The organism is Pseudomonas sp. LBUM1640, from assembly GCF_059716225.1.
Genome location: NZ_CP166816.1, coordinates 2406679 through 2464014, shown reverse-complemented (window position 1 = coordinate 2464014; position 57336 = coordinate 2406679). Strand labels below are relative to the sequence as shown.

Genomic DNA, 57336 nt, shown 5'->3' with positions numbered 1-57336 from the left:
GCGATTGACATGAGTAGCGACAGCGCAAAGCCACTCAGTATGGTTGGCATGTTTTTTGTAGATGCTGATATATAAGTCATCAACGACGCTCTCGCCACGTCCGGACAATTTTATATAGATATCCTGATTGCGCAGTTTTATGCCAGCCATGGAAAGTGTCTGCGTGGACTTACTGAATATATGCCCCGATGCTACAGGCTCCTCAATGGCAGGAGGGGATCGACCTGATAATGGCGCACGCTCTAACTGCTCACGGAGGTAATTGAATAGATTATCCTTGTTTAGCATGCTCGCGGCGCTGCTGATGAATTCGGGATAGCGAATGCTGGTCTTTAAACGACTATTGGTCATCAGTTCCTTGCTTGTCGGCCACCCCAATGCCCCATTGATGGCCGACCAGAGGGAGTATTCTTGAACCTCATGAGCAATAAGCGAGTCTTCTGATTCATTCTTTTCGCTTTCATAAATACTAAACGCCACAGGTATCCGATAATCGCGGGTAACCAGAACTGCATCCGTGGCAGCCATTGAAGCTGTCTCAAGAGTCTGAATTAGCCAACTGTCGAACATATCTCCAGAAGCGATTTGTTCAAGACGCTTCAGGCTAATTGAGTCATTGTCATTCATTGACTGTCCTGCGCCTTCGTTCAATCATTAGTGAGTAGGGAGTCGCCGTTGCAAGGGATTTGCCCCGTATCAAGCTTCTGTACGATATCGATTGTTCTCAGCTGGGCGGCATACCTATGCATCACCTCACAAATACCACGCTCATAAATACGGATATCCCCACGACCCCATGGTTTGAGGCACCCGCCTCGTCAGGCTGATCCACTGCAGGCACTCACGTTTGCAGGATTACGTCATGACTGCCTTCCCTCTGTCTCACCTCCGCCGAGGCCTGCTCGCAGGACTGCTCGGCATGCCCCTTTCCGCCCTGGCCCTCAACAGTGCGCAGATCACTGCCTCGATCGCTTCGCCCGACTGTTTGAACTTCCGCGTCGTCGGGGTCTGCTACTGGCTGTTCTGCACCAACTTCGGTTGCTCGGTGCGCACCTCGCCCAAGGTCCGGCATTACGTTCCTGATGCGGTGGTGTCGAGCTACCCGCCTGGTGGTTCTTTATGCACTCGCTGTCCAAGGCCATCACCGGCGCGGCGGTGGCAGCCATCCCCTGTGGTACCGACCTGCGGCAGATGCGCATGGACATCGACGCCACGCGGATCCGCGATCCCTTACTGGCCCAGGAAGTGGCCGATTTCAGTCACGCCTGCTACGGCCCAGCGCGGGCCCGGTTGTTCATGAAGCGGCCGACGTTGCGCTACCGACCCGAAATGCAGATGGCTCAATTCAAATCCGAGATGGCTCAGCAAGAGACCAAACTCTTGATCCGCATGGGCATGATGTTCTCTGCCGCTGTGGGTATCTTGGTCGGCGCGATGAAGCTCTTTCAGTAATCACACGCTATCAGGCAACGTACGCGACAACTTCCCCCAAACGGGAGGTTGTCGCGTTTCTCCTCTTCAAGCACTCACAGGCGCTTGACTCAATCGCTGCCCATTTGCGCACACGCCGTCGCAATTCGACGCAAGGCCGCCTGATCTTCCTCAGGCATCGCCCTATAAGCCGTCAGCACATCGGACGCCTGACTGTCGAGGTTATCAGTGCACAACAGCACTCGACGCCCCGTCAGCAGATAAAACACATCCACGCCCCGAGCGGCGACGGCCATCAGGTACTGGATCCGGGGAGTGCGTTCACCGTTCTCGTAACGAAACTGTGTATTGATGCTGACGCCCCCAATGGCGGCCATTTCGCTCGCCGCTCGCCATTGAAAGACATCTCCTACAGATCATGCTCATCGATTCGCAGGAGCCGTCTTGATTGCGTCTACGTAATTGAAGTGCATGGATGGCGCTAACTAGGATGTCGCAGCTCACCAACCTTCCGGAATTGAGCCCCCACATCTCTACTAGCCCAGGAATCAGATCGACCATGCGCAATAAAAACACTACAAGCTTGCGCAAGCGCCTGCTCGCTTGCTCATCTTTCGCCCTCTTGTCGTTAAGCGCAGCACCCGCCTTGGCCACCGACTGGTGGATGATCTTCGGCACCGGCGACACCCCCAACAGAGATCTGTTCTTCGCCGATGCCCAGTCCGTGAAAGCGGTAAAAGAACACCCAGGCAATACGCTGCTGAACGTCATGCAAGTGTTTGAAAGCCCCAACAGCCCCAACTACGTCAGTTACACGCTTGAGCTGCGTTGCCCTGAGCGACAACTCAGGGTGAACACGGCCACCGCCTATCTGCGCGCCGGTGCCACTACAGTGCTGCCTGCACCTAAACGCTGGGTTCCGGTACCCAAGAGCTGGCTGGAGCGCGGCTATGATTTCGCCTGCGCCCCGGACAAACGCAAGTCCAACGCCATGATGCCGATGGGTGTTGGCTCCATCGATAATGTACAACTAGTGGCGATCACACAGCAGGGATTGTTCAACCAGTTGCCGGGCAACCAGCCGATCCGTATTGAGGCCACCAAGAGCAGCACCGCGGACGTGATGCGCGACCTCAACTTCCTCTTGGGTGCACCCGAGAAAAAATGACCCTCGGCGCCAATAGGCACCTTCGAGCAATGAGTGATCGACATGAAATACAAAGGCGCATTGGCCTTGGCAATAGTGCTGCTGCAGACCGGCTGCGTGAGCTTCGACAACGTCCCGGAAATGTACGCGCGCAGCCAATGGAAGGGCCGTCCGGCGCAGGACGCCATCGATTTCTTTGGTCCGCCGCAGAAAATGGATCGTACCGCGGACGGCAAACAGGTCGTGATGCAGTGGTACCGGGACACCTCCTACAACAGCAATGAAGTGGTGTCACGAAGCTCGGAAATGCAGGGCAACGTGATGGTGCATACCGACTATTGGGCAACGGTAAACAACCCTAATCGCTGCATCATTTCGGTCACCGTCGACCAAGACAAGAAGGTCGTCGAGTTCGAGGCGGATGATGGCAAATTGTTGCTGTCCAATGGCTGCAAATCGGTCAAGTTTGGGCCGCTGTAGGCTGACTACGCGGCTCTAGAAGAACAAAAAATGCCGCTTACAAAAGTCACTTTTACCCATAAGGACCCTCCTCGACAATGAAGTCCATCATCGCCGCCATTCCACCTGCCATGCTGCTCCTTTCAGGCTGCGCAACACCGAAATATTGGGAAGCCACCGGCGGCAGTCCTGTCCTATCAACAGGGGCCGTTTGAGTACGGCCAAAGCAGGGAGTCCCAAGGTTTGGCGATCGCCACGGGGCGCTGCCAATTTTGGGACTACAAGCGCGCAGAGCCCTCTGGCGAAGAAAAATCCGTATGCCGCACCATGGGGCAACTCCATTGCCTGGAGACCACTGCCATACAAGACTACCGCTGCAAAGCGTGACACCGGACCAAGGTGTCACGGCGGGCCGGAAGGTGATCATATCCCCCGGCCCAACGAAAAGCGCACATGTCGCGATCAGCCCTTCCGCCCGCACATTTCATCAAATTCCTATTGCACGACGGGCGCAGTCAAAACACCCTTTTGATACCTCGCTCACACACCTTCGTGCTTCCCGTCACACAATGTCCCGCCCCACTCCTCGCCTCGATTGCGCCCGTCTCGCCGTGTTGCGTCCCGGCGATTCCCTTGAGCAGCTGCAGACGGCACTCGGGGAGGCCTGGTTGCCACCACGCGCAAAAGACGATGGCTGGTGGCGACCCGCTCAACATCTGGACGGGTTCATGGCGCGTATCGGAGCGGATGCGCGATTAGTATCGGTTTGCTTCTACGGCCATTTTTCCATGCGCTGCCGCGTGGAAAATCTGCATATAAATTTACCCCTGACCTCCGCACAGACGCGACAACCCGCACTGCGCCGCCTGGAATCCGTGTCAGGCCCGCGGCGTGATGTGCATTACATGCGCACCAGTGACGGCCATCACCTCTATGTGCAGGTCTACCATAGCCGTATTCGGCGCTTGTGTCTGGAGGGCGACGGCGGTCACCACCACCCTTGACCTCTTCTGCCTGAAGCACATTGGTGACCTACACGCTTGACTAACCGAACCGGTCACGCCCCAGCACAGGCCATTGAAGCGATTCCGGGAGAAGCCAGCGCATGGCCGCTGCCACCCGATGCACGCGTTGTTTTGAACAACGCGGTCGCCATCCTCAAACGACAACTTGCAGACTCAATGGACTCTGTTCTCAAAACAACCTTGCAGGTTCTCCGACGCTATTGCACCACGAATGGCTCAATCGGCTTGAACACTCCGGTCTTGGTCATTTGACGGCGCAGCTCGAATACCCCCAACGCCTCGATCACATCGATCGAAGGCAGTTGAGTGAAATCCACCTTGTCCCAGTCGTCGCGACTCACCTTGACGGAGTACAGGTAGTCATCGCGTAAGCGCCCGGTTGCGGGGTCACGCCGTTGTGAGTAGCCAGATAGCACCACCGTTTCCGCCAACGGCAGCGCCGCGAAGGATTCGCCAATCAAGCGAAAGGCAATGCCATGGACATGGGCCATGTACAACCGCTGCAAACGTGTCGTTGACAGGTATTTGACCGAGAGTTTGAGGCCACGACTGGGCACATCCGCCGTGCGATTGGGCATGTCCTCGATTTCCGGTAGATCCACGTCCAGCACGAGCGTGCGGCCATCCTCCAGCACCTCAAATGCCACTGTGGTTTCCCGAGGCCAGGCGATGCCCTGCAACGTTTCTTCCAGCCAAGCGGCCATCGCTTCCGGCTGGGTGTAGATACGCTCTTCAATCCATTGCTGTCGATCGAGCATCGCCGTCTTGAATTGCTCCCGCGCCGCACACCAGACCTGGTACGCCGCCACGTAGTCGGCCTCGGCCCGCACATTGGCTGCGGCCACGCGTTGCACGCGTTTTTTGAACAACCGATCCCACCAGGACGGCTGGCGGAATTGCGGTGCGGGTGGTTCTGGCGTTTGGAAGGCGTCCGGCACAAAGACGGGACGAACCGCACTGTCCGGTGCATCCCAATGCAGGCGCCCCAATTCATCAATGGCCTGATTGATTTCGTCGCATTTGCGCTGGATCAGACCAAGGATCGCGTCCCGGTTCTGCTTCTTCACCGCGTCGACATGCGCCTCTGAGAGAGGACAACCCTGAGCATCGCAGAAAGTCAGCAGACCGGTATCATCCACCGCGCAGGTCACCGCCAACGTTGTAGAGGCAGCAGGTGAAACGGCCGCACCGGGTCGGGCGCCCCCTGTCAGCCGGTGGCTGCTGGAGAACCCACCCAGGCTGGTATTCAGGCGAGCACCACGCTTGCTGATACCGACGCTCGCGCCGCGTGGGCCCAGCGTCCAGCCGACACCCGAGCCACTCAGGTTCATGCGTACACCTGGGGCCAACTTGATAGATTTACGAAATCGAATAGCCACTCAACAATCTTCCTTGTTATTGGATCTCAGCGCGGGCGTCTCTGCCGGGTTAACCGACAGTGACGACACTTTCCTTCGCGCACAGGCTTATCCTTGAGCGGCACGCCCTAGCGCCACCGCCGCGGCTGCTCGCATCGCAGGGGTATACCGCGTGTTGGTGGACTTGATCAGCCCAACCAGAAACGCCCTCACCTCACCCCCTCCCACATACCCCAAGCCATCAATGGCTGCCGTGCGAATCGACGGGGTATACGTGGTACTCGTACTCTTGATGACATCGATCAAAAACGTAACTGGCTCTTCCGGACTCATAGCGTGCTTCGCTCCTTGAACCTGCTGAATTGACCATCACAGCTTATCGCCATCATGCCCCTCTGCCCATGCACTACCTGGCACGTTGCGGCGCATCCCTGTAACAAAATACGTCGACAGCGGCACAGGCTATCAACCTCACCAAAGCCCACAGGATAGACCCCAATGCGCTTGGCTCCCTGACTCAACCACGATGGTCTTGCAAGGCCACACACAGGGTTTTGCACGTTTTATTGAAGTTGCTCGGCGACACTATTTCGATCGGCACCCTCCCATTGAATTGCGCACAGGGCTGCGACAGCGCCCGGTACACCGTCCAGCTATCCGCCTCGGCCGCCTCCCCCAGCACAGCCTGGACCAATGAATGGCGCACAGGGTCCAACTGCCAGTCAGGTATCCGATGCCCACGATTGCCCAGACTGATCGCCAATAAGCGTCGTGCCTTGATATCGCGATTGATCTGATCGCGGGATTTGCCCACCAGCCGGGCGAACGCCTGAACTGAAAGATTGTGAGGGGCTTCAAAGTCGTCCAACATCGCCTGCCGTTGCTGCTGGATAGCAGACGGTGGTGCGGCCTCCACCGGCTCAGGTGGCTGAGGCGTTTGGGGAACCGCCGATAACCGCAGACTCGCCCGCTCAGTCACCGGCGCCGAGGGCGAGCTGGGCATGACCAGAACCTTCAAAGACGCGGAGGGGTTCAATTCGGCACCCTCGGCAGGCAAAGCTGAACCCTCCAGACGAATGGTCAAATGCGTGCTGGCCGCCTCCACCCGCCCCTGCTCCAGCAGATCCAGGCGATCGGCCCAGTCCTGCATCATGCGGCGACGCAACTCCACATATTCGGCATGATTGTAGGCGGCGCTGACCTTGTCCGGGTCCGCATGGGACAACTGCGCATCCACCCAGACCTTCGGATAGCCGATTTCATGCAGCACCGTGGACAGGGTCGCCCGTATCCCGTGCCCAGTCAGTTGATCGGCGTACCCCATCCGGCGTAACGCACCGTTGAGCGTGTTTTCGCTGATCCGCTTGCCCAGGTCGCTGCGATGGCTCAACAGGTAACGCTGGGCCGGCCGCATCTGCTGAAGCAGGTAACGCACCACCTCCAGCGCCTGTACCGACAGCGGCACAATATAGGGAGGAATGTCCTGGGAACGCTTGCCTTCCTTACGCATTTCCAGCTGCAGTTGCTTAACCACTTCCGGGGGAATGATCCACAGCGCCTGATCAAGGTCAAATTGGTCGGGCGTCGCCCAGCGAAGCTCCCCGGTCCGCACCCCCGTGAGCAGCAACAAGCGGATGCCCAGCTGGGTTTGAGGCATCCCACCGTAACCGCGCAAGGTGCGCAGCAACGCCGGAAGCTCGGTGATACGCAAGAAGGGGTGATGGGCCACAGGCGGTTTGGGAGCCGCCACCACATCCAAGTCCGAAGCGGGGTTCTGCTCCAGACCCGATGCTTTCACCAAGGCGAAACGAAACAGCTGGTTGAACCAGGTTCGGCACTTCTCTGCCGTGGTGAAGGCGCGGCGTTGTTCGATCCTTGCCAGTACCTCCAGCAAGTCCGGGCGCCTGATCTCAAAGAGTGATCGCTTACCCAGGGTGGGCAGTACATCCTTGTTGAAGATACGGCGGATTTGAGCCAGGGTACTTTGACGGCCATCCTTGAGCGTCAGGGCCCGGTGCGCGACCCAACGGTCAAACATGCTTTTGAACGTGTTTTGATCCGCCTGCCGGACGACATGACGGGTGTGTTTGCGGTGAACCCGAGGGTTGATCCCCTTGGCCAGCAACGCGCGTGCCTCATCCCGCAGAGCGCGGGCCTCCCGCAGACCGACTTCGGGATAGGTCCCCAACGACATGCGTTTTTGCTTGCCAGCCCAGCAGTAGCGAAAGTGCCACGAACGCCCACCCGAGGCCGTCACAGCCAGAGACAGGCCATCAATATCACCGAGGGTATAGTCTTTGCCGGTCGCCTTGGCCTGGCGAACCGCTGCATCTGAGAGTGCCATAGTACGAGCTCCTGAATAGAGGATTCAGGGATAGATGCTCGTTACCTCAAACGCTCCTCTCCAGCAACAAACCGCACCGCGACCACCCGGATTTCATGGACTAACTTCTGGACTAAAAAAGTCCGGATACCGGTGGTTTTCGGTGGATCGCACTGGAACGAAAAAAGACGCCTAAGCGTCTATTTTCAATGACTTACAGACTTCCATGGAACTCTGTAGATCGATAATTGGAGCGGGAAACGAGACTCGAACTCGCGACCCCGACCTTGGCAAGGTCGTGCTCTACCAACTGAGCTATTCCCGCGTCTTGGTGGTGCGCATTCTATAGAATTATCAGAACCCGTCAACCCCTTGATTCAAAAAAGTTTTATTTCTTTTCCACAGTGGTGCGCAGGTGAGGCCAGGCAGCGCGCAAATACTGGAGCATGGACCACAAGGTCAGGCCGGCGGCGATCAGCAGCAAGGCGTATCCAGTAAGCACCCAGAACGAGAAGTCCGACGGGTTGGCCAGCAGGATCACCAGTGCAAGCATTTGCGCGGCGGTTTTCCATTTGCCCATGTTGGAGACGGCTACGTGGGCGCGGGCGCCGATTTCAGCCATCCATTCGCGCAGGGCCGAGACGACGATCTCGCGGCCGATGATCACGGCGGCCGGCAGGGTCAGCCACAGGTTGCCATGCTCCTGCACCAGCAGGACCAGGGCGACCGCAACCATCAGTTTGTCGGCCACCGGGTCCAGGAACGCGCCAAAGGGCGTGCTCTGCTCCAGACGACGAGCCAGATAGCCGTCGAGCCAGTCGGTTGCGGCGGCGAAGGCAAACACTGAACTGGAGGCGGCATAGCTCCATTCGTACGGCAAATAGAACAGCAAAATGAAAATCGGGATAAGCAGGACGCGTAGAACGGTGATCAGATTAGGGATATTCATCGGCACAACTGGCTACGAGGTGGAAAGGCATTCTATTCGCTATGCAGATTCGCATAAATCAACTCAGCGAGCTTTTTACTGATACCGGGTGCTTTGGCAATTTCGTCAATGCTGGCACGGGAAAGCTCCTGCAAGCCACCAAAATGTTTAAGCAGGTCACGACGGCGTGTCGGTCCCACGCCTGCCACCCCTTCCAGGGTTGAGGTTCGTCGGGTTTTGCCGCGACGGGCGCGGTGGCCGGTAATGGCAAAACGGTGGGCTTCGTCGCGGATCTGTTGAATCAAGTGCAGCGCGGGTGAGTCGCCCTTCAAAGTGAACTCATGGGCGGCATCATTCAAGTACAACGTCTCGAAACCGGCCTTGCGTGTGGCACCCTTGGCCACGCCGAGCAGGATAAGGTCGGGCACCGCCAGTTCATTGAGCACGTCACGGGCCATGGACAGCTGGCCCTTGCCGCCGTCCACCAGCAGGATATCGGGCAGCTTGCCCTCCCCGTCCTTCAACTTGCTGAAGCGCCGCGTCAGGGCTTGATGCATGGCGGCATAGTCATCGCCGGGGGTCACGCCTTCGATGTTGTAGCGCCGGTAGTCGGATTTGATCGGCCCCTCCGGCCCGAACACCACGCAGGACGCCACCGTGGCTTCACCGCTGGAATGGCTGATGTCGTAACACTCCAGACGCTGGGGCGGTTCGTCCAGGTTGAGGACTTCGGCAAGGGCGTCGAAACGTGCCGCCACGTGCTGTCGATTGGCCAGACGCGCGCTCAGGGCCTGCTCGGCATTCGTCACCGCCAGTTGCTGCCAGCGGGCACGGGTGCCACGCACGCGGTGGCTGATGTCCAGCTCGCGGCCGCGCAGCTCGTGGATGGCCTCGATCAGTGTGGGGAAGTCTTCGTGCACCACGTTGACGATCAGCTCCGAGGGCAAATCGCGCTCGGGGCTGCTGACATAGTACTGGCCGAGGAAGGCCGCCATGACTTCAGCTACCTCCTCATCAATGCCCGTCTGCGGGAAGAAGTTCTTGCTGCCCAGCACCCGGCCGCCACGCACGCTGATCAGGTGCACACAGGCGCCGCCTGGGTTGACGAAGGCGGCGATCACGTCGACGTCGCCCGTGCCGCCTTCCATGCTCTGCTGGTCCTGGACACGGCGCAGCAGGGAGATCTGGTCACGCAGCTCGGCGGCGCGCTCAAAATCCAGCGTACTGGCAGCCTGCTCCATGGCGCTGGAGAGTTCATCGGTGAGCGCATTACTGCGTCCTTCGAGGAACATCACCGAATGGCGCACATCCTCGGCGTACTCCGCCGGTTCAACCAGGCCCACGCACGGTGCCTTGCAGCGCTTGATCTGGTATTGCAGGCATGGCCGCGTACGGTTTTTGTAAAAGCTGTCTTCGCACTGGCGCACAAAAAAGGTCTTTTGCAGCAGGCTCAAGCTTTCGCGGATCGCACCGGCACTTGGATAAGGGCCGAAATATTTGCCCTTCTGCTTCTTCGCGCCACGGTGAATGCTCAGCCGTGGGAAATTGCCGTCGGATAAAAACACGTAGGGGTAGGATTTATCGTCGCGCAGCAGGATGTTGTAGGGCGGCCGCCACTCCTTGATCAGCGTCTGCTCAAGCAGCAGCGCTTCGGTTTCATTGGCAGTGATGGTGGTTTCGACCTGGGCAATACGCGCCACCAGGGCCGCGGTCTTTGGCGCCAAGCCGGTCTTGCGAAAGTAGCTCGCCAGGCGGTTCTTGAGGTTCTTGGCTTTGCCCACGTAAAGCAGGCGTGCCTCGCTGTCGAACATGCGGTACACGCCGGGGCGGCCACTGCAGGTTGAGAGAAAGGCACTCGGATCAAACGGTGTGGTCATGTCAGGCGCTGGCGTCCACCATGCCGTGGCGCACCGCGAGCAGGGTCAATTCAACATCACTGCTGATGGCGAGCTTCTCGAAGATGCGATAGCGGTAGGTGTTGACGGTCTTGGGCGACAGGCACAGCTTGTCGGAGATGGTCTGCACTTTCTGGCAACCAACGATCATCAGGGCGATCTGGATTTCCCGCTCCGACAGCGCATCAAACGGCGAGTCACTGGTGGGCTGGAACGACTTGATCGCCAACTGCTGGGCGATCTGCGGGCTGATATAACGCTGGCCGGCAAACACCAGGCGAATGGCTTGCACCATCTCTGCCAGGCCTGCGCCTTTGGTCAAGTAACCGGCCGCACCCGCCTGTAGCAGACGTGTCGGAAACGGGTCCTCTTCGCACACGGTAACCACCACGACTTTAATGTCCGGATGGCTGCGCAACAATTTGGTAGTGGCACCAAGACCGCCGATCCCAGGCATCTTGACGTCCATCAAAACCACATCGGGTTTCAACTCCCGGGCCTTGATCAGGGATTCCTCCCCCGACTCGGCCTGACCGACTACTTGCAGGCCATCGATGTCAGCCAGCATTCGTGTAATGCCTGTACGAACGAGATCATGGTCATCGACTACTAGCACCCTAATCAAGCAGACACCTCGCGATATGGTCTTATAGGTTGCTGAACACCTTAGCAAAAAACCAAGGCGCAGACCTAGCTGCAAGCGTCATATATATAGTGTTTACGCACACTATCGGCTTGCGCCTTGCGGCAGACAACCGATTTTACTGAGCAAAAGGTCAGCTTTGCGGGGAAGATGGCTTGTGTTTTGCGCTCTGCGACACGCAGTGTTCCGCCAGTGTGGAGGTAAGGCGGCGGATAGCGTCCTGATCTTCCTTGAACATCGCCCGGTAGTCTTCCAGGATTTTCTCTTCAAGCTGGCTCAGGTTTTCCAGCTGGATAGGCGTAGGGCTTCCGGTGAGCACATATAAAACATCCACACCACGCTCGGCCACCCGTGACAAATAGTCCGCCTTGGGCGCACGGCCACCGCTCTCGTACTTGCCTTGGGCGTTTGCTTCAACGCCGCCGATTTCACCAAACATTTTCTGCGACAGGCCAAGACGTTCTCTCTCCTGCCTTAAACGCGAACCGATTCCACTCATTTGGATGTATGATCCTATCTGGCACACCCCTAGAGGTGACACACTCATCTCGTTTTACACAAACTTGAACGGTTTTGAACTATGCCCGGTATTCGCACTGCTGCACAAGCCAAGGCTTGGTTGGAACATCAAGGCAAGTCAGTTCAAGCGTTTGCCCGGGAACACGGCGTTGATCCGGCCACGACGTATCAAGTGCTCGCGGGGCGTAAAAAGGGACGGCGCGGGGAAGCCCATAAGGTGGCAGTCCTGCTGGGCATGAAAGAAGGGATTATCGTGGATGAGCCCGTTGCTCAAAACCGCGATACGGAAGCTGTTTCCTGACAGCAGTATGCGCTTATTCGTACGGCGTGCCTGTTATTAGTCCGACTGGGCTGCGTGACACTCACGCTCCATGCACCAGAAGCAGTTATCTTCCCTGACAATGCTCAGCCCTTGCCTCAAATAGAGGGCTCTGGCCGGATTGATCTTGAACACTGTCAGGCGCAGCCACCCCAGCCCTTGCACGCGCGCTTTCAGAACCATCTGCTCCAACACCCAACTGCCAGCGCCCTGCCCGCGACACGCTTCGATCAAGTGCAGTTCGCGAATAAACAGCGCATCGTCGTCGTAGCTCAAGCTGATAAAACCAATGACCTCATCGTCGCAGCAGATCATCCAGCTTTCTCGAGCCGCCCAGCCAACATCAAAGCCGTCGTTTGACCATATGAAGCCGTAATGCTCGTAATAGCGATCCATCGCCTGGCGGGTAAGGGTGCGCGCAAACGAGCGGTCCTGGTCCGTGGCCGCGCGCAAGTGAAATGCCATTGCCTGCTCCTTTCCGATTCAGATTGCCAGGTGCCGCCCGGTCCAGCGCCCGCCCTGCCGCTGGGCGATCACCAACGCACTGCCAACGCCAGGTGCTGCGCTGATCAAACCCTGCGCGCCCCAAATCGCGCTGCGCCCTGCACATGTCCAGCCGCCCGTCGGGCCACCGTGATTGGCCATCAGCACGAGCATGCCATGTTCAGTCGCATAGCCCTCGAGCAATGAGGCGTCAGTGGCATAACCGCCCTCGCTGATCAGTACGCCCGCGGCATACACGTTAGCCCCCGATTCTGCCGCAGCACGCGGGTGACTGGCATCGGAAAAGTCAGCGCACACCGCCAGCGCAAACCGATCTTCACCCCATTCGAGTAATGCGCCGCCCTGCCCTGGGATAAACGCCACTTCTTCGCCTGGGTGCAGATGCTGCTTGGTATAGACCCTCAGCGAACCGTCCGCCCCCAACACCAGTGCGCCGATCAACACGCCTGTGTGGGGTGCCAGGCGAATCGGCATCCCCACCACCACCGTCAACCGCAGTTCCCGCGCCATCTCGCGCAACGGCATAAGCACGGCGTCATCAGGCGCTATCGCCAAACCGGCCGCCAATGACGGCTCATAGCCCGTCAATGACAGCTCTGGAAACACCAGCAATTGCACGCCTTGTTCCGCCGCCGCCTGCATAAACGCCACGTGCCGCTGGATATTGGCCGGCAGGTCGCCTGCGATGGAGAGGGTTTGGGCAGCAGCGAGGGTCAAGGCAGTCATGGTCGCGTCCTGGCAATCATTATCAAAGTGTAATCAGCATATCGGTACTCGCTCCATAGCCGTAAGTACCTCACGCGATAGAAATTACTGATTGAACCCAACCGTGCGCCTCTAGTAAGCTCAGCCCATCATTTGGAGACACACCATGTTGCAACTCACCCACATTCAGGTTTGCCCTGCTGCCAGCGCTTCGCGCTCGGTGTCGGCTACCCGCGTGAACGGTTTGAGCGCACTGGCCAGCTTTTATTTTGGGTATTGGTTTAGCCACTGGCGCGCCTGATACCTGAAATCGGCGCCCACTACTCAAGGGGTCGCCTACCAGAGAAATCTAACCCCCGGTCGGCTCCCCGACCGGGGGTTTCGTTTTTTCAGGCCCTATAAATTTTGCAGATTACTCAGAGGAATAAAGACATGAACTACGCCACCTATTACCGCTACGACACCTGCACTGCATGGCGATTTAGCAAGCTCCGTTCGGGCCAGCCTGCCGCCTCCGATCGGTCACCTATCGGTGGCAAGCCAACACACGTAGCCACTACGGCCAATTGTCGAACACCCCAGTAGGGCAGAGCGTGCGGGAACAGCCCGCCGCTTGCCCAGGAAGCCTTGAATATGAACTCTGCCACCGCCGCTTTGCCTGTTGCCAACCTGTCCAGCGCCAACGAGGCCCTGACCCAGCGCCTGCCCAGCTCCCTTGAGCTCAAGCACCAACTGCCCCTCAGCCCGTTCCTCCACGAACAGATCCACGCCCATCGCCAAGCCGTGCGCGCCATTCTCAATGGCGAAGATTCACGTTTGCTGGTGATTGTCGGCCCGTGCTCGATCCACGACCCCGAGTCGGCCATGGAATACGCGCGCAACCTCAAGAAGCTGGCGCTTGAAGTCAGCGACCAGATGCTGCTGGTGATCCGCGCCTACGTTGAAAAACCGCGCACCACCATCGGTTGGAAAGGCCTGGCCTACGACCCGCATTTAGATGGCAGTGATGACATGGCCGCAGGCTTGACCCTGTCCCGCGAGTTGATGCGCGAAATGCTGCGCCTGGGCCTGCCGGTCGCCACCGAGCTGCTGCAACCCATGGCTGCCGGCTACTTCGATGACCTGCTCAGTTGGGTCGCGATTGGCGCGCGCACCACCGAATCGCAGATCCACCGCGAAATGGCCAGTGGCCTGGGCATGCCCGTCGGCTTCAAGAACGGCACCGACGGCGGCGTCGCGATTGCCTGTGATGCAATGCGCTCGGCGTCACACCCGCACCGCCACTTCGGCGTCGACAGCCAGGGCCATCCGGCGATCATCCAGACCCCGGGCAACCCCGACACCCACCTGGTGCTGCGCGGCGGTCACCGTGGGCCGAACTACGATGCGCAAAGCGTGGCGCAGGTAAAACACGACCTGGCCACGTCCAAGGTCGCGCCACGGATCATGGTCGATTGCAGCCACGCCAACAGTGGCAAAGACCCGCTGCGTCAACCGGCAGTGTTCAACGAGGTGCTGGAACAGCGCCTGCAAGGCGACACCTCGCTGATCGGCATGATGCTCGAAAGCCACCTGTTCGAAGGTTGCCAGCCGTTGAGTGCGTCGATGAAATACGGCGTGTCGGTGACCGATGGTTGCCTGGGCTGGGACGGCACCGAGCAGTTGTTGCGCAGTGCGGCCGAGCGTTTGCGGGAACACCACAAAAGCAACTGATCCATGGAGATCAAAATGTGGAAGCGGGCTTGCTCGCGAAAGCGGTGGATCAGTCAGCACATTTGGCACTGATAGACCGCATTCGCGAGCGAGCCCGCTCCCACATTTGGACCGTGCATGACTCAAGTCAGGGGATACAACGCTTCATCAAATTGCGCCAATTTCGGAAACGCCAAAGGCTGCTCTTGCGTCAGCCCTTGCAGCCGCTGCTCGTACCCCAGCAGAAAATCGCGCCGCGCCTCATCACTGATATACGGCACATGCCACGCCACAAACGGCGCCAGCACTTCATACCCGACATACGCCAGCGTACCGCGCAGAATCGGTTGCAACATAGCCTCCAACGGCCCATGAATCGCGCCCTCGCCAAACATATGCTCGCGCCCGCCCAGGGTCACCGTGACCAACGCCCGCTTGCCCGCCAGGCCGCCCTGATCGTAAAAACGCTTGCCGCCGTAACACACGCCCGACACCAGCACCCGGTCGATCCAGCCCTTGAGCATCGCCGGCGCCGAAAACCAGAAAATCGGAAAGTTGAGGATCAGCAAGTCAGCCCATAGCAGCTTATCCAGTTCGCCCTGGATATCCGTCGCAATCGACTGCTTCTTTACACCCAGGCGCTGCTCGAGGGCATACACCAGATAGTCGGGATTCTCCCGCGTTGAAAAATCCGCGGCCGAGGCCACCGGGTTCCACTGCATGGCATACAGGTCACTCACCTGCACCTCGTGCCCCTGGGCCCGCAACGTGGTGGCCGCCTGATCGCGCAAGGCAGCAGTAAAGGACTGCGGCTCAGGGTGCGCGTGAACGATCAAAACCTTCATGTGAACTCCTCAAACGGTGGGCGCCGCCCGTTGGGCCAGCAAATGATCGAGCCAGTCCGGGTCCATTTCCGGCTCCGATGAAAACAACAGGCCGGTGTAGTCCTGGTACGGCGGGGTAAAAATTTGGTTGCGGCTGCCCTGGTCGACCACCCTGCCCTGCTGCATCACCACCACCTCATCGGCAATCGCGCGCACAGTGGCGACGTCATGGGTGATAAACAGGTAAGCCACACCCAGTTGCTGCTGGATGCGGTTGAGCAACTTCAGCACGCCTTCAGCCACCAGTTGGTCGAGGGCCGAGGTGACTTCGTCGCAGATGATCAACTGCGGGTCGGCCGCCAGCGCGCGGGCGATGCAGATGCGTTGCTTCTGCCCGCCGGACAGCTCGCGAGGTTGGCGCTCCATGAACACTGCCGGGTCCAGCTCGATCATCTCCAGCAATTGGGCAACCCGTGCACGCATTTCTTTACCCTTGAGGCCCAGGTAAAACGTCAGCGGCCGGCCGATGATGTCGACGATACGCTGGCGCGGGTTCAGTGCTGTGTCGGGGATCTGGTAGATCATCTGGATGCGCCGCAACTGCTCCTTGCTGCGCTGCCGAAAATCCACCGGCAGCGCTTCGCCGTCATACAACACCTGCCCCGCCGTGGCCGGCAACAGCCCGGTAATCAAACGTGCGGTGGAGCTTTTGCCGCTGCCGGACTCACCGATCACCGCCAGGGTCTGGCCGCGATACAGCTGCATCGACACATCATGCAGCACCGGTTGATGCCCATAACTGGCACACACCTGGCGCACGTCCAGCAGCGGCGCTTCCTGGGCCGGGCAGGCCTTGGGCTCGGTGCGAAAACTGCGCACCGCCCACAAGGATTTGGTGTAGTCCTGTTGCGGCTGGCTGAGCATGCTGCGGGTGTCGGCTTCCTCCACCCGCTTGCCGTGGCGCAGCACCATGATGCGGTCGGCCATCTGCGCGACCACCGCCAAATCGTGGCTGATGTACAGCGCGGCGCTGCCGAAGGTTTTCACCGCGTCGCGAATCGCCGCCAGCACTTCGATCTGGGTGGTGACGTCAAGGGCAGTGGTGGGCTCGTCGAAGATGATCAGGTCCGGGTGGCAGGCCATGGCCATCGCCGTCATGACCCGCTGCAACTGCCCGCCCGAGACTTGGTGGGGGTAGCGTTGGCCGATGGTCTCAGGGTTGGGCAGGCGCAACACGCGGTACAACGCCACCGCCTCGCGCTCGGCCTGGGCGCGGCTGATACCGCCGTTGACCACCGCCGTTTCCACATGCTGGTCGATCAGGCGGTGCGCCGGGTTGAACGACGCCGCCGCGCTTTGCGCCACATAGGCGATGCGTAGGCCCCGCAATTTACGCAGGGCCTCGGGCTTGGCCTTCAGCAACTCAATACCGTCAAAACACACCGAGCCCCCGACAATGCGGCAGCCATCGCGCGCGTAGCCCATCGCCGCCAGGCCGAGGGTGGATTTACCCGCCCCCGACTCGCCGATCAGGCCCAGCACCTCGCCGCGCTGCAAGGTCAAATCGATGCCTTTGATCAGCGGGTGCCAGGCGTCTTCGTAATGCCCCTCGACCTGCAGGTTGCGGATTTCCAGCAATGGCGTGTCCATCCTCAGCACTCCTTCAGGCCGCTGGATTTATGCAGCATCCAGTCGACGACAAAATTCACGCTGACCGTAATCAACGCCACCGCCAGCGCCGGCAGCAACGGGCTGATATCGCCAAAGGTGATCAACACCGCGTTGTCGCGCACCATGCTGCCCCAGTCGGCGGTAGGCGGTTGAATGCCCAGGCCGAGGAACGACAACGCGCTGATAAACAGGAACACAAAGCAGAAACGCAGGCCGAACTCAGCAATCAACGGCGCGGCGGCGTTGGGCAATACTTCGCGAGTGACCAGCCACCACAGCCCTTCGCCACGCAAGCGCGCCGCTTCGACAAAGTCCTGCACCACCACGGTCATTGCCACGGCGCGGGACAGGCGAAACACCCGCGTCGAATCCAGCAGCGCAATCACCAGCACCAGCGAGGTGGCGTTGGTGCCCACCACGCTGAGGATCAGCAAGGCGAAAATCAGCTGCGGGATCGCCATCAGGATATCCACTACACGCGACAAGCCCTGGTCGATCCAGCCGCCCTTGATCGCCGCCACCAGGCCGTTCAACCCCCCGAGCAGAAACGCCAGCGTGGTGGTGAGGAAGGCGATGCCCAAGGTGTTGCGCGCGCCGTAGACGAGGCGGCTGAACATATCGCGCCCCAGGTTATCGGTGCCCAGCAGAAACTGGCCGCTCCAGGGCGCGAAGCCCTCGCCCACCACCTGGGTTTCGCCATACGGCGCCAGCAGCGGTGCAAACAGCGCCACGGCGATGTACACCACAATGATCAACAGGCCGAACTTGGCGCTCAACGGCGCCCTGGCCACTTGGCTCAACAGGCTCATGGTCTACCCCTTGGGATGCATCAGGCGTGGGTTGCTGGCGATGGACAGCACGTCCGCCGAGGTATTGAGCAGAATGTAGGTGGCGGCAAAGATCAGGCTGCACGCCTGCACCACCGGGATGTCGCGCTTGGCTACCGAGTCCACCAACAACTGGCCCAACCCTGGGTACACAAACACCACCTCGACCACCACCACGCCCACCACCAGGTACGCGAGGTTCAGCGCGACCACGTTGACGATCGGCGCCAGCGCATTGGGCAATGCATGCCGCCAGATAATCCGCGACTGGCTGATGCCCTTGAGCCGGGCCATTTCGATGTAGGGGCTGGCCAGCAGGTTGATCAAGGAGGCGCGGGTCATGCGCATCATCTGCGCGATCACCACCAGACTCAGCGTCGCCACCGGTAATACGGAGCGCACAAGGACCGTGCCGAATGACGCGTCCGGCGCCAGGTTGGACAGGCTGGGAAACCAGCCGAGCTTCACCGAAAACACCAGGATCAGCAGGTACGCGACAAAAAACTCCGGGAACGACACAGCGCTCAAGGCCGTGGTGTTGAGCAGGCGATCAAACCAGCTGTTGCGGTACAGCGCCGCGAGCATGCCCAGCACCAGCGCGGTGGGCACCGAGACCAATGCCGCCAGCGCCGCCAGGCTCAGCGTATTGCCCAGGCGCGCACCGATCAGCTCGGCGATAGGCCGCTGGTTGGCCAGTGAGGCGCCCAGATCGCCGTGCAGCAGGCGCACCAGCCATTGCGCAAAGCGCGTGAATGGCGGCAAATCCAGGCCCAACTGCGCGCGAAACGCCGCCACGGTTTCCGGGGTAGCGGACTGGCCGAGCATGGCCTGGGCGATGTCGCCCGGCAGCATGCCCACGGCGAGGAAGATAATCACCGAGACCGCGAACAACGACAGCACGCCGAGGGCCAGGCGTTGGAGGATGAGTGTTAACAAGCTATTCATGAGTGCATTGCTCCTGCTCCAGAAACCACCATAAATCCCCTGTGGGAGCGGGCTTGCTCGCGAAAGCGGTCAGTCAGTTGATGCATGTGTTGACTGACACACAGCCTTCGCGAGCAAGCCCGCTCCCACATTGGATCTTCATTGTTTGGAGGTCTCTAGGCCTGCCACCACCGTTCGATCAACCGCAACCCATCCAACTCACCATAAGGCGCAGTCAGTGGTCCATGGTTGACCCGGTTCGAACGCGCCGCTACGGAGCTGGCAAACAGCGGCACAATCGCACCGCCATCGTCCCGGCACAGGGCCTGCATTTCGTTGTACATCTCCTGGCGCAACGGCGCGTTCATCTCGCCACGGGCGGCGGTGAGCAGTTGGTTGAAGCGCGCGTTATCCCAGTGGGTTTCGTTCCAGGCCGCGCCTTTGGCGTAGCCGATGCTGAACATGCGGTCGGCGGTCAGGCTGCTGTACCAAAATGAGGTGGTGAACGGCTGCTTCATCCACACGTTGGAGAAGTACCCGTCGGCCGGTTCGCGCACCACATCGATGTCAATACCGGCCTGGCGCGCCTGCTCCTTGAACAGCACCGAGGCATCCACCGCACCGGTGTAGGCGGCGTCCGAAGCTTGCAGGCGCACCTTGAGCGACTCCACCCCGGCCTTGCGCAAGTAAAAGCGCGACTTGTCCGGGTCGTACGTGCGCTGCTCCAGCGCGGCGTTGATAAAGCGGCTGCCCGGCTGGATCGGGTGGTCGTTGCCCACCAGGCCATAGCCGTGCAACACCGAAGCCAGCAGGGTTTCGCGGTTGATGGCGTGTTTCATCGCCATGCGAATGTCGTTGTTCTTGAATTCGTTGCTGTCGCACAGCATCGGGAAGGTGTAGTGCTGGGCACCCTTGGTTTCTTCAATCACCAAACCTGGGTTGCGCTTGAGCAACGCCACGGTTTTCAAGTCGACTTTGTTGATCACATCGACTTGCCCGGTCACCAGCGCGTTCACCCGCGCCGCGCCGTCGGCAATGGCCAGTAATTCAGCACTGGCGAAGTGCGCGCGGCCGGGTTTCCAGTAATCGGGGTAGCGCTCCAGGTCCATGCGCACGCCGGGTTCAAAGCTTTTCAGGCGGTAGCCGCTGGTGCCCACGCCGGCCTGCCAATCGGCCGCGCCGTCTTTGGCGGGCATGATCACCAGGTGGTAATCGGCGACCACATAGGCAAAATCCGCATTGCCCGAATGCAACTCGAACACCACCGCGTCACCGCCCTTGGCGCTGACGCTGGCGACATCGCCGAGCACAGTCTTGGCCGCCGAGGTGGAATCCTTGCTCAGGTGATGGTTGATCGACGCCACCACGTCGTCGGCCGTCAGGCTTTTGCCGTTGTGGAAGGTCACACCCTGACGCAGGTGGAAGGTCCACACGCGCGCGTCCGGGGTGGATTCAAAGCGTTCGGCCAGTTCGGGGATCGCGGTGCCGTCCACGGCAATTTCCGTCAGCGTGTTGTACACCGCCGAGAAGCCGACGAAGGTAAAGGTGTCGACCCAGGAACCGGGGTCACGCGAATCGGTGGTGCTGCCGCCGGCCAGGCCCAGGCGCAACACACCGCCTGGCTTTGGCACCGCGTCTTCGGCGAGCGCGTGTAACGGCAGGCCCATGGAAAACGCTGCCGCCACCGCGCCCGCTACCGCGCTGTGTTTGAGGAAGTCCCGTCGGTGCATCGCTTGAGTCATTTTGTTGTTGTTTTCGCTCATGGTCTTGCTCCTTTAAAGATCAACAGGCATAGGCATGCTTCAACTCGATCAAAGTCACGCCGTTGCGTTTGAAACCGTTGCGCAGGTCCGTCTGCAATTCATCCAGGTTTTTTGGCTGGTTCACGGTGCACCCGAACGCCTGGGCGAAGAGTGCGAAATCCGGGTTGCGCGGCAGCACGCCGATGGGTTCGATGTCCAGGCTGAGCATGTCATCGCGGATCTGGCCGAGGGCGTCGTTGTTCCACAGCAGCACCACCAGCGGGCTGTCCAGTTCCTCCACGGCGGTCGCCAGTTCCTGAGCGGTGTAGAGAAAACCGCCATCGCCCACCAGCACCAGCCCCGGGCGCTGCGGCGCACCGAACTTGGCGCCAATACCGGCGGGCAAGCCATAGCCCAAGGTGCCGTAGCCGGTGGGGTGCAGCCAGCTGCGCGGCGTGCGGCTCGGGTAGGCATAGTTGCCGGTGTAGGCGAGCTGGGTCATGTCACTGCTGATAAAGGCGTTGGCGGGCAGCTCAGCCTCGATGCGGTCGAGAATGGCTTGGTGGATCGACTGCAGCGGGCCATGCCCCAGCGCTACGGCCTGGAGCAAGGTGGCGACTTTTTTGATCGCCGCTTCAGGGTTACGCGGCGCCGTCGGCAAGCGCGCAAGCAACGCCAAAACCGTTTGATTGGCATCGCCGTGCAGCGCCACCGCGCACGGGTAAAAATCATTGAATTTGCGTGGGTCGATATCCACGCGCAGCAGCTCACCGTTGATGGGCAAACGCTCGCGCCAATAATCGGTGTCGGCCATTTCCGTGCCGACCGCCAGCACCACATCGGCCTCGCTGATCAGTTGCCAACCGGGTTCGATGCACAGGGTTGAACCGGCATTGAGCGGGTCGTTGACCGGCAGTAAACCCTTGCCCGCAACGCTGGTGAAAAACGGCGCCGCCAGCTGCGTACTCAAACGCTGCAAGGCCTGCGCCGCCGCCAGGGCACCCCCGCCAGCAATGATCATCGGGCGCTTGGCCGAGGCGAGTCTGGCCGCCGCCTGCTCCAGCACCTCGGCCGCTGGCAAGCCACGCCCAGGACCGCGTACCACCTCATTGCTCCAGTCCCATTCAATCGGTGCCGACAACACATCCAGTGGCACCGAGATATGCACCGGCCGTGGCCGCTCGCTGTCGAACACCGCGTAAGCGCGGGCCACCAGCTCGGGCAAATCCTCGGCACTTAACGCCACCGCTGAAAACGCGGTGATGGGCGCAGTGATCGAGCGTTGGTCCTGAGTTTCATGCAGGCTGCCCCAGCCCATTCCGAGGCTGGCAAGGTGATTGACACTGGAGATCACCAGCATTGGGATCGAGTCGGCGTAGGCCTGGCCGATGGCAGTGGCAGCATTGGTCACGCCGGGGCCGGTGATTACAAAGCATACCCCTGGCTTGCCGCTGACTCGGGCGTACCCGTCGGCCATAAAACCAGCGCCCTGTTCGTGGCGCGTGAGCACATGGCGAATGCCACTGCCGGGCAGGCCGCGATACAGCTCCAGCGTATGCACGCCGGGAATGCCGAACACCGTGTCAACGCCATAGTTGGCCAGTAGCCGTACCAAAGCCTGGCCGCCGGTCATGGTTTTATTGTGCATGGCTATCTCCTAGACGAATCAATGCATCGACCGCCGTGGCGCCCCTGGCATTGACCAACAATGGGTTCACATCCAGTTCCAGTAACTGCCCGGCATTCGCGCAGGCGTAGTCGGCCACCGCACGGATGGCCGCGACCAGCGCGTCCATGTCCGCCACTTCGCGCCCGCGAAACCCTTGCAGCAAGGCGGCGCTGCGCAGGCTGAGCAAGGCGTTGCGAATCGCCTCATCGGTGGTCGGCAGCAGCAGGCTGCGGCTGTCCTGGAGCAACTCCACAAGGATGCCGCCGGCGCCGATCACCAGCGCCAGGCCGAAATCATTTTCACGCTTGATGCCCACGATCAACTCGGCCAAGGGCTTTGTTGCCATGGATTCGAGCAGTAATTGATCGAAGACGACAGCGGGCGCATACACCGCGATTTGCCTGCGCATATGCTCAAGCGCGGCGGTCAGGGCGAAGCCATCTTGCAGGTTCAACGCGACGGCCCCGGCTTCAGTTTTATGCGGCAAATGCGCGCTGACGGCCTTGAGCACCAGCGGATAACCCAGCAGCTTCGCATCGGCAATCGCCCGCCCCGGCGTACTCAATACAGCGGCTGGCGTACTCAGGCCAAAGGCGCGCAAGGCTTGTTTGGACGCCCACTCATCCAGAGCCAGGCTCTGGCCGTCGAGTGCTTGCGGGCAAAGCGGTTCGAGGATCGACTCGCCACGTTCGAGCAAGACCCGCCGCTGGTGTTGGTAACCGGCAATACGGCCCCACGCCGCGAGCGCATCCTCAACGCCTTGCAACGCAGCAATGCCTTGGGCGTGCAGACGCTCGCGAGCCTGTCGCGGCAGCAATTCGGGAAACGCCGAGGTGACAAAACCGCTCTTGCCGTGGCGGCTGAGCGCCGCGCAGAACAACTCCAGCAGCAGGTCACATTCCTTGCGTTCACCGGTAAATTCGGCCGGGTAATCGAGCACCAGCATCGCCGCATCGGCGTCGGTGCGCAGGGCCGTGTCGAGCATGCTGTTAAGGGCTTCGCGGTCGCCCCAGATGGCAGTGGTGAAGTCCAGCGGGTTGACCAGGTTGGCGTAGCTGGGCAGCACCTGCGCCAGTTCACTGCGCTGGTGGTTATCCAGCTTCGGCAAGGCCAGATGGTTGCGCTCGGCGTAGTCGGCAATCAGCCCCGCGTCACCCCCCGAGCAGGCCAGGGCGATCAGGCTTTTGCCGGCAGGAAGATTGCCGCAGGCTGCGGCTTTCAAGGTTTCGACGAAACTCACCGGGCCGCTGACGCGGATCACCCCCAAGCGGGCAAACAGGCTGTCGTAGAGCGCATCGGAGCCCGAGAGCGAACTGGTGTGACTCAACGCCAACTCGGCACCCATCTGCGAAACGCCGGTTTTCAACGCGATGATCGGGATGCCTTTTTCCAAGGCCTTGTGCGCCGCGCGAGCAAAGCCCGGCACATTCTTCAAACCCTCCAGGTGCAGGCCGATAGCGGTAACGCGCGGTTCATCGAGCAGCACGTCCATCAATTCGGCAACGCCCAGTTGCGCCTGGTTGCCCACCGAGGCCATGTAGGCCACCGGCAACGAGCGGTCGCTCATCGACAGGTTATAGGCGAAGTTGCCGCTCTGGGTGAGCACCGCCACGCCCTTCTCCACCGCTTTGCCGCCATGCGCCACCGGCCACAGCGCCGAGCTGTGCAGGTAATCGAGCAGGCCGTAGCAGTTGGGGCCGAGCAAGGCCATGTCGCCTGCGGCCTTGAGCAATTGCTGTTGCAAGGCGGCACCGGCAGTCCCGGTTTCGGCAAACCCCGAGGCGTAGCAAATCGCGCCGCCAGTGCCGATGGCGGCGAGCTCCGCCACGCAGCTCAGCGTCAGTTCACGGTTGGTGGCGATAAACACCGCATCCGGGCCGCATGGTAAATCAGCGACGCGGCGTACACACGGGATGCCGTCAAGGCTGTCATGCTGCGGGTTGACCAGCCACATCTGCCCGGTAAAACCGCCGTCTGCGCAGCGCTTGAGGGCGCGCGCCATGCTGCGCCCGCCGACAAAGGCCAGGTGCCGAGGCGCCAGCAGGCGCTTGAGGTTGTCGCGAATAGCCTGGGACATAAGCATTCTCCGCGCCGATCAGCGCAACAACGGCCGCAACAGTTCACGGGCGATGATATGGCGCTGGATTTCCGAAGTGCCTTCCCAGATCCGTTCGATCCGCGCGTTGCGCCAGATGCGCTCCACCGGGCCTTCGTCCATCAAGCCCATGCCGCCGAATATCTGCACGGCTTCATCGGCAACTTTGCCCAGGGTTTCACTGGCAAACAGCTTGGCCATGCCGGCCTCACCGTCGGTCATGCTGCCTTGGTCCATCTTCCACGCGGTGTGCAGGGTCAGCAGTTCGGCGGCGCGAATCTGCGTGGCCATGTCGGCCAGCTTGAAACTCACGCCTTGGTAGGTGCCGATGGGCTGGCCGAACTGCTTGCGGTCCGCCGCCCATTGCAGCGATACATCCAACGCCCGCTGGGCCTGGCCGACGCAGTTGGCGGCGACCATCACGCGCCCGGCGGTGAGCCAGGCATTGGCGACATCCCAGCCTTTACCGACTTCGCCGAGCACCTTGGACGCAGGCACGCGGCAGTCGTCGAAGAACATTTCATAAGTGTGATAGCCGCGGTTGCTCACGCACTTGGGGCCACGGCGGATGGTCATGCCCGGCGTGCCGCGATCAACCAGGAACGAGGTCACGGCATTGCGCTGGCGGCCGTTGTGTTCGTAGGTGTCGGTCACCGCAAACACGATGGCGAAATCGGCGTGACCGGCGTGGCTGATGAAGTGCTTGCTGCCGTTGATCACGAAGTCATCGCCGCTGCGCACGGCGCGGGTCTTGATCGCATTCGCGTCGGAACCGGCGCCCGGTTCGGTCAGGGCAAAGCAGTCGATTTTCTGGCCCTGCACGCAGGGCAACAGGTAGTCGTCAACCTGCGCGCCAGTGCAGGCCATGAGGATTTTCGAAGGCCGCGCGACGAACACGTGCAGCGCCCACGAAACCTTGGACAGCTCCCGCTCGATCAGCGCCTGGGACAGGTAATCCAGGCCGCCACCGCCCACCGCTTCGGGCATGTTGAAGGCGTAGAAACCGGCGGCAATCGCCTTGTCACGAATCTGCGCGGCAAGCTCGGGCGAAACCTCGTCGGCACGGTCCACCGCGGCTTCATGGGGCAGTAATTCCTTGGCGACAAAACTGCGTACCGCGTCCACCAACATGTCTTGTTCTTGGCTGAGTTGGAAATTCATGGCGCTACCTGCTCGGGGGTGTTGTTGTTATTTGCCGCAGAAATTCGGTGAGCGCTTTTCCGTGGACGCTCGCAGAGCCTCGATGCCATCGGCGCTGCGCCCGCACAACAGGCCGGCAGCCAGTTCGGCCTGCAGTTGCTCGGGCAGGCTGCGGTCGGCGCCTTCGCGGATCAGCGTCTTGGTCTGGGCGAAGGCAAAGGTCGGGCCGTTGGCCAGGCGGGTGGCCAGCTGCGTGGTGTGGGCGTGCAGTTGCTCATCGGCGACCACTTCGCCCACCAGGCCGGCGGCCAGTGCGCGGTCGGCACTCCACAGTTCATCGAGGAACAGCAAACGCTTGGCCTGTTCGCTGCCGATCAGGCGCGGCAAGTGCCAGCTGGCTCCGGCGTCCGGCGAGTACGCCATGCTGGTGTAGCCGGCCTTGAAGCGCGCCGATTGGGCGGCGATGCGCAGGTCGCAGCACAGGGTCAAGTCCATGCCGGCGCCGACGGCGGTGCCGTTGATCGCAGCAATCGTGGGTTTGTCGAGGGTGTGCAGGCAGGTCATCAGGGCGTGGGCGGTTTCGGTCCAGCCGTAGGTTTCCAGGGCGCCACGCGCTTGAGCCTCGGCCCATTCGGCGAGGTCGGCACCGGCGCAGAAGCTGCGGCCGCTGCCGGTCAACACCACTGCGCGCACGGCGGGGTCGCGGTTGAACGTGTCGAGCAAGGCATGCAGGTGCTTGAGGGTCGGGATGTCCAATGCATTGCGCTGCGGGCCACGGTTGAGGGTGATCCAGGCAACGCCTGCTTGCACGTCGGTGAGCACGGGCGAATCGGTAGTCATGGCTTCCTCGAATTATTTTAATTGGCTTGAGGGGTGCGACATGGCGAGATACTAAACGAGTGTTCAGCAAGGAGGCAATCGGCAAACTGCAAATATTTTCAGAGGGGAATTACCGGCCTGAACATTGCGTTCAGGCGGCGGGAAAGGTTCAGGGTTTGAGCTGATAACGCTGGCGACCGCCGCTCTGCAAGCCGTCGACCCAGGCCTCGCAAATCTGAATGCCCTGCTCCGGCGTGAAGGTGCCGGGGTTGAGCCCCGACTCCAACCACAACCCGTCGAGCAAGGCGCTCAAGCCAATGGCAGCGAGGTCGGCGTCGAACTGCTCCCAGCCCTCTTCCTTGGCCATGTCAGTCAGGGCTGAGCGCATGATGGTGCGGTATTCGCCATAGGAATGTTCGTGGGCCTGGTTGATCGCGGGCGCCGTTTTCACCGCGCCCCAGAACACCAGCCAGGCATCGAGCAACTGCGGGTCGAGCAATTCAGCCGAAAACGAACCCCGAAACAACGCCGACAGCCGCTCGCGAGGGTCCGGCGGCGCTTTGGCCATGGTCTCGCGCAGCAGGCTCATGACTTGGCCGGTGATCGTGCGGTAGGCCTCGGCCACCAGCTCATCCTTGCCGGAGTAGTGGTGGCTGATCAGCCCGACCGACACCCCGGCCTCGGCGCTGATCTTGCGGATCGACGCGCCCTGGAAACCGTCACGCTTGAGGCATGTGAGCGTCGCCTGGACCAGGTTGGCCTTGCGCAATTGCGGCTCCATGCGGGAGAAACGTGATTCCTGGGTCATGGGGCGGTGTCCTCATTGAGTCGGCTGCACGACTCTACATCAGTCCCGGAACCCCGGCGACACCCGATCCAGCATCCGCAGCAACGCCGCCCACGCGAGCTGCATGGCGTCCGGGTCGGTCAGCTCGCCCTCCTCCAGCACCCGGCCTGGGTTATTGAATTGCTGTTCGGTGTAAGCGCAGACCTCAGCGGGCGGCAAGATCAATGTGCCGCAGGCTTGCGCCGCGATCTGAATCTCACAGGCTTTCTCCAGGTAGTACATGCGCAAGAACGCCTGGCTGACCGTCTCGCCTACTGTCAGCAAACCGTGGTTGCACAGCATCAGCACCGGCTTGTCGCCCAGGTCATGCACCAATCGGCGCTGCTCAGCCATATCCAGGGCGACGCCTTCGTAGGCGTGGTAGGCGACCTTGCCGTAGAACTCCATCGAGATCTGGTTGACCGGCAACAACCCGCATTCCAGCGCGGCCACCGCACAGCCTGCACGGGTGTGGGTATGCAGCACGCACTGGGCATCTTCGCGCGCGCCGTGGATCGCGCTGTGGATGACAAAACCGGCCGGGTTGACGGCGTAAGGCGATGGTTCCACCGCACGGCCATCCAGGCCGATCTTTACCAGGCTGGAGGCGGTTATTTCATCGAACATCAACCCGTAGGGGTTGATCAGGAAGTGGTGCTCAGGCCCGGGAACACGCACCGAGATGTGGGTGAAGATCAGGTCGCTCATGCGGTAGTGCGCGATCAGTCGATAGCACGCGGCAAGCTCTTCGCGCAGTTGCTGTTCGGCGGAGTGAGTCATTTTTATTCTCCAGGCACGGGGTTGGGGAAGGCGACGCTAATCCAGGGACCAGTAAAAAAACAAGTTGATTTTTTACTGGCGCTCGCCTCCTATAGAAAAATAACAATAACAGCGCCTGGAGTAATCGCACCATGTCGCACCCTGCCTTTGCCCACCTGTTCGCGCCGTTGCAACTGCGCGGCAAACGCCTGAAAAACCGCATCATGTCCAGCGGGCATGACACGTCGATGCCCACCGATAACCGGGTTAACGCGCAGTTGATCGCCTATCACCGTGCGCGGGCCGAAGGCGGTGTGGGGCTGATTGTGCTGCAGGTTGCGGGGGTGCATGACAGCGCGCGCTATACCTCGCATGTGTTGATGGCCACTGACGATGCCTGCATCGATGGCTACCGCGAATTGGCCCAGGCCTGCCATGCCCATGACACGGTGGTGCTGTCGCAGATCTTCCATCCGGGGCGGGAAATCATGGAGTCGGCAGACGGTTTGCTGGCCGTGGCGTATTCGGCGTCAGGGGTGCCCAACGAGCGCTTTCGGGTCATGCCACGGGCGCTGGACCAGGCGATGATCGATGAGCTCGTCGCCGGTTACGCGGCGGCCGCCAGGCGCTTGTATCAAGCCGGGATTGATGGCGTGGAAGTGGTCGCCAGCCACGGGTATCTGCCGGCGCAGTTTCTCAACCCGCGGGTTAACCGGCGCACCGATGACTACAACGGTTCACTTGAACAGCGGCTGAGGTTTTTGCGGGAGATTATCGCGGCGGTGCGCGGGGCAACCGATGAGCATTTCATCATCGGCCTGCGCATTTCTGCCGATGAACGCGACAGTGAGGGCCTTACCGAAAGCGAATCCCTGGAGGCCGTGCAACGCCTGCAATCGCAGTTGGACTTTGTACACATCGTCGCCGGCACCTCGGCGTCTTTGGGCGGCGCGATCCATATCGTACCGCCCATGGCCATCGCTGCCGCATACCTTGCGGATGAGGCGGCGACGTTCAAGGCCAGCCTGTCGGTCCCGCTGTTTGTCACCGGGCGGATAAACCAACCCCAAGAGGCCGAGTTGATCCTGGCCCGAGGCCAGGCCGATGTGTGCGGCATGACGCGCGCGCTGATTTGTGACCCGCTGATGCCGGCCAAAACCCTCGACGGCCGCGCCGAAGATGTGCGCGCGTGCATCGCCTGCAATCAGGCGTGTATCGGCCACTTTCACAAGGGCTTGCCGATTTCCTGTATCCAGCATCCCGAGACCGGGCGCGAATTGATTTTCGCCACCCTGCAACCGGCGTCAACGCGCCGGCGAATCATGGTGGTTGGCGGTGGGCCGGCCGGCATGAAAGCGGCGGCCGTGGCCGCGCAACGCGGGCACGACGTGACGTTGTACGAGGCCAGCGGGCAATTGGGTGGGCAAGTGCTGTTGGCGCAATTGCTGCCACGGCGCAGTGAGTTCGGCGGCGCCAGCACCAACCTGCAGCGCGAGATGGCGTTGGCGGGTGTTCGCGTGGTGCGCAACACCCGCGTCGACCGGGCGCTTGTGGAGCAGGAGCAACCTGATCACGTCATCATCGCCACCGGCGCCGAGCCCTATTGGCCGGCCTTTGAGCAAGGCGGTGAATTGCAGGTGGTGGACGCCTGGCAAGTGTTGCGCGAGGCGGTTGTGCTGGGCCGTTCGGTGGTGGTGGTCGACTGGCGTTGCGACTGGATCGGCCCAGGCATTGCCGAGCGCCTGAGGCGCGCCGGCCATCACGTGCAATTGGCGGTGAATGGCACCCACTGCGGGGAAAACCTGCCGCTGTACGTACGTGATCAACTGGCTGGAGAGCTGCACCGCCTGGCTATTCCGATCATCCCCTACGCGCGCCTTTACGGCTGCGATGACAGCACCGTCTACCTGCAACACACCGCCAGCGGCGAGCCGATGCTACTGGAGAATATCGACAGCCTGGTGTTGTGCCAGGGCCATCAGCCGGTGGACACTCTGGGCGCAGAGCTGCAAGGGCGGGTGCCCTTTGATCGCATCGGCGACTGCCTGGCGCCGCGCACTGCCGAAGAGGCAATTTACGAAGGACTCAAGGTCGCATGGAACCTTTGAACAACGAACCGCAGCAACTGTTTCTCGGCACGCGCATTCGCGGCCTGCGCAAGGCGCGCGGCCTGACGCTGACCGAGCTGGCGCAGCTCAGTGAATTGACCGCCGGTTATCTCAGCCAGTTGGAACGTAACCTGGCGTATCCGTCGATCCCGGCGCTGTTCAATATTGCCCGTAGCCTGGGGGTGACCATCCAATGGTTCTTCGCCAGTGAGACCGTCCCGGCCCCCGCGGATGAAGGCTACGTGGTGCGTAAAAACAACCGTCAGAGCATCCGCTATGAAGATGGCATCGTCGACCAATTGCTGACGCCGTTGCCCAACCATCAACTGGAAATGCTGCAGTCGAGCTTTCCCCCCGGCACCTACAGCCAGCAGAGCTACAGCCATGAAGGCGAGGAAGCGGGCTACGTGTTGAGCGGGCAGTTTGAGTTGTGGGTGGGCGAGCGGCATTTTCTGCTGGAGGCGGGCGACAGCTTCAGCTTTGCCAGCAGCGAACCGCACCGGTATGGCAACCCGGGCAAGGTGCCGACGGTGGTGATCTGGGTGATTACGCCGCCAACGTTTTAGGCCGCTTGTACACAGGCGAGCGTTGCCTGCAAGGATTGGCGAAGGTGGCGTGGCATGCCATCAATCGATGCGGCGCGACAACGTCACGGTGTTGCTGGCCCGGTTCGACCGCTGAACGCCCTCACGGCCACTTGAATACGGGTCATGGCATGGTCCAGGCTGGCAGTGGATGTTATGGAATACCGCGCTGCGCCCCTGCCTGGCAAGTGAAGTCGCCTTTTTATAGCGAATGGCACTCGTGACTTCTGGTAAAGAGTCCTTTTCGAATTCGACGGTTTTTCCGAAGGAACGAGGGGCCGATACTCGACTCCATTGTTCACACCCCTTCAGGAGTTACTGATGTCTACCCCTACCCAAAACGTCCCCGCCTTCGGCCTCGGCACCTTCCGCCTGCAAGGCCAGGTGGTGATCGACTCCGTGAGCACCGGCCTTGCGCTGGGCTACCGCGTCATCGACACCGCACAGATCTACGAAAACGAAGCCGATGTCGGCCAGGCCATTGCCGACAGTGGTGTGCCGCGTGACGAGCTGTTTATCACCAGCAAGATCTGGATCGCCAACTTCGCCGAAGGCCAGTTGGTTCCCAGCCTTAAAGAGAGCCTGCGCAAGCTCAAGACGGACTACCTGGACCTGACCCTGATCCACTGGCCATCGCCGGAAGACCAGGTGCCTGTGGCCGAATTCATGGGCCAATTACTGGAAGCCAAACGCCTGGGCCTGACGCGCCAGATCGGTATCTCCAACTTCACGATTGACCTGATGAAGCAGGCCACTGCCGCGGTGGGCGCCGAGAACATTGCCACCAACCAGGTCGAGTTGCACCCCTACCTGCAAAACCAGAAAGTGGTGGATTTCGCTACCGCCCACGGTATCCAGATCACTTCGTACATGACGCTGGCGTATGGCGAAGTGCTCAAAGACCCGGTGATTGAGCAAATCGCCGAACGCCATCAAGCCACCCCCGCACAAGTGACCCTGGCATGGGCGATGCAGTTGGGTTACGCGGTGATCCCATCGTCGACCAAACGCGCCAACCTGGAGAGCAACCTCAAGGCCCTGCAACTGACCTTGAGCCCTGCCGACATGGCGCAAATCGCGGGCCTGGAACGTGGCCATCGCCTGACCAGCCCCAAGGGCATCGCACCTAAGTGGGACTAAACCACGGTTGCAGGCTGGCCGGATAATTCCCGCAGCCACGGCAACACCCGCAGGCCACGGGAGGCCTGCGGTGGGTCGATGATGTCCATGAAGTGTTCGAGATTGACGGTGTCTGGCGCGCCGGGCAGCCGTACCAACACGCTGGGTGTTACATCGGATTGGCCCAGGTCCTGGTGATCGTAGACCAGCGCATGGCGTACCTGCGGCTGCGGCCCGTCGGCATGGGCCATCAACCCCGCATTAATGATCAGCACGTCAAATGGTTCGGCCGGGATGGCGGTGAGAATCTGCAGCTCTTCGAAGGTGTGCACCGGGACAATCCGGTGATACCCCAACTGGTTGAGCATTTTTTCTATGTACAGCCGGTGCAGGTGCTGTTCATCGGCAATCAGGATGGTCAGTGCTTTGTTCGGCATGGCAAATCCCTGGGCAGGCTGTGCTCGTCAGTGAGCATCGCCCATTCTCCAGACATATCTCGAAGACAAAATCAGGCTTATTCCCACTTATTGTAGGAATTTTCCCAAATCCGCCAAATGACCATCAACCATCGTCAATGCCGATTGCAATAAGCACTCAGGTAATGATGCAGCTCGCCGATTGCCTCACCGACGGCGTCAACCGCCGAGCCCAAAGCCTTACGCTCCTGTCGTTGACAGACCGACTCGAGCGTTTCACAACAGGCAATCAGCGCCTGGGCCTTGACCATTCGTGCCCCGCCCTTGGCGCGGTGAGCAAGGTCATGCAGCGCGTGAAAATTCGTTGTGTGTTGCAGCGACGGGAGCAGCGCGCGGTCAGCTTCCAAGCTATCGAGCAACGGCTCAAGCAGCTCCTTCAGCGCGGCGTGATCGTCCCCCGTCAACGAGATTAACGTGCTCAAATCGAACGCCACTTCAGTTGCATCTGGACGAGGAAGGGCCGTGAGCGTGGCCAGGGCTGAGCGCAAGTCCTCAAGCCCGGCAGGCTTGAACAGGCAATCATCCATGCCCGCTTGACGGCAACGCTGGGTTTCTTCCGGTTGTGCATTGGCGGTGAACCCCAGCAGCAGGCACGGTTCCAGGCCTTGCTCACGTTCTTGCGCGCGGATGTCACGCGCCAAGGTGTAGCCATCCTTGAGAGGCATGTTGCAATCGGTGATCACGGCATCAGGCTGCCGGGTTTTCCACAGTTCAAGCCCCTCGATACCGTCTTCGGCTGTGATGATGCGGTGCCCCAGGAAGCTCAATTGCCGGGCCAGCAGCAGGCGGTTGGCCGGGTAGTCATCCACCACCAGAATGTCCAATGCACGCACCGGCTGCACGGCGGGGCCTGGGGCTGAAACCTCGACCGCCAATGCAGCCGTCCTGGCCAACAGCAACGTCACGTCGACCCGCGTACCTTGGCCGAGCACACTGCTCAACTGCAGATTGCCCTCCATCATTTCACACAGATTTCGGCTGATCACCAGGCCCAACCCCGAACCGCTACGCGCCGATTGCTCGGTGTTGCTCCCCTGAATAAACGGGTTGAACAGGCGCTGCTGGTCTTCGGCGCTGATGCCTATACCGGTATCTTCCACCCACAGCCTGAGGCTTAGCTGGCCGGTGTCTGTTGCCGGCGAACTGCGCGCGCCCAACCGTACCTGGCCTTGGGAGGTGAACTTGATGGCATTGCTCAGCAGGTTGGACACCACCTGTTTGAAGCGCAAGGGGTCGGCCAGTACTTGGCAATCAATCAGCGGATCAAGCTCAACCTGCAGCACCAGGCCTTTGGCCCGCGCCAGCCCCTCGAACACTCGCACCAGCGACATCAGCAACTCATGCAAGTTGGCCGACTCCAGGGCCAGGGACAGATGGCCGGACTCGATCCGCGCAATATCAAGAATATCGCCAATCAACTCCAGCATCCCATGGGACGCCACCGACGCCACCTCCAGGGCATCGCGGTCGGCGCGGCCCTGCTCGGCGTTCGCAAGGGCCAGTTCGATCATGCCGATCACCGCGTTCATGGGCGTGCGGATTTCATGGCTCATGGTCGCCAGGAACGTAGTCTTGGCGCGGTTGGCGGCGTCGGCGTCCTCTTTGGCTTCCTGCAACTGGCCCAACAGTCGCTGGCGTTCACTGACGTCCACCCAACCGGCAATCATGCCCACAACGTTATCGTCGCCGTCACGGTATGGCAGCATCCAATGGTAAATGGTCAACACCTTGCCACTGGGCAACTTGATGACCCGATCGTGAATCTGCGGCTCACCACGTTCCATCAGTTGCAGGTAGTCCTCATGGAAGGACTGGGCCTGCGGAGGGTTGCCGGAGTCGGTTTGTATGACCGTCTTGCCGATCACCGCTTCAAGCGTAAAACCAAACACCTCCAGGTAAGCGCTGTTGCAGGCCATCAACCGCCCCTGGCGGTCACGCACGTAAATCGGATGCGGCGTGCCGTCGATCAGCACCCCCATAAACCGCATCTGGTCGCTCAAGGCACGCTCGGCCTGGGCACGTTTGCGGATCAGGCTGCGCAGGTAAAAAGCCCAGCCCAGGGTTATCAGCAGCAATAGCGCCGCCAGGCCAAACCCTTGAATGATCGCACTGCGATGGCGTAGCCAATGGTCTTCGACGATCACGTCAGTGCGCCACTGGTTGATCAACTCATCCATTTCCTGGGGCGGGATGCTCAGCAATGCCTTGTCCAGTATCGAATACAACTCCAACTGGCCACGGTTGATCCCAAATGTCATACGTGCGGGTTCAGAACCGACGGTGCTGGTCACGCGCACGATGTCTCGGTATTGCAGAGCGATCAGGTAGCGCGCATTGATCAATGAATTGACCGCCGCTTCGGCGCCGCCAGAGGCCACCAGCCCCACGGCTTGCGTGGGGTTTGTGGCCTCCACGAAGGTGATGCCGGGGTAATCGCGATTGATCACCTCACGCAGCGCACTGCCCCTGGTTATTGCAAGGCGCTTGCCGGGCATGTCTTCCAAGGTCATCGTCGCGGGGTCGTCGTTTCGAGTCACCAGCACCAGCGGATTGGTCAGGTAGGGCCGGGTAAATCGCACCTGATCGGAGCCCTCGATGCTAGGGGTGATCACCGCCATCATGTCCGCCCTGCCGGCGCTGACCGCGTCGATCTGTTGGGGCATGGAGCCGCCAGGGACGACATCGAATTTCAATCCGGTGCGCAGGCTGATCCGGGACAAGACGTCAGCGCTCAAGCCGTCCAATTGCCCTTGAGCGCCAAACGATGCCAAAGGCAGCATCTGGTCGGACGCCACCACTCTGACCCGCGGATGTTTCTCCAGCCAACGTTGTTCGTTGGTGCTCAAGTGCAGCCGCTGAGCACCGAGCAGGCCTAGGTTGCCACCGCTCCAACGACGCAATATTTCCATCTGTTCGTTAGCCGGTATCGCCCTCAGCGCCGAATTGACGATGCGCAGCAACCGAGTGTTGTCCCGGGCAACAGCGAAGGCGAAAGAGTTGGATTCCAACGTGGAAAAATCCGCCATTTGCACATTGTTCAGGTGGTTGCGGCTGATCTGGTAATTGGCGGTGATGGCGTCTCCGAGGTAGACATCGGCGCGCCCGAACGCCACGGCGCCGATGGCTTCGAAAATAGACGGGAACAGTTCCAACCGGGCCTTGGGGTAGAAGGCCTGAACGGCATCGGGCTGCATGTAGTGATAGAGCATTGCCACACGCTTGCCTGCCAGATCGACAGTCAAGGCCTGGGTGTCTCCGGTACGGGTTACCAGGACCGGTTGATCATTGGCATAGGAGCGCGACAGGACCAACTGCGGGTCGCCCGCTTCAAAACCGTTGGCCGTCCCCAGCAAGTCAATGGCGCCCCGCTTGAGCGCCTCGATCACCTCATCGCGGGTATCGTAGCGCCGAACCTCCACGATGACATTCAGCGCCTGGGCGAGCAACCGCGCATAATCGGCCGTGATCCCTTCAAGTTCGTCGTTATTATTCGTCAGTTCGAACGGCGCATAGTCTGGCGCTGAAACCCCCAGGTACAACGTACGACGCTCGCGCAGCCAGTGCCAGTCAGCCTCCCCCAGCGCCACGGACAGGCCATTGCCATCCAGCGTGGCGTGCCCCAGCAAACGCAGGGGGTGAGGCTCATCAAGGGCCATCGCCAGCATCGGAAACAGCCCCATCAACAGGGCAATCATCAACCGTCGAATGTAGGTTGGGGTCATTTCGAATCAGATCAGATGATTACGCTGGGCAAACTTTGCCATGTGTACCACCGACGACATGCACAGTTTGTCTTTGAGCCGCGTCTTATAGGTACTGATGGTCTTGTGGCTCAATAGCATATCTTCGGCAATCTCGTTATTGCCCAGGCCCAGAGCCAGCTTGCGTAGTACCTCCAACTCGCGATCCGAGAGACACTCCACCAACTGCAGCTCCGAGGCCTGCAAATCGTCACGGCGCACCGAACTGGTTGGCAAGCTGGGGAAACAGCTGTAGTTGGACATCACCGCCTTGATCGCCTTTTGCAGCTCATCCAGTTCGCCTGTCTTGGCGACAAACCCCATGGCACCGGCGCGCATGCAGCGAGCGGAAAAAAACTCTGGAAGGGACGACGTCAGTACCAGCATCTTGCACGGCAGGCCCAGCGCCTTAACCCGACCGATCACCTCCAGGCCACCCAGCTTCGGGATGGCCAAGTCGAGAATAATCAGGTCCGGGCGCCCTTCCCTGGCCTTCTGAACGGCATCCGCGCCATTGCCCGCCTCATCGATTTCAGTGAAACCCTCCTGCTTGAGCAGGAACCGAACGGTTTGGCGGATAAATGGATGATCATCGACTATTAAAGCTTTGCTCATAAAACTCCCCTGGGAGGTAAGAACCCTTACACATCACACGGGACACAGGTACCTGTGAGAAATGACAGTGCCGACCAACGGTACTGCCCCTGCTCAGGACGATAGCCAGGCTGCGCCTGGTCCCTTCGATTGAAAAATGTCGAACACCTACAGCTAAACCGTCGCTGCCGGCTAGCTACAAGTGCGCAACCTTAACAACGAAATTGCGTTTCATCCGAAGGGATAATCCCAGCAAAATGTAGGATTTATCCTAGCAAGGCACTGCCAATCCAGTACTTGGCGACGCTTTCGAGCACCAGGCTAGTCGGTAGTACTCGGGCTCCAGAACGCCTGCACCACCAAGGTCGACGTGGAAATACGCGCAACCAGCGCGTCGAGCTCGTCGCCGTCTACCGAGGTCGCAACCAGGGTGGCTTCGATCTCCACTTCTTCACTGCCGAACGGCCGCACGTCGACGTCGCTGGCCGGGTAGTTGCTGCGCGCCAACTCGGCTTCCAGCAGGACCATCACCGCTTGTTGCTGGCTGCGCCGCGCAATGACGTAGAGGATATTGGTGACCTCTGCCGACACCACGTCCAACGGCTGGCGGTTGATGTTGTTGACGATCGGGCGCAGCAAGGTGTTGGCCGCCAGCACAAACAGCGTGCCCAGCAGCGCCTCCAGAATCAGGTCGGCCCCCGCACACGCACCGACCGCCGCCGATGCCCAGAGGGTGGCTGCGGTATTGAGCCCGCGCACGTTGCCCTCTTCGCGCATGATCACGCCGGCACCCAGAAAGCCGATGCCCGAGACCACATACGCGACCACACGGACCGCGCCTTCGGCACCGCCGAGGCGGTTGGCCATGTCGACAAAAATCGCCGCGCCCACCGCCACCAGCACATTGGTGCGCAAGCCCGCCGTGCGCTGGCGGTATTGGCGCTCGAAGCCGATCAAGCCACCGAGGATAAACGCCGCGGTGAGGCTGACGACGGTATCGACCAAGGAATTGAGGTTGATGTTGTTAATTGCCTGCATAAGAAATCTCCCTGTATGCACCCGAACCGTGTGGGAGCTGGCTTGTCAGCGATAACGGTGTGTCATTCACCGGACGGAATCACTGATATACCGCTATCGCGGGCAAGCCCGGCTCCCACATTTAATCGTGGTGCCGATTAAAGCGGTGCTGGTCAGCGTCGATGAGAGGGATTCGGGCAGGCGCCAGGACAGGCGCTGCCGGGATGCCGCTGCTCGCTTTTTCAGGCGAGATAACGGCATCGAAAAAATGCGCGTTACCTTGCCAAGTAGATGCCGGTTACCGAAACCGGCCGACAACTGTCACTCGAACAAGTACCCACTGAGGGTCTCCGCTATTGATTAAAACGCGCGGAGTTTACGCCGCGATGTCAGGGGGAGTAAACCGTAGGAAAATTTACCGATGGGCAATAGGAGGATTTTTCAGGGGACGTTCAGGAACCGCTTTCCAGGATTTACCAACAATCAAATGTGGGAGCTGGCTTGCCTGCGATGGCCTCAACGGATTATGCCTGATGTACCCAGGTGTCTGCATCGCAGGCAAGCCAGCTCCCACCGAAGAGGTGCTGCAGTTCGGCCGCCGTTCAGTAACACACACCACCTCCATGCGGTGCTGTCCTTTCAAATAACTAGTCGACAATCCTGAGCTTCACGTGCGCGCCGTCAGGCAAATCCTTGATCTCAAGCGCCAGGTCACCACAGAACCGAACCTGCTCGACATGACCAAGTTGACGCACATTGTCGATGGCGTATTGGCCACCCAATACCGGCGAAATAACAAAATGGTAAACCTGGCCAGGCGCCAACGGCCCCAGTGCCTCCTCGGCCTGCTCCACCATCGGTTGCAAATACCAGTCACGCAGAAATGCCTGGTCACTGGAGATCTCATCCAAGGCCGCACGCGTCTGCGCAATCATCTTGCAATAAAGCCCTTCAGGGCACAGCCGCCAGTAGCGTGCCTGCGTATCCTTGATCATCAAGTTGCCAAAAGCGGTGGTGCCCACCACCTCGACGGGGTCGATACCCACCCAGCCCCAGCTGTCGCGTATGGTTTGAATCATGTCCATGCAGCCTCCTTGCGTCGAAAACCGTCAATCATCGCGCGTCAGCACTTCCAACAACTCAATCTCAAAGCGCAAGTTGCTGTTGGGCTTGATATGCGCGCCCATCGAGCGCTCGCCGTAGCCCAGGTGCGCCGGTACAAACAGCGTGCGTACGCCGCCTACCTGCATGCCCATCAACCCCTGGTCCCAACCCTTGATCACCCGCCCGGTGCCGATCACACATTGGAACGGCTTGCCGCGCGCCCAGGACGAATCGAACACCGTGCCGTCTTCCAGGGTGCCGGTGTATTGGGTAGTGATCAGCGCGCCCTTGACCACGGCTTTGCCCGCGCCGGGGCGGACGTCGGTGATCTGCAGTTCGTCATTGCTCATGGGGGTCTCGTTGAATGCGTAAAGGCTGGGGTTTTCCCAGAATTGGGTAGGTTTGGCAAGTGTAGGAACGCTCAACACCTGGCGAGTTTGTACTCCACCTACGAAAGAATACGACGTTGCCTAGACTAGAATCACACGCTGCTTATTCTTGCTCCACAGTGCCTGCCTTCACCCTATGAAGAGACAATTGACTCTGAATAGGGAATATCAGAATGACCATCGGTTCCGGCTTTAATTATCCATCAGACATCGCCCAGGGGCATCATCGGGAAAAGCGTTCTACTCGTGACAAATGGAGGGCTAGATTCCCTAACCCGCCAGACCTGTGCTTTGACTATCGTGCCTTGGTAGAACAGGAAAATGGCGTTGCGCAAGCCACTCAAGCGCAGCACAAAATCTGCATTATTGGTGCGGGCGTTACAGGTTTAACCACCGCACGGGAATTACACAGGTGCGGTTTCAAAAATATCACGGTGATTGAAAAATCCACGCGTATTGGCGGCAGACACCTCACCGCCCTCGGTAGACATATCACCAACTCAATTGGCAGGCCACCGTTTGAGATGGGCGCAATGAGAATGCCCTTTTTCAATAAATCAAATGAGCCACCCACCGACGGCCGCTCACTCATGGCCTATTACGCTAAGGCCTTTAAACTAGTCCATTCTGATTTTCCAAACCCCGGCAGCCCTGCCGTACGATCAACAGGCATCTATTTGCGAGAAGGGAGCGTTGATGGTAACGGTGAGCCCACCATGCTTATCTGGAAAAACACCGATGGAAAAACTGTGCCCCCAGGCCAAACATTAGGCACCGTCTTTGCGAAGTGGAAAACGTTTGCCGACCGCATGACCCTGCACGTCGCCGAGCATTATGGGTCCGAACACTGGGAATCCATGTGGGCGTCTATCGTCAGCAAATACGAGAGCCTTTCATTTCGTGACCTGGTGAAAATGCCAGCCATAGATGCCTGGCGCCAACGTGACCCTGGTAATTTTGGCGGAATGGGTATGACTGCGCAAGAATCTGCTGTTTTCTACTCGATCGGAATTGGTGATGGCAGTTGGGGCGCATTCTATGATGTTTGCTCGCTTTATCCATTACGTACGGCAATATTTGGCTTCAGTAGTCATCTGCAGTTGATCCACGGCCGGGTAAATTCGGATGGCACGCCCATGGCATCACCTTATTTAAATGCTCAATCGACCGTCGATTCCAAAGGTCTTATCTTCAACAAACCGAATTACATTGGGCTTGGTGCTCTAGCGGAGTCTTTACTTTTTATCAAGCCGGACGAGACCGACGAGTCTCTCTATGAACATTTACTTAAAAGTCAATCCGGGTTACTGACAAGTAGCACAGTCACCACGCTACAAAAACTGACTAATGGGCGAATAAGAGTCCATTATGAGCGGAACACCTTACGGCCAGAAAGATCAAAAAAAGAATTTGAAGACTACGATTCCGTCGTGATGACGCTGCCATCTTGGCTAATAGAGACACAAATCCTGCTCGAAAATTTTAACCAACAGATGCTGCCATTCGACATAGTCGCCGCCTATAAGACCGCTCATTGGGAAACCAGCTGCAAGGTATACGCGCCGCTTAAAAAATCTTTTCTTTCTAACCACCACAACATCCCTCAAGCCATCGTAACTGACAGCCTCATCCATGACGTTTATACCTATCGCTACAATAACAATCACGTCTACGACTGCATTCTCCTCAGCTACACATGGGAAGACGACGCGACAAAGCTCTCCTGCTTCAGCGATGTGGAACTTGTTGACAAGTGCATAGAGGAGCTTGACCGAATCCTGTTGAAATCTACCAACATAAGACAAAAAATATCGCCTTACATCGGACGTGAAGGTGCGGTCGTTCAACGCTGGATGAACGACAAAAATTCTCTTGGCTGCGCAAAACTTTATCGTGCAGGCACTTATTACGACGCGGTCAGCCTGATGAAATATAATCGAGATTTCTCTCACACGTCGGGACTCTATCTTTGCGGCGAGTCTTTCTCTGTTGATGCCGGCTGGACCGAACCTTGTTTCAGGGGGGCCATTGATACGGTGATAAACATCTGTGACAAAACCAATGCCCATTTCAACGGCGGCTTTACGATGCAGGACTACCCCGAATACAAAACCGAAAACCAGAAGTAAAAGAAACAGACTACGCCGCAACAGGAATCGCCCGACTACCATATAAACACCTTGTCGACTCTTATAAACATTCAGCCAACCCCGGCTGCATAACAATAAGAGGTCACATCGATGAGCGAACCAACCAGCCCGGCCCGTATAGCGGTTATCCAACTTGATCCGCAGGTCGGTATGGCCAACCGAGCTGACAATTTGCGCCAGAGTCTTGCCCTGGCAACCGAGGCAGCGAATGGCGGCGCCAACCTGATCGTGCTGCCTGAGCTGTCCAATTGCGGGTACTTTTTCAGCAGTCGCCAAGACGCCTTTGATCACGCAGAAGCGGTTCCCGATGGCGTCAGTGTGCGCGCATGGATTGATTTTGCCTGCAGGCATCAGGTGTATCTGGTCGCGGGCCTGAGTGAGAAAGACGGCATGCAGTTGTTCAATACTGCCGTGCTGCTCGGCCCCGACGGGTACATCGGTAAGTACCGCAAAGCTCATTTGTGGAACTTGGAAAAACTTTGGTTCACCCCCGGCAATACAGGCTTTCCGGTGTTTGAAACGCCGATTGGGCGCATCGGTATGTTGATCTGCTGGGACATCTGGTTCCCGGAAGTACCGCGTATTCTCAGTCAGCAAGGCGCAGACATCATTTGTAGCCTGAATAATTGGGTGTGGACGCCACCGCCGCTATTTGATGACGCGGGAAAATGCATGGCGTCCTACCTGACGATGACTGCTGCCCATGTGAATAACGTGTTTATCGCAGCGGCCAGCCGCATTGGTGAAGAGCGCGATGCCCGCTACCTGGGATGTTCGTTGATTGCAGGAACCAATGGCTGGCCGATAGGTGCGGTGGCTTCGGCCAATCGCCAGGAGATTCTATTTGCCGATGTTGATATCACCAGCGCCCGCAGTGCGCCGATCTGGAACAGCCTGAACGATCTGCAACGCGACCGACGCAATGATCTCTACGATCAAATGCTCGGGTATTCCCAACACCCCGCTCTGCCGCGTTGATGAGAGGGGAAAACATGCGAACGCTCTTTACTCCTGCAAGGCGCAACTGCTCACGTTCGGACATCACGGTCGTTCTTTTGGGGCTGATCAGTGTATTACTGGTGGCCTGGGTGGCACTCAGTCATCAAGGTTCTTGGCCAGGCTACCGCGACATGGCCACAAGCCTGCCCCATCCTATGGCCTGGCTGCGATGGATACTCGGGGACATCAGTGAAGTTGCCTTCTACAAACATGAACTTGCCTCGCTCGGTTTACTGAGCGGTGCCTACCTGGCCTGGTGGGCGAGCAAGCACGGAAAAACCTGGCAGGGTTTTTCGATCTCCTATGGGACCGGGCTGTGGCCATGGTTGGTGACCAGCTCATTGTTGGGGCTGCTGCTGAGTAACTTGCTGTGGGGCTGGAGCGTTACCGCGCAGACCTGGCAACCTACGTTTGCGGCATTCGTTTCATTGCCGGCGGCGATGGTGCTGATGTTTGGTGGCGGCTGGAAAATCACGCTCAATGGAGCGCTCCTGGGCGCATTGCTGGTGACGCCGATGTGCTTGTTGATCGTGAACTTCGTGTGCGTACCCTTGGGTCTGCCAGTGGTGATAGGCAATGTAATGGGGATGGCCGTCGGCAGTGTTATAGCGTTTGTACTGTGTCGCCGTGTACCCTCCCTGGTGCGCTCGGACTACACCGCCCCAGCCAAACCAATGCCGCCCAAGCCGCCCACCTACGGTGTAGTCTGGAGTCTGCGTCGGGTTCTGGCGGACTTCTCTGAAGCACCGTTTTTCGGGAACGAGCTGGCCAGCCTCGGGCTGCTGGCAGGCGTGTTGCTGGCATACGCGCTGAACCCCATCAGCCCGGCGTATGGATCAGGCCTGGTCTTGCCTCTACTCGCCGCACAAGCACTGACGTCGGCGTTGGGTGTAGTGATCTGGCGGCACCAGTGGATCAAACGGGGTTGGTATCCGACTTACGTCCCACTGGTATCGGTAGTGCCTGCCGCGGTGTTGACCTATGGCGGTAGTTGGACGGTGATAGGCTCAAGTGCACTGCTTGGTGCGCTGATCGCACCGCCCTTAGCCAGTGCCATTGCAGGGCGATTACCCGCTCACTTTCATCCATACATCGCCAATGTGATTTCAATGGCGTTGAGCACGCTTTTAGTAGTCCCCGTGGTGGGCTGGTTAGTCCAAATGTAAGAATCTTCCCCACGCTGCATGCTTCATGCAGCGTGGGGATGGTAAGCAGACTTGGTGGCTCACAACCAATGCCAGAACCGGCTCCAGAACCCGCGCCCCAAATCATCCTTGCACCCTGCATATTGCGCCGCATACATCTGCGAACGCGCCTGCACCTTGCTGGCCACCGGCGGCAGCCAGGCTTTGGCGGCGTAGGTGCGCTGGCGATAACCGCCCCAGCCTTCGTGGTAGTTCAAGTACTGGCCGTAGGCGTCGTATTTGTACACGCCGTTGATGGTGTAGGTCTTGTCCATGTACCAGCCGACAAAGTCGATGGCGTCGTCGAAGTCCTGGCGGCTGGCGCCGCTGCGGCCGGTGCTTTTGCGGTAGTCGTTCCACACTTCATCCTTGGCCTGGGCGTAGCCCGCGGCGGTGGAGACGCGGCCCCAGGGGATGATCCACAGCAGGTATTTGCGCGGGGCCAGGGCGTCCTGACGGAAACCGGATTCCTGGTACATGATGGCGAACGGCACCTGGATCGGCACGCCCCAGCGCTTTTGCGTGACTTTGGCGGCGTCGTACCAGTCGTCCTTTTCGCGGAAGATGCCGCACAGGTCGTTGGGCGTGCGTGGCGGCGAGGTGCCGCACGCTGCCAGCAGTGAAGTGAGTAATAACAGTCCGACGGCTTTGCCTGCGCTCAAAGGGCACCTTTGCGTGATACGCGTAAAAGGCCGCTATTTTACGCATTCATTCGGGCGGATAGGTTATCGGGTCGCCACATAACCTTGTGGGAGCGGGCTCGCTCGCGAAGGCGGTGGGTCAGTCAGCATCTATCGTGCTGACACTAGCATGTTGGGTGCCAGTAAAAAGCGGCGTCCTTGCCGCAAAAACGGTTAAGCCAAAGGCACGCGGCGCGTGGTCAGCGCAGTGCGACCGACAAAGAAGCTCAAAACCGCGCCCAACAGCAACATGACCAAGGTGCTCCAAGCGGCGCGCGAGAGCTGTTTGGCAGCGACTTCACCTGCTTCACGGGCTTTCTGCTCAGCCTGCTGCTTGAGCTCATCGACCTTTTGCATGGCCTGCTGATAGGCCTGGGCATAGTTGTCGACGATCTGCGTAGCTTCTTCCTTGCTCTTGCCGGTACGGGCCGCAACGATGTTGACCAGCGCGTCTTTATCCGCCGCATTCAACGCAGGCTCACCCGAGGCCTTCACCCGATCAAACCACTGCTTGAGCTGATCACCCGCTTGGGCTGGGTTGGTCGCTGCATCCGTCGCCGTTTGCTTGCCGTCGGCGGCAGCCTGGTCGGTTTTTTGCTCGACGTTGGCCGGGTCCAGCTCAGGCTTGCCGCTTTGCTTGAGCAAGGTGTCGAGCTGGCCTTGCAGGCTGTTCCAGTCCAGGTGAATACCCTGCTCATCGAGCTGCTGCTTGACGCTGTCGCTGATGCCCGGCGCTGCAGCGGCGATGCCACTACCGGCAGCGGACAGGCCTTTGCCGACGACATTGCCTGCGGTGCCCACCACACTCGAAGCCAACGCCGCCAGCAGCCAGGTGGTGAACAGCGTGGTCAGCGTCCAGGTCAGTACGCCGTGCAGGCCGCCGCGATCCGGCGCCGTGCGCCCGGCCACGAAAGCCCCAACGGCAATGGCGACCAGCGTCGATACAAACAGCCAGATCCCGGCGCCCGTGCCGAAGCCTCGCAACGGGTTACCGGCTTCCATCGGGTTGACGGCACTCGCGCCGATGGCCGTGCCCAACACACTCAGCACCAGGTAGGTCACCAGGGCAATTGCACTACCGGCCAGCACAGAGCTCCAAGACACGCGAAACGGTGAACGGTTGGTTTCATAGACAGTGGTCATGATTAATCCTTTGAGTGATTGACCGTTTCAGTCTGGCGAGCGCCGCGACAGTCGTCCTCATTCAAATGCACCAGGCCATCTGGTGCATTCGTACCCCGTGCCGGGCAATTTCTCTGCACTATCCTGAAGCCCGAGTGTCGTAATTCCCATGCGCCCATCCCCCGGAGAGACCATGACCCAGGACGTTCTTGCTAAAGAAACCAACCGCCGCCAATTGCAGCAAATCATCTCCGGGCTGTCTGACGGCGTGATCCTGGCCGAGGTCGACCAGACCATCCTCTGGGCCAACGAAGCCGCGTTGACCATGCACGGGGTCAGCGAGGTCGAGGCACTCGGCGCCAATACTGCGGAATACGCCAAGCGTTTCGCCCTGCGCTATCGCAACAACCACCCTTTAGTGCTGGACAGCTACCCGCTCAGCCGGGTGGCAGCGGGCGAAGAATTCAGCGATGTGGTGGTAGAAGTCACCCCCACCGCCGATCAAGAGCGCAGCTGGGTCCACCGCTTGCGCAGCCTGGTGCTGACCGACGCGCAGGGTGAGCCCGAGCTGCTGGTGTTGATCCTCAGCGACGCCACCGAGTGGGCCAGCGCCGAGCAGCGCTTCGAGAAAACCTTCAACGCCAACCCGGCGCCGGCGGTGATCTGCCGCTTGAGCGACCTGCGCTACATCAAGGTCAACCAGGGCTTTTTGGAGATGACCGGCTACAACCGCGATCAGGTCATCGGCCGCTCGGTGTATGAACTGGATGTACTCGAACAGGCCGAGCGCAAGGACCTGGCCATCCAGCGCCTGGGCGAAGGCGCGACCATCCCGCAGATGCAGGCCGAGCTGCGCCTGCCCGAAGGCGGCAGCAAACTGGTGATCGTCGCGGGGCAGCCGTTGGACATGAACGAGGAAGACTGCATGCTGTTTTCCTTCACCGACCTAGAACCGCGGCGCAAAGCGGAAATTGCCTTGCGCCAAAGTGAAGAGCGCTTCGCCAAGTCCTTCCGCCTGACGCCGGTGCCGACCTTGGTGTGCAGCGCCGCCAACCGCCAGGTGGTGGATATCAACGAAGCCTTCATGAGCATTACCGGCTATATCAGTGAGGAACTGATCGGCAAAGCCATCGAAGACATCAATTTCATCGACAGCCCCACGGCCTGCGCGCAGCTGTTCGCCACCCTGGAAAAAGCCGGCAATCTCGATGGCCAGGACCTCAAGCTGCGTAAAAAAGGCAGCGAGGTGATCGACTGCGTGGTCTCCGCCGACACCGTGATCATCGAGGATGTGCCCTGTTACCTGCTGGTGATGATGAACATCACCGAGCGTAAACGCTCGGAGCTGGAACTGGTGGCGGCCATCGAGGAAGTGATGCAGGACGCCTCCTGGTTCAGCCAGACCCTGATCGAAAAACTCGCCAATGCCAAGAGCGTCAACAGCCCCAACCTGCCCAACGTAACCTTCACCGACCTCACGGCTCGCGAGCGTGATGTGCTGGGGTTGATCTGCGAAGGCCTGGCCGACAAGGAGATCGCCTCGCGCCTGAAACTGGCGCCCAACACCGTACGTAACCATGTGGCCACGGTGTACTCCAAGCTGGGGGTGCACAGCCGCAGCGCAGCCATCGTTTGGGCGCGTGAACGCGGGCTTTTTGCCGGTGAATTGCGGGTTAAAAGTAAGAAATAGAGTGCAAATGCACTAGTGCGACCAGTGCAAATTCGCCTTATTTGCGCATGACGCGGTGCTTAACCTTGAAGAGTGGGCACAGGGCCTAAGGCCCCGTGCCGAAATGATTTGATCTCTTGAAGGAATGCACGATGAAAAGCGAACAAGTCAAAGGCGCCGTCGAGAAAGTTGCCGGCAAGGCCCAGGGTTTTATCGGCGACCTGACCGGTGATGAGCAGTTGCAAGCCGAAGGGGTTGCCCGCCAGGCTGCCGGTCAACTGCAGCAAAGCTATGGTGACGCGCTGGATACTGTCAGTGATCTCGCCCGCAACAAGCCGCTGGCTACCGTTGCCGTCGTCGCCGGTGTCGGCCTGTTGGTGGGTCTGTTGCTGCGTCGTCGTTGAGGAGGCTCAGCCGCATGTTTACCCTCTCTCAATTGCGCAATTGCATCGAAGAAGGCCTGTCGCCGCTGACGTGCGAATTCACCCTGTGCCGGGATGCGTCCCTGACCCTCAAGGTCTTCGACGCCGAAACCGGCCGGGTCGACCTGGTGGTGACCGGGATCAGCACCAACCGGCTGCAGACCCCGCAGGAAGTGGAAAAAATGGTCGAAGAATTACGCTACGAACTGCAAAGCAACAATCTCGGCAAGAATATTGGCACGCTTACGCTGGATGATTTTCCTTCAGCGACGACCCAATGAGATAGAACACCCCGCCACCGACGATAAACGCCCCAAGCATGTAAAACAGGCTGTGGGCCGGCAGGCTGGCCAACACCAGCCCACACAACACCGGCCCCAACGCGGCGCCCAGGTTGGACAGGTTCTGCGCCCCGTAATACATGCCTCGCAAGTGGTTTGGGGCGATCCGGTCGATAAACATGTACTCGGCCGGGACCACGATGATCTCCCCCAGGGTAAACACCGCCATCGCCACCACCCACCACAGCACACTGGTGGCCAGTGCAAAACCAATCACCCCGAGCATGAACATGCCCAGGCCTGCGATCAGCCATGGGCTCAGGTAACGGTGCGAGATACGCCGGCCAATCACATATTGCAAAGCGATTACCAGCACAGCGTTGGTGGTGAGCACAGCGCTGATCACGGTGTAGGTATAGTCAGCGGTGGTGGTGGTCACCAGGAATTGCGACAGGTAGGCCGTGAACTGGCCGTACACCACTGCACTGAGCAAGCCGCCGACGGTAAAGCACACCAGGCGCTGATCACGCAGCAGCAAGCGGCCCACGGCGAGAAAAGCCACCGGTTTGTGCATGGCATCAACGGTGGTCAGCGTGCGGTCACCCCAGCGCCAGTACAGCAGGAAAAACCCTACCCCAAACAACGCCGAAAAAACAAATGGCAGACTGATGTCGAGCTTGGCCACCATCGCCCCAAAAAACGGGCCGACGGCATAGCCGATATTGGTCAGGGTGTACTTGATGGAGAACACTTCGCTGCGCGTGTCTTCGGGCAGCAGGCTGGCGAAACCGGCTTTGACCGCAATGTCGATGACAGCGTAAGCCAGGTTGATCAGGATCAGGCAGCTGTAGAACAGCCAGATATCATGCGCCACCACCGTGCCGACAAAGCCCAATACAAACAGCGCACTCAAGCCGAGCAGCAGCCGATAGCTGTTGATGCGATCGACCAGGAAGCCGCCGTACACGCTGAGCAATGAGCCGACAATCAATGAGCTGCCGATCACCAGCCCGACCTGGGTAATGTCGAGGCCGAAGTGATGGGTGAGGTAAATGACCAGGTACGGAAAGGTGATCGCCTTGGCCAGCGTCAGCAGCAACGTGGCCGATAGCAACAGGTTAACGCTGCGCGGGTAGTGTCTTATTGTGGCAAGCATCCTGCCCTCATGCTTTGAAGGTAACGCGACCTGTGTGGTCGGTTACCTTACCGCAAGAGCAGGTAAATAAACCGGTCATTTCTTGACAGGCGTGATCTCGAGAATGGTGCCGTTGGTGGTTTTGAGCAGCACAAACTTGTCACCCACACGCGCCCATTGGCTGTCTGCTTCCGGCTGCTTCAAACCGCGCTTTTTCCAGTCGCTGACCGCTGACTCCTTGCGCATCAGCATGTCCGGGGCGCGATCGCCTTCTTTCAGGTCACGGGTGTTGATGCTTGAAGGTTTTACGGTTTCTTGAGGGGTATCACCGGCCTGCACGACAAAACTGGCGGTGGACAGGCCGGCGGTGAGCAGCAGGCAAGCAGCTAGGGCTTTGGACTTCATGGGTGCTCCTTGAATGAATGGTGCGTACCCAGGTTCCGACCGCGGGCGCACGGAATCATTCAGCCCGCCTTCAGCTCACATCGAACCCCTGTGGCGAGGGAGCTTGCTCCCGCTGGGCTGCGCAGCAGCCCCAAAAGCCTCACCGCAAACGCCCTGAATGAATGCGGTGGATGGATTAGGGCAGCTTCGCTGCCCAGCGGGAGCAAGCTCCCTCGCCACAAAAGCCTTCTGGCTTTACAGCCAGGCAGCGTCCCAAAGTGGGTAGTCACCGATCTGTTCTACCAGCCCCGCACGCAGTGGATTGGCAATGATATAGCGCGCGATTTTTATAAGGTCTTCTTCAGCACGCGCCGCACGGTCATGGTAGCCGCTCTGCCAAAAAGCACCGTGCGTCCGACAGGCTCGATTGATGGCCAACGTGCTGCGCGACTTTACGCGCTTCATCACCTCGGGCAACGTCGCGTCTCTCAGCTCGAAAAGCCAATGGAAATGGTCCGGCATAATGACCCATGCCAGCGAACTGACCAGATCAAGCTCATGAACCTGCCTGAGTTCTGCAACCAGTAACCGCCCCAGGTGAAAGTTGGTAAAGACCGGGCGACGCTGGTAAACCACAGCGGTTACCAGATAGGCACGCCCTGACTGCGAATAACGACCCCGCCTGAGCAAATGAGAATTGGGCTTTTGAAGCAATCCATTGCTCCCTCGATTGAATGAATGATCCATTCAACGTAGCAGCCCACCACGACAATCCTGTTCGATACAGTTTCCCAATGTGTCCCCAACCCCCTGTGGCGAGGGAGCTTGCTCCCGCTGGGCTGCGCAGCAGCCCCAAAAAAGCTCACCGAGAACTGCCTGAAAGAATATGGGAAGTGAACCACAAGGGGTGTTACATAGCTGGCACCGGTGTGCCTTGATGGAACACCATTCGCCACTGCCCCTCTTCCTCTCGCCACACTGAACTGCGCAACGAATCCCCCACGCCTTCCCGGTGGCAGCGATACGTCACCAACGCGATACCTTCGCACAGCGTTTTCACCGCAAACTCAGTCATGTGGCGTGCGCAGAACGCCTCGTCCTGCAGCCCGGCAATCACCTCAGCCTTTCTGCCCCAGACATTGCCGCTGGCGCCAAACTCGACAAAATCATCTGCCAGCAAACGTGCAAGCTGCGCGGCATCGCTGCGTGTCGTGCTCTGCTGCAGCGCTTGCTCCAACGCAAACAAATGCGCTTGAAGATCCATCACCATTGCCTCCATGAAATTAATCCTGTAATTTTTCATGAAATTTCTTTATATAAATTTCATGAATCAACAAGAAGAACTCGACGTCCTCGCCGTGCTGATCCACGACCTGCGTAAGCACAAGAAGCTCACCCTGGCCCAACTCGCGCAAAAAATCGAGCGCTCGGTGGGTTTCCTCTCCCAGGTGGAGCGCGGCCTGTCGCGCCCGACCGTGGCCGACCTGACCGCCATCAGCCACGCCCTCGATGTGCCCACCACCTACTTCTACAGCCTGCCCAAACCCAAGGCGGTGGCCTGGGTCACTCGCCCCAACGAGCGGCGCACGGTGTATTACGCCAATGGCATCACCGACATCCTGGTCTCGCCAAGCATGAATGGCGCTTTTTCAATACTCGACAGCCTGCTCGCGCCCGGCGCCAACAGTGGCGAGCAAACCATGAGCGACCGCGCCGAACAGGCCGGTTTTGTGCTGGAGGGCGAGTTGACGCTGTGGGTTGAGGGGGAAGCCGACTCGGTCACCCTCGGCCCTGGCGACAGCTTCCACCTGGCCAGTTTCGCCCATTGCCGCTACGCCAACCTGACTGATCTGCCCGCCCGCGTGCTGTGGGTTTACAACTAGGAGCAACACCCGTGAAAAACCAGTCTTCCACGTTGCTGGCCGAAGTACGGACCTTTCGCCAGAACCACCCCGACGTGCGTTACGTCGACCTGATCGCCCTGGACATTCCCGGGCATTTCTACGGCAAGCGCTACCCGGTGGAGATGCTCGAAAAGGTCGCCGCGGGCAGCCCGTTGAAGCTGCCGCAAAACGCCGTGCTGCTCGGGGCGCAGGGCGGGCTGTTCAAGATTGGTGACTATTGCTTCCACGACGGCGACCCGGACGCCAACCGTCGCCTGGTGCCGGGCACGCTCAAGCCGGTGAGCTGGGAATCGCAACCGCTGGGGCAGATGCTGATCACCTCGGACGGCACCGAAGCACCTATCGAGTTCGAACCCCGCGAAGTGCTGGCCAAGGTGCTGGAGCGCTTGCAGCACAAGGGCATTCATCCGGTGGTGGCCTTTGAGCTGGAGTTTTACCTGTTCGATAAGAAGCTCGACAACGGCCTGCCGCAATTCGCCCGCGACCCACTGAGCGACGATGCAGATGACCAACCCAACCTGCATATCGAACGGTTGTCGCGCTTTTGCGAGGTGCTCGACGACATGGCGCAAACCGCCAAGGACCAGGGCATCGACATCACGGTGATCACCGCCGAGCTCGGCCCCGGCCAGTTCGAAATCAACTTCGGCCACCTCGAAGACGGCCTGCGCGCCGCCGACTGGGCCGCCCTGTTCTGCCGCAGCACGCGTGGCGTGGCACTCAAGCATGGTTACCGCGCCAGCTTCATGGCCAAGCCGTACCTGCAATTTCCCGGCAGCGGCATGCATGTGCATGTCAGCCTTTACGACGCGGCGGGCAATAATTTGCTCGCCGCGCACCAGCAGCAACCGCTGCGCCACGCCGTGGCCGGCTGCCTGGAACTGCTGCCGCATTGCATGCCGATCTTCTCGCCCAACCACAATGCCTTCCGCCGCCTGGGTGGCACGGTCAACGCGGCAACCCGCGCCAGCTGGGGCTTTGAGGATCGCGATGCGTGCGTGCGCATCCCCGAGTCCGACCCGCGAAACCTGCGCATCGAACACCGCCTGGCCAGTGCGGATGCGAACCCGTACCTGGTGCTGGCGGCGATCCTGGCCGGACTTGAGCATGGCCTTGAAGCCAAGCAAGAACCCATCGCGCCATTGAATGAAGACCGCCTCAGCGGCAGCGACTTCCCCCTGGAAATGCTCGACGCGGTGCGCGCCATGCAACATCAGCCGGTAGTGCGCGATAAGCTGGGCGCCGAATTTATCGACGTGTATTGCGAGAACAAACGCCAGGATCACCTGGCCTTTCAACAAGAGATCAACGCGCGGGAATACCGCTGGTTTCTCTAACGCCCTGGAACCACCGATGACCGAGCAAAGCGCCCCTGCCCTCAAGGAAATCTTCAACATCGAACGCCTGCAGCACATCGGCGCCCAGATGTCGGCGGTGTACCCCGCGTTCGACGCCAAGGGCTTTCTCAAGCACGCCAAGGTCGGGCTTGCCCAGTTGTCGGTGATGCAGCGCATGGCGCGGGTCAGCGAAAGCCTGCATGCCGTGATCGCGCTGGATTACGCGCAAACCCTCAAGCTGCTCTACGCCCTGGCACCGCGCCTGAACAGCGCGTTTGTCAGCCTGTTCCTGCCGCACTACGTGGCAAGTTACGGCCAGGGTGATTTCAAGCGCTCCATGGCCGCGCTCAAATACTTCACCACCTTTGGCTCCGCCGAATTCGCCATCCGGCACTTCCTGTTGCACGACTTCGAACGCACCCTGGCGGTCATGCAGCAATGGTCGCTGGATGCCAACGAACACGTGCGCCGCCTGGCCAGCGAAGGCTCGCGCCCTCGCCTGCCCTGGTCCTTTCGCCTGGCCGACGTGCAGGCCAACCCCGAGCTGTGCGCATCCATCCTCGACAACCTCAAGGCCGACAGCAGCCTGTACGTGCGCAAGTCGGTGGCCAACCACCTCAATGACATCACCAAGGACCACCCGGACTGGGTGCTCAGCCTGATCGAAGGCTGGCACCTGGATAACCCACACACCGCCTGGATCGCCCGCCATGCGCTGCGCAGCCTGATCAAGCAAGGCAACACCCGCGCGCTGACCATCATGGGCGCCGGGGCCAAGGCCGAGGTGAAGATTCATCACCTGACCGTCACGCCGGCCGTGATCAACCTGGGCGAACGCATCAGCCTGTCCTTCAGCCTCGAATCCACCGCCGCCGCCCCGCAAAAACTGGTGGTGGACTACGCCATCGACTACGTAAAAAGCGCCGGTCACAGTGCGGCCAAAGTGTTCAAGCTCAAAGCCTTCACCTTGGGTGCGGGCGAGCATCAGAACCTTCGGCGCGAACAACATATTCGTGAGCTGACCACCCGCAAGCACTACCCCGGTAAGCATTGGGTGCATGTATTGGTCAACGGCGAAAAGCTCGCCAGCGCCGAATTTGAACTGCGAAATTGACGACGAATAACTAAGAAAAGTCCTCTAGCTCGGCCCTCACAGGTCAATTATTTTCTAAAGCGATTCCATCTTCCGTCGTTACGGTTCATAACGCCCGGCGTTTTTCAGTACCCGTCAGGTAGCAGTTTCAATGTATTCCGCGAGGCCCGCATGTACCGTTTCTCTTTTCACCGCCCCTTAATTGCCATCAGTCTGGGGCTTGTTACCCATTCCGTCAGCGCCGCGCTGCAACCCATCGCCGAAGCCCCGCTGGCCAGCGACACCGAGCTGCAATGTCACTTTAACGCCGACGCCAGCACCGACTGCACCACCCTCCAGCACTACACGATCCTCAAGCCCAATGGCCGCGAAATGCTCTCGCGCATCGACTTCGATTACTCCGAAGGCGACACCTTCGAGGTGATCAGCGCGCAATCCATCCAGCCGGGGGCCAAACCGGTTGCTCTGGGCGCCGCGCAAATTGACACACGCACGGCACCTAACCCTGACCATGGCTTCAGCCGCGACAAACAGACCTCACTGGCCTTCCCGAACCTGCGCGTGGGCACACAGATTCGCTACACCGTGCGCGAACATCGCGCCGCCAAACCGCTGGTCACCCAGTTTCACTACGCGCTCAAGTTCGGCCCCAGCGCGCTCCGTCGCGACCACTTCAAGGCACGCTTTACCGCCGAAAGGCCGATCCAGTGGCGTAGCGAGCTGTTCGACGGGTTCACCGTGACGCCATCGGCCGGCGGCAAGACCCTGGATGTGGTGCAAAAAGCCCCGACCTACCTCAACTACATCAACGAAGCTACCAACGGCGCCCTGTTGCACGCGCCACGCCTCGAAGTAGGCAGCAGCTTGGACCGCCAGGCGTATTTCGGTGACTTCGCCCAGCGCTACAACCAGATTCTAGGCGCCAGCCTGCCGGCGCAAAGTGCTGCTGCGGTGGCTGCAGCACGCAGCTTGCCGCCGGCCGAACAGGTCGCCGCGTTAATGCAGCATATCAACGATCACTACCGCTACCTGGGCGACTGGCGCGCCACGGAGCGCGGCTATGTGCCGTTCAACCTGGCCGAAATCGAACAGCATGGCTACGGCGACTGCAAGGACCTGGCGATCCTGCTGACCGCGATGCTCAAGGCCAGTGGTATCAAGGCCGAAACGGCATGGGTCAGCCGTGGGGAATGGGTGCAGTCGTTGCTGATCCCCGGCACGAACGCGCCGAACCACGCCATCGTGCGTGCCGAAGTGGGCGGCCAGGTCTGGTGGCTCGACCCCACCAACCCTGTGTTCGCCCCAGGGCAGACCATGACGGACATCCAGGACCGCTGGGCGCTGGTCAATGACGCCAACAGCCAGGTGCGCGAAGAACACATCCCACTGGAACGCCCCGAAACCGTCCTGCGCCTGGACAAAAAGGTGCATTTCGACAAGCACGGCAAGGGTGCGGTCCAGGCTACCCTCACCTTCAGCCGCCTGCCGCTGATGCGATTGAGCGTCGCCGACCGCCAGCAAGGCACCACCGCGACTGACAAGGACATCTGCGCCAACTTCGGTGACGATATCAGCGACTGCCTTGTCACCCGCCAGCCCACCGCCTTTGTCGTGCACGACGGCTACACCGTCACCGCACAGCTGAACGACCAGCGCGCACTGGAAAAACTGGCGAATGACTACGTCTACACCGACCAATCGTTGAAGGCCCAATGGGACGGTTTCATCAATTACCGCCGCCACGGGCAGCAGGCCGACCTGTACATGGGCAACCCCCAAACCACCGACTACACCTACACACTCACTGGCGGGCAGATGGAAAAAGCCATCCCCGGCTGCCAGGTGCGCTCGCCTTGGTACGACATGGACCTGGAAGGCCAGCGCACCGATGGCGAGCTGCGCTATCACTATCGCCTGAGCCAGAAAAAGCATTGGCTGACCCATGCTGAAATCGCCAGTGAGGCGTTTGGAAAAATGATTGAAGCAGCACGGGCGTGTGCCGAGCAGGTGCATCAAGTGGTGAAGCTTTAAGGTGAGTGGGCCCGCTTTGGTCCTGTAAACGCAGGCTATGCCGTGGTTGTCGCGGGACGCCTAAGACCAAGATCAAAAGCAGAGCACGACGGCCTGGTAGCCGACCTACCGATGGCGGCGTACCCGTTGATGCATTGGGTGACTGACTCACCGCATTCGCGAGCAAGTCGAATCGTCGCACCGCCCCTCCCACATTTGGAGCTCAGCACATCAGGTAGATGTGTGTACTCGGTCAAATGTGTGCACTCGGTCAAAGGTGGGAGCTGGCTTGCCTGCGATGGCATCAACTGTGTCTAACTGATGTACCGAGGTGTCTGCATCGCAGCGGTTCGGCGGTCCGACAAGCCAGCTCCCACAGAAAAGCAGATCTGCCTTTGCCCTGTTTTTGCTGTGCTGTTGCCCTGCTTTTGCTTCAACCACTCAGGTCGGCTACTAGGCCGCCGTGCTGTAGATTTTGATCTTGATCTGACAGGCCCCGTTAACCACGATGGCCGAACGCAGGCTTGAATCCGTGGGTAACCCGGCAGGACGCCGGGTTAGCCGCGCTGGGCCAAGGATGGCCCATCGCGGCGGCCCACGGATTCAAGCCGGAGTGCGGGCATGCCGAGCCTAGGCGAGGCACCGAGTGGTGGGGCAAAGCGTTTTTTGGTTACTTTTTTAGGCGTTTGTAAAAAAGTGACCCGCTGTAAGAGCGGAACCCTAAGCCGCCGTGACCGCAGCAACGGATATGTACTCAACCTACCTAAACACAGTTGGATTCGCCGAGCAGCAACGGTTGCTCACGCGCGCACAACTCGACCACGTAATCCCACAACACCCGCAGCCGCACCGACTTGTGCAGCTCCCGGCGCGAACTGATCCAGTAGCTGCGCTCAATCCCCTCCCCCGGCAGCAACGCCACCAGATCCGGATCACCCGCCGCCATAAAGCACGGCAACACCGCAATCCCCAACCCCGAGCGCGCCGCCTGGTGCTGGGCGATCACGCTGGTGCTGTGGAACACCACCTTGGGGTTGCGGCAGAAGCTGCTGAGGAATTTGAGTTCCTGGCTGAACAGCAAGTCATCCACGTAATCGATCCACGAATGAACAGCCAGGTCTTCGCGTTTTTCGATGGGTGGATTGCGGTCCAGGTAAGCGCGGCTGGCGTAGAGCGCCAGGCGGTAATCGGTGAGTTTGCGCGTGACAAGCTGGTCGACGCTGGGGCGTTCGAGGTGGATGCTGATTTCCGCTTCGCGGTTGAGGATGCTGACGAAGCGCGGCACGGCCACCAGTTCCACCTCCAGCCCTGGATACCGGTCGAACAACCCGCCCATGCGACTGGCAAGGAACATCACGCCCAGACCTTCGGCCACACCGAGGCGAATCTTGCCCAGGGGCGCGGCGGAATGGGTAAGTTCGTCTTCGGCCAACAGCGCGACGTTTTCCATGGCTTCGGCGTGTTTGAGCAGGGCTTCGCCAGAGGGCGTCAGCTCGTAGCCCTGGGCGTGCTGCACAAACAACGCGGTGCCAAGGCTTTTTTCGATGGCCTCGATGTGCCGAGCCACGGTGGCATGCGTGGTTTTCAGGCG

At 59.8% G+C, this 57336-nt stretch carries 53 protein-coding genes, 1 tRNA gene and 2 pseudogenes (2 of these 56 cut by a window edge); 21 read left to right on the top strand and 35 right to left on the bottom strand.

The features are described from left to right. On the bottom strand, positions 1–627 hold the 5' end (the start) of the coding sequence (locus tag ACA065_RS11165) for a hypothetical protein (protein ID WP_497694543.1). It extends 3228 nt beyond the left edge of the window; only the first 627 of its 3855 coding nucleotides appear in the window; its start codon is at positions 625–627; its stop codon lies beyond the left edge, outside the window. Between the two features lie 235 nt (positions 628–862). On the opposite strand from ACA065_RS11165, the pseudogene ACA065_RS11160 reads away from it, so the two are divergent. Both ACA065_RS11160 and ACA065_RS11155 read left to right on the top strand, forming a co-directional pair. Next, positions 863–1114 (top strand): annotated as a pseudogene (locus ACA065_RS11160) (TraU family protein); the annotation flags it as partial. Then, positions 1099–1314, top strand: a pseudogene (locus ACA065_RS11155) (conjugal transfer protein TraG N-terminal domain-containing protein); the annotation flags it as partial. The pseudogenes ACA065_RS11160 and ACA065_RS11155, both read left to right, overlap by 16 nt. A 227-nt stretch (positions 1315–1541) precedes the next feature. Here ACA065_RS11155 and ACA065_RS11150 read toward each other — a convergent pair. Next, positions 1542–1808 (bottom strand): transcriptional regulator, encoded by a 267-nt coding sequence (locus ACA065_RS11150; RefSeq protein ID WP_497694542.1) that lies wholly within the window; start codon positions 1806–1808, stop codon positions 1542–1544. A 182-nt stretch (positions 1809–1990) separates the two neighbouring features. On the opposite strand from ACA065_RS11150, the gene ACA065_RS11145 reads away from it, so the two are divergent. The 4 genes from ACA065_RS11145 (at position 1991) to ACA065_RS11130 (ending at position 4041) form a co-directional block, all read left to right on the top strand. Next, positions 1991–2599 carry a hypothetical protein gene (locus tag ACA065_RS11145; protein WP_497694541.1) on the top strand — a complete coding sequence of 203 codons (609 nt, stop codon included), beginning with the start codon at positions 1991–1993 and terminating at the stop codon, positions 2597–2599. A gap of 42 nt (positions 2600–2641) precedes the next feature. Further along, positions 2642–3058: a hypothetical protein gene (locus ACA065_RS11140; protein WP_497694540.1), complete on the top strand. Its 417-nt coding sequence runs from the start codon at positions 2642–2644 to the stop codon at positions 3056–3058. A gap of 222 nt (positions 3059–3280) precedes the next feature. Beyond that, positions 3281–3424, top strand: a complete 144-nt coding sequence (yecR, locus tag ACA065_RS11135) for a YecR family lipoprotein (RefSeq protein ID WP_497694539.1) — start codon at positions 3281–3283, stop codon at positions 3422–3424. 182 nt (positions 3425–3606) lie between these two features. Beyond that, on the top strand, positions 3607–4041 hold the full coding sequence (locus ACA065_RS11130) for a DUF7256 domain-containing protein (RefSeq protein WP_497694538.1): 435 nt from the start codon (positions 3607–3609) through the stop codon (positions 4039–4041). A gap of 218 nt (positions 4042–4259) precedes the next feature. On the opposite strand, the gene ACA065_RS11125 is transcribed toward ACA065_RS11130, so the two are convergent. The 7 genes from ACA065_RS11125 to ACA065_RS11095 form a co-directional block, all read right to left on the bottom strand. Further along, on the bottom strand, positions 4260–5441 hold the full coding sequence (locus ACA065_RS11125; RefSeq protein WP_497694537.1) for a DUF4236 domain-containing protein: 1182 nt from the start codon (positions 5439–5441) through the stop codon (positions 4260–4262). Between the two features lie 496 nt (positions 5442–5937). Continuing rightward, positions 5938–7764: a tyrosine-type recombinase/integrase gene (locus tag ACA065_RS11120; RefSeq protein WP_497694536.1), complete on the bottom strand. Its 1827-nt coding sequence runs from the start codon at positions 7762–7764 to the stop codon at positions 5938–5940. Between the two features lie 228 nt (positions 7765–7992). Beyond that, positions 7993–8068, bottom strand: a tRNA-Gly gene (locus tag ACA065_RS11115). A gap of 63 nt (positions 8069–8131) precedes the next feature. Continuing rightward, positions 8132–8692, bottom strand: coding sequence for a CDP-diacylglycerol--glycerol-3-phosphate 3-phosphatidyltransferase (gene pgsA, locus ACA065_RS11110; protein WP_003232771.1), 561 nt, complete (start codon positions 8690–8692; stop codon positions 8132–8134). Between the two features lie 32 nt (positions 8693–8724). Beyond that, positions 8725–10548 carry an excinuclease ABC subunit UvrC gene (gene uvrC / locus ACA065_RS11105; protein ID WP_497694535.1) on the bottom strand — a complete coding sequence of 608 codons (1824 nt, stop codon included), beginning with the start codon at positions 10546–10548 and terminating at the stop codon, positions 8725–8727. Position 10549: 1 nt separating this feature from the next. Then, positions 10550–11191, bottom strand: coding sequence for a response regulator transcription factor GacA (gene gacA / locus ACA065_RS11100; protein WP_003190387.1), 642 nt, complete (start codon positions 11189–11191; stop codon positions 10550–10552). Positions 11192–11342: 151 nt separating this feature from the next. Beyond that, positions 11343–11708, bottom strand: a complete 366-nt coding sequence (locus ACA065_RS11095; protein ID WP_497694534.1) for a helix-turn-helix domain-containing protein — start codon at positions 11706–11708, stop codon at positions 11343–11345. An 81-nt stretch (positions 11709–11789) separates the two neighbouring features. On the opposite strand from ACA065_RS11095, the gene ACA065_RS11090 reads away from it, so the two are divergent. Next, the gene (locus tag ACA065_RS11090; RefSeq protein ID WP_497694533.1) at positions 11790–12029 is read left to right on the top strand and encodes a DNA-binding protein; all 240 of its coding nucleotides are present in this window, start codon (positions 11790–11792) and stop codon (positions 12027–12029) included. Positions 12030–12065: 36 nt separating this feature from the next. Here the strand turns inward: ACA065_RS11090 and ACA065_RS11085 are convergent, their stop codons facing one another. Together ACA065_RS11085 and ACA065_RS11080 are read right to left on the bottom strand one after the other, a co-directional pair. Continuing rightward, the gene (locus ACA065_RS11085) at positions 12066–12512 is read right to left on the bottom strand and encodes a GNAT family N-acetyltransferase (RefSeq protein ID WP_497694532.1); all 447 of its coding nucleotides are present in this window, start codon (positions 12510–12512) and stop codon (positions 12066–12068) included. An 18-nt stretch (positions 12513–12530) separates the two neighbouring features. Further along, the gene (locus ACA065_RS11080) at positions 12531–13277 is read right to left on the bottom strand and encodes a carbon-nitrogen hydrolase family protein (protein ID WP_497694531.1); all 747 of its coding nucleotides are present in this window, start codon (positions 13275–13277) and stop codon (positions 12531–12533) included. Positions 13278–13889: 612 nt separating this feature from the next. On the opposite strand from ACA065_RS11080, the gene ACA065_RS11075 reads away from it, so the two are divergent. Next, a complete protein-coding gene (locus ACA065_RS11075) occupies positions 13890–14969 on the top strand; it encodes a 3-deoxy-7-phosphoheptulonate synthase (protein WP_497694530.1) in 1080 nt (359 codons plus the stop codon). A 122-nt stretch (positions 14970–15091) separates the two neighbouring features. Here the strand turns inward: ACA065_RS11075 and ACA065_RS11070 are convergent, their stop codons facing one another. The 11 genes from ACA065_RS11070 to ACA065_RS11020 form a co-directional block, all read right to left on the bottom strand. Beyond that, positions 15092–15793: an NAD(P)H-dependent oxidoreductase gene (locus tag ACA065_RS11070; protein ID WP_497694529.1), complete on the bottom strand. Its 702-nt coding sequence runs from the start codon at positions 15791–15793 to the stop codon at positions 15092–15094. A gap of 9 nt (positions 15794–15802) precedes the next feature. After that, complete coding sequence (locus ACA065_RS11065) at positions 15803–17422, bottom strand: ABC transporter ATP-binding protein (protein WP_497694528.1); 1620 nt, start codon at positions 17420–17422, stop codon at positions 15803–15805. 2 nt (positions 17423–17424) lie between these two features. Beyond that, a complete protein-coding gene (locus ACA065_RS11060) occupies positions 17425–18252 on the bottom strand; it encodes an ABC transporter permease (RefSeq protein ID WP_497694527.1) in 828 nt (275 codons plus the stop codon). 3 nt (positions 18253–18255) lie between these two features. Continuing rightward, on the bottom strand, positions 18256–19215 hold the full coding sequence (locus ACA065_RS11055) for an ABC transporter permease (protein WP_497694526.1): 960 nt from the start codon (positions 19213–19215) through the stop codon (positions 18256–18258). Between the two features lie 155 nt (positions 19216–19370). Continuing rightward, positions 19371–20957: an ABC transporter substrate-binding protein gene (locus tag ACA065_RS11050; protein ID WP_497694525.1), complete on the bottom strand. Its 1587-nt coding sequence runs from the start codon at positions 20955–20957 to the stop codon at positions 19371–19373. 19 nt (positions 20958–20976) lie between these two features. Continuing rightward, the gene (locus ACA065_RS11045; protein ID WP_497694524.1) at positions 20977–22584 is read right to left on the bottom strand and encodes a 5-guanidino-2-oxopentanoate decarboxylase; all 1608 of its coding nucleotides are present in this window, start codon (positions 22582–22584) and stop codon (positions 20977–20979) included. Beyond that, the gene (locus tag ACA065_RS11040) at positions 22574–24682 is read right to left on the bottom strand and encodes an acetate--CoA ligase family protein (RefSeq protein ID WP_497694523.1); all 2109 of its coding nucleotides are present in this window, start codon (positions 24680–24682) and stop codon (positions 22574–22576) included. Before ACA065_RS11040 ends, ACA065_RS11045 begins: the two co-directional genes overlap by 11 nt. Before the next feature lie 18 nt (positions 24683–24700). Further along, positions 24701–25861, bottom strand: a complete 1161-nt coding sequence (locus tag ACA065_RS11035) for an acyl-CoA dehydrogenase family protein (RefSeq protein WP_497694522.1) — start codon at positions 25859–25861, stop codon at positions 24701–24703. 27 nt (positions 25862–25888) lie between these two features. Continuing rightward, positions 25889–26680 (bottom strand): enoyl-CoA hydratase/isomerase family protein, encoded by a 792-nt coding sequence (locus tag ACA065_RS11030; RefSeq protein WP_497694521.1) that lies wholly within the window; start codon positions 26678–26680, stop codon positions 25889–25891. A 148-nt stretch (positions 26681–26828) separates the two neighbouring features. Next, positions 26829–27467: a TetR family transcriptional regulator C-terminal domain-containing protein gene (locus ACA065_RS11025; protein ID WP_497694520.1), complete on the bottom strand. Its 639-nt coding sequence runs from the start codon at positions 27465–27467 to the stop codon at positions 26829–26831. Positions 27468–27506: 39 nt separating this feature from the next. Beyond that, entirely contained in the window at positions 27507–28265 is a 759-nt protein-coding gene (locus ACA065_RS11020; protein WP_497694519.1) for a class II aldolase/adducin family protein, read from the bottom strand. 131 nt (positions 28266–28396) lie between these two features. On the opposite strand from ACA065_RS11020, the gene ACA065_RS11015 reads away from it, so the two are divergent. The 3 genes from ACA065_RS11015 (at position 28397) to dkgB (ending at position 32076) form a co-directional block, all read left to right on the top strand. Continuing rightward, a complete protein-coding gene (locus ACA065_RS11015) occupies positions 28397–30352 on the top strand; it encodes an oxidoreductase (protein WP_497694518.1) in 1956 nt (651 codons plus the stop codon). Next, positions 30340–30918 carry a cupin domain-containing protein gene (locus ACA065_RS11010; protein WP_497694517.1) on the top strand — a complete coding sequence of 193 codons (579 nt, stop codon included), beginning with the start codon at positions 30340–30342 and terminating at the stop codon, positions 30916–30918. Before ACA065_RS11015 ends, ACA065_RS11010 begins: the two co-directional genes overlap by 13 nt. Positions 30919–31257: 339 nt before the next feature. Further along, the gene (gene dkgB / locus ACA065_RS11005) at positions 31258–32076 is read left to right on the top strand and encodes a 2,5-didehydrogluconate reductase DkgB (protein ID WP_497694516.1); all 819 of its coding nucleotides are present in this window, start codon (positions 31258–31260) and stop codon (positions 32074–32076) included. On the opposite strand, the gene ACA065_RS11000 is transcribed toward dkgB, so the two are convergent. The 6 genes from ACA065_RS11000 to ACA065_RS10975 form a co-directional block, all read right to left on the bottom strand. Further along, on the bottom strand, positions 32073–32492 hold the full coding sequence (locus tag ACA065_RS11000) for a chemotaxis protein CheY (RefSeq protein WP_497694515.1): 420 nt from the start codon (positions 32490–32492) through the stop codon (positions 32073–32075). The two genes, dkgB and ACA065_RS11000, sit on opposite strands and share 4 nt — an antisense overlap. Before the next feature lie 134 nt (positions 32493–32626). Beyond that, on the bottom strand, positions 32627–36253 hold the full coding sequence (locus ACA065_RS10995; protein WP_497694514.1) for a transporter substrate-binding domain-containing protein: 3627 nt from the start codon (positions 36251–36253) through the stop codon (positions 32627–32629). 6 nt (positions 36254–36259) lie between these two features. Next, the gene (locus ACA065_RS10990) at positions 36260–36886 is read right to left on the bottom strand and encodes a response regulator (RefSeq protein ID WP_497694513.1); all 627 of its coding nucleotides are present in this window, start codon (positions 36884–36886) and stop codon (positions 36260–36262) included. Between the two features lie 300 nt (positions 36887–37186). Beyond that, positions 37187–37903 carry an MgtC/SapB family protein gene (locus ACA065_RS10985; RefSeq protein WP_497694512.1) on the bottom strand — a complete coding sequence of 239 codons (717 nt, stop codon included), beginning with the start codon at positions 37901–37903 and terminating at the stop codon, positions 37187–37189. A 626-nt stretch (positions 37904–38529) separates the two neighbouring features. Continuing rightward, positions 38530–38967, bottom strand: coding sequence for a T6SS immunity protein Tdi1 domain-containing protein (locus ACA065_RS10980; protein ID WP_497694511.1), 438 nt, complete (start codon positions 38965–38967; stop codon positions 38530–38532). Between the two features lie 24 nt (positions 38968–38991). Next, positions 38992–39336: an FKBP-type peptidyl-prolyl cis-trans isomerase gene (locus ACA065_RS10975; protein WP_497694510.1), complete on the bottom strand. Its 345-nt coding sequence runs from the start codon at positions 39334–39336 to the stop codon at positions 38992–38994. Between the two features lie 212 nt (positions 39337–39548). Between ACA065_RS10975 and ACA065_RS10970 the strand changes: the two genes are divergently transcribed. The 3 genes from ACA065_RS10970 to ACA065_RS10960 all read left to right on the top strand — a co-directional run bounded on the left by ACA065_RS10970 (position 39549) and on the right by ACA065_RS10960 (position 43690). Further along, positions 39549–41504 (top strand): flavin monoamine oxidase family protein, encoded by a 1956-nt coding sequence (locus tag ACA065_RS10970; RefSeq protein WP_497694509.1) that lies wholly within the window; start codon positions 39549–39551, stop codon positions 41502–41504. Between the two features lie 111 nt (positions 41505–41615). Then, positions 41616–42503 (top strand): nitrilase family protein, encoded by an 888-nt coding sequence (locus ACA065_RS10965; protein WP_497694508.1) that lies wholly within the window; start codon positions 41616–41618, stop codon positions 42501–42503. Between the two features lie 14 nt (positions 42504–42517). Further along, positions 42518–43690 carry a hypothetical protein gene (locus tag ACA065_RS10960; protein ID WP_497694507.1) on the top strand — a complete coding sequence of 391 codons (1173 nt, stop codon included), beginning with the start codon at positions 42518–42520 and terminating at the stop codon, positions 43688–43690. A 59-nt stretch (positions 43691–43749) separates the two neighbouring features. On the opposite strand, the gene ACA065_RS10955 is transcribed toward ACA065_RS10960, so the two are convergent. Together ACA065_RS10955 and ACA065_RS10950 are read right to left on the bottom strand one after the other, a co-directional pair. Further along, a complete protein-coding gene (locus ACA065_RS10955; protein ID WP_497694506.1) occupies positions 43750–44370 on the bottom strand; it encodes a transglycosylase SLT domain-containing protein in 621 nt (206 codons plus the stop codon). 192 nt (positions 44371–44562) lie between these two features. Next, the gene (locus ACA065_RS10950) at positions 44563–45531 is read right to left on the bottom strand and encodes a hypothetical protein (RefSeq protein ID WP_497694505.1); all 969 of its coding nucleotides are present in this window, start codon (positions 45529–45531) and stop codon (positions 44563–44565) included. 172 nt (positions 45532–45703) lie between these two features. Between ACA065_RS10950 and ACA065_RS10945 the strand changes: the two genes are divergently transcribed. The 3 genes from ACA065_RS10945 to ACA065_RS10935 all read left to right on the top strand — a co-directional run bounded on the left by ACA065_RS10945 (position 45704) and on the right by ACA065_RS10935 (position 47882). After that, positions 45704–47200: a PAS domain S-box protein gene (locus ACA065_RS10945; protein WP_497694504.1), complete on the top strand. Its 1497-nt coding sequence runs from the start codon at positions 45704–45706 to the stop codon at positions 47198–47200. Positions 47201–47331: 131 nt separating this feature from the next. Then, positions 47332–47583, top strand: coding sequence for a CsbD family protein (locus tag ACA065_RS10940; protein WP_497694503.1), 252 nt, complete (start codon positions 47332–47334; stop codon positions 47581–47583). Between the two features lie 14 nt (positions 47584–47597). Beyond that, entirely contained in the window at positions 47598–47882 is a 285-nt protein-coding gene (locus ACA065_RS10935) for a DUF1652 domain-containing protein (protein ID WP_497694502.1), read from the top strand. Here the strand turns inward: ACA065_RS10935 and ACA065_RS10930 are convergent. The 4 genes from ACA065_RS10930 to ACA065_RS10915 form a co-directional block, all read right to left on the bottom strand. Further along, complete coding sequence (locus ACA065_RS10930) at positions 47845–49038, bottom strand: MFS transporter (RefSeq protein WP_497694501.1); 1194 nt, start codon at positions 49036–49038, stop codon at positions 47845–47847. The genes ACA065_RS10935 and ACA065_RS10930 overlap by 38 nt on opposite strands. 75 nt (positions 49039–49113) lie before the next feature. Continuing rightward, positions 49114–49422, bottom strand: coding sequence for an RcnB family protein (locus ACA065_RS10925; RefSeq protein WP_497694500.1), 309 nt, complete (start codon positions 49420–49422; stop codon positions 49114–49116). A gap of 234 nt (positions 49423–49656) precedes the next feature. Continuing rightward, complete coding sequence (locus tag ACA065_RS10920; protein ID WP_497694499.1) at positions 49657–50115, bottom strand: REP-associated tyrosine transposase; 459 nt, start codon at positions 50113–50115, stop codon at positions 49657–49659. Positions 50116–50311: 196 nt separating this feature from the next. Next, on the bottom strand, positions 50312–50665 hold the full coding sequence (locus ACA065_RS10915; RefSeq protein ID WP_497694498.1) for a nuclear transport factor 2 family protein: 354 nt from the start codon (positions 50663–50665) through the stop codon (positions 50312–50314). Positions 50666–50726: 61 nt separating this feature from the next. On the opposite strand from ACA065_RS10915, the gene ACA065_RS10910 reads away from it, so the two are divergent. From ACA065_RS10910 to ACA065_RS10895, 4 genes are all read left to right on the top strand, one after another. Next, positions 50727–51284, top strand: a complete 558-nt coding sequence (locus tag ACA065_RS10910; RefSeq protein ID WP_497694497.1) for a helix-turn-helix domain-containing protein — start codon at positions 50727–50729, stop codon at positions 51282–51284. Positions 51285–51295: 11 nt separating this feature from the next. After that, entirely contained in the window at positions 51296–52642 is a 1347-nt protein-coding gene (locus tag ACA065_RS10905) for a glutamine synthetase family protein (RefSeq protein WP_497694496.1), read from the top strand. A gap of 16 nt (positions 52643–52658) precedes the next feature. Then, positions 52659–53756: a DNA alkylation repair protein gene (locus ACA065_RS10900; protein WP_497694495.1), complete on the top strand. Its 1098-nt coding sequence runs from the start codon at positions 52659–52661 to the stop codon at positions 53754–53756. A gap of 150 nt (positions 53757–53906) precedes the next feature. Next, positions 53907–55766, top strand: coding sequence for a DUF3857 domain-containing transglutaminase family protein (locus tag ACA065_RS10895; RefSeq protein WP_497694494.1), 1860 nt, complete (start codon positions 53907–53909; stop codon positions 55764–55766). A gap of 742 nt (positions 55767–56508) precedes the next feature. Here the strand turns inward: ACA065_RS10895 and ACA065_RS10890 are convergent. Further along, a protein-coding gene (locus ACA065_RS10890; RefSeq protein ID WP_497694493.1) for a LysR family transcriptional regulator crosses the window boundary here: on the bottom strand, positions 56509–57336 show its 3' portion. 72 nt of this gene lie beyond the right edge of the window; only the last 828 of its 900 coding nucleotides appear in the window; its start codon lies off the right edge, out of view — the gene reads right to left on this strand; it ends in the stop codon at positions 56509–56511.

Excerpts from the sequence above, each read along its gene's own strand:
- ACA065_RS10925 (WP_497694500.1), bottom strand. The coding sequence starts at position 49,422 with ATGAAGTCCAAAGCCCTAGCTGCTTGCCTGCTGCTCACCGCCGGCCTG.
- ACA065_RS11080 (WP_497694531.1), bottom strand. The coding sequence starts at position 13,277 with ATGACTGCCTTGACCCTCGCTGCTGCCCAAACCCTCTCCATCGCAGGC.
- ACA065_RS11145 (WP_497694541.1), top strand. The coding sequence starts at position 1,991 with ATGCGCAATAAAAACACTACAAGCTTGCGCAAGCGCCTGCTCGCTTGC.
- ACA065_RS11085 (WP_497694532.1), bottom strand. The coding sequence starts at position 12,512 with ATGGCATTTCACTTGCGCGCGGCCACGGACCAGGACCGCTCGTTTGCG.
- ACA065_RS10950 (WP_497694505.1), bottom strand. The coding sequence starts at position 45,531 with ATGACCACTGTCTATGAAACCAACCGTTCACCGTTTCGCGTGTCTTGG.
- ACA065_RS11040 (WP_497694523.1), bottom strand. The coding sequence starts at position 24,682 with ATGTCCCAGGCTATTCGCGACAACCTCAAGCGCCTGCTGGCGCCTCGG.
- ACA065_RS10980 (WP_497694511.1), bottom strand. The coding sequence starts at position 38,967 with ATGGACATGATTCAAACCATACGCGACAGCTGGGGCTGGGTGGGTATC.
- ACA065_RS10935 (WP_497694502.1), top strand. The coding sequence starts at position 47,598 with ATGTTTACCCTCTCTCAATTGCGCAATTGCATCGAAGAAGGCCTGTCG.
- ACA065_RS11010 (WP_497694517.1), top strand. The coding sequence starts at position 30,340 with ATGGAACCTTTGAACAACGAACCGCAGCAACTGTTTCTCGGCACGCGC.
- ACA065_RS11015 (WP_497694518.1), top strand. The coding sequence starts at position 28,397 with ATGTCGCACCCTGCCTTTGCCCACCTGTTCGCGCCGTTGCAACTGCGC.
- ACA065_RS11060 (WP_497694527.1), bottom strand. The coding sequence starts at position 18,252 with ATGAGCCTGTTGAGCCAAGTGGCCAGGGCGCCGTTGAGCGCCAAGTTC.
- ACA065_RS10900 (WP_497694495.1), top strand. The coding sequence starts at position 52,659 with ATGACCGAGCAAAGCGCCCCTGCCCTCAAGGAAATCTTCAACATCGAA.
- pgsA (WP_003232771.1), bottom strand. The coding sequence starts at position 8,692 with ATGAATATCCCTAATCTGATCACCGTTCTACGCGTCCTGCTTATCCCG.
- ACA065_RS10940 (WP_497694503.1), top strand. The coding sequence starts at position 47,332 with ATGAAAAGCGAACAAGTCAAAGGCGCCGTCGAGAAAGTTGCCGGCAAG.
- ACA065_RS11025 (WP_497694520.1), bottom strand. The coding sequence starts at position 27,467 with ATGACCCAGGAATCACGTTTCTCCCGCATGGAGCCGCAATTGCGCAAG.
- ACA065_RS11000 (WP_497694515.1), bottom strand. The coding sequence starts at position 32,492 with ATGCCGAACAAAGCACTGACCATCCTGATTGCCGATGAACAGCACCTG.
- ACA065_RS11055 (WP_497694526.1), bottom strand. The coding sequence starts at position 19,215 with ATGAATAGCTTGTTAACACTCATCCTCCAACGCCTGGCCCTCGGCGTG.
- ACA065_RS11140 (WP_497694540.1), top strand. The coding sequence starts at position 2,642 with ATGAAATACAAAGGCGCATTGGCCTTGGCAATAGTGCTGCTGCAGACC.
- dkgB (WP_497694516.1), top strand. The coding sequence starts at position 31,258 with ATGTCTACCCCTACCCAAAACGTCCCCGCCTTCGGCCTCGGCACCTTC.
- ACA065_RS10895 (WP_497694494.1), top strand. The coding sequence starts at position 53,907 with ATGTACCGTTTCTCTTTTCACCGCCCCTTAATTGCCATCAGTCTGGGG.
- uvrC (WP_497694535.1), bottom strand. The coding sequence starts at position 10,548 with ATGACCACACCGTTTGATCCGAGTGCCTTTCTCTCAACCTGCAGTGGC.
- ACA065_RS11150 (WP_497694542.1), bottom strand. The coding sequence starts at position 1,808 with ATGGCCGCCATTGGGGGCGTCAGCATCAATACACAGTTTCGTTACGAG.
- ACA065_RS10945 (WP_497694504.1), top strand. The coding sequence starts at position 45,704 with ATGACCCAGGACGTTCTTGCTAAAGAAACCAACCGCCGCCAATTGCAG.
- ACA065_RS11065 (WP_497694528.1), bottom strand. The coding sequence starts at position 17,422 with ATGGACACGCCATTGCTGGAAATCCGCAACCTGCAGGTCGAGGGGCAT.
- ACA065_RS10970 (WP_497694509.1), top strand. The coding sequence starts at position 39,549 with ATGACCATCGGTTCCGGCTTTAATTATCCATCAGACATCGCCCAGGGG.
- ACA065_RS10985 (WP_497694512.1), bottom strand. The coding sequence starts at position 37,903 with ATGCAGGCAATTAACAACATCAACCTCAATTCCTTGGTCGATACCGTC.
- ACA065_RS10975 (WP_497694510.1), bottom strand. The coding sequence starts at position 39,336 with ATGAGCAATGACGAACTGCAGATCACCGACGTCCGCCCCGGCGCGGGC.
- ACA065_RS10930 (WP_497694501.1), bottom strand. The coding sequence starts at position 49,038 with ATGCTTGCCACAATAAGACACTACCCGCGCAGCGTTAACCTGTTGCTA.
- ACA065_RS11070 (WP_497694529.1), bottom strand. The coding sequence starts at position 15,793 with ATGAAGGTTTTGATCGTTCACGCGCACCCTGAGCCGCAGTCCTTTACT.
- ACA065_RS10990 (WP_497694513.1), bottom strand. The coding sequence starts at position 36,886 with ATGAGCAAAGCTTTAATAGTCGATGATCATCCATTTATCCGCCAAACC.
- ACA065_RS11095 (WP_497694534.1), bottom strand. The coding sequence starts at position 11,708 with ATGAGTGGAATCGGTTCGCGTTTAAGGCAGGAGAGAGAACGTCTTGGC.
- ACA065_RS11020 (WP_497694519.1), bottom strand. The coding sequence starts at position 28,265 with ATGACTCACTCCGCCGAACAGCAACTGCGCGAAGAGCTTGCCGCGTGC.
- ACA065_RS10910 (WP_497694497.1), top strand. The coding sequence starts at position 50,727 with ATGAATCAACAAGAAGAACTCGACGTCCTCGCCGTGCTGATCCACGAC.
- ACA065_RS11045 (WP_497694524.1), bottom strand. The coding sequence starts at position 22,584 with ATGCACAATAAAACCATGACCGGCGGCCAGGCTTTGGTACGGCTACTG.
- ACA065_RS11130 (WP_497694538.1), top strand. The coding sequence starts at position 3,607 with ATGTCCCGCCCCACTCCTCGCCTCGATTGCGCCCGTCTCGCCGTGTTG.
- ACA065_RS11030 (WP_497694521.1), bottom strand. The coding sequence starts at position 26,680 with ATGACTACCGATTCGCCCGTGCTCACCGACGTGCAAGCAGGCGTTGCC.
- ACA065_RS10915 (WP_497694498.1), bottom strand. The coding sequence starts at position 50,665 with ATGGATCTTCAAGCGCATTTGTTTGCGTTGGAGCAAGCGCTGCAGCAG.
- ACA065_RS11050 (WP_497694525.1), bottom strand. The coding sequence starts at position 20,957 with ATGAGCGAAAACAACAACAAAATGACTCAAGCGATGCACCGACGGGAC.
- ACA065_RS11075 (WP_497694530.1), top strand. The coding sequence starts at position 13,890 with ATGAACTCTGCCACCGCCGCTTTGCCTGTTGCCAACCTGTCCAGCGCC.
- ACA065_RS10995 (WP_497694514.1), bottom strand. The coding sequence starts at position 36,253 with ATGACCCCAACCTACATTCGACGGTTGATGATTGCCCTGTTGATGGGG.
- ACA065_RS11035 (WP_497694522.1), bottom strand. The coding sequence starts at position 25,861 with ATGAATTTCCAACTCAGCCAAGAACAAGACATGTTGGTGGACGCGGTA.
- ACA065_RS11090 (WP_497694533.1), top strand. The coding sequence starts at position 11,790 with ATGCCCGGTATTCGCACTGCTGCACAAGCCAAGGCTTGGTTGGAACAT.
- ACA065_RS10965 (WP_497694508.1), top strand. The coding sequence starts at position 41,616 with ATGAGCGAACCAACCAGCCCGGCCCGTATAGCGGTTATCCAACTTGAT.
- ACA065_RS11120 (WP_497694536.1), bottom strand. The coding sequence starts at position 7,764 with ATGGCACTCTCAGATGCAGCGGTTCGCCAGGCCAAGGCGACCGGCAAA.
- ACA065_RS10960 (WP_497694507.1), top strand. The coding sequence starts at position 42,518 with ATGCGAACGCTCTTTACTCCTGCAAGGCGCAACTGCTCACGTTCGGAC.